Here is a 57,671-nt window from a genome sequence, read left to right as displayed (position 1 = left end):
ACTTTGAGCACATGTTATTTCAACGTTCCGAGAATGTACCTGATGGCGGATTCTTCAAGAACATTAACGAATGGGGAGGGACCTTCAATGGAGGAACCTGGACAGATGGAACCATCTATTTCGAAGTGGTACCTAAAGATGCTCTAGAGAAAGTTCTGTGGATGGAATCTGACAGAATGGGATTCTTCATAAATGCTGTCTCTTTAGCAAGTTTGGAAGGTGAAAAACCAGTTGTTCAAAACGAAAAAAGACAAAGGGTTGATAATCAGCCATATGGTCATACGCAAAGTGTAATATTGAAAGCAATTTACCCAGAAGGACATCCTTATAACTGGACTGTTATAGGCGAGCTAGAGGACCTTCAAAATGCTACTCTCGATGATGTGAAAGAATTCTATCAGCAGTGGTATGGACCGAATAACGCGACCTTAGTAATTGCTGGTGACATTGATAAGGAGGGTGTAAAACAGATGGTGGAAAAATATTTTGGTGAAATCCCATCTCGTGGAATAGATACTCCAATGGATCCTCAACCTGTTGCCCTGAATGAGACTAAGGTTTTTTACTACGAAGATAATTTCGCACAACTTCCGGAATTAAGAATGACATTTCCTTCTGTTGAGCAATATCATCAAGATCAGTGGGCATTGGATGCGTTGGGTCAAATTCTATCCGATGGAAAGAGAGCTCCATTATATAAAGCAGTTGTGGAAGAGGCTAAAGTGGCCCCAGGTGTATCATCTTACAACAGTTCGAACGAATTAGCAGGAACCTTTACCATTAGAGTGAGAGCTAATGCTGGTACTGATTTAGATTCAGTTAGATCTGTGATAAACCAATCATTAGCAGATTTTGATAAGAATGGGTTTGATATTAAGGACCTTGAACGAATTAAGGCTGGTCTTGAAACCAATTTTTACAATGGAATAAGTAGTGTGCTTGGAAAGGCTTTTCAGTTGGCTAGCTATAATGAATATGCTGGAGATCCTGGCTTTATTGAACAAGACATAGCTAATATAAAGGCAGTTACTCAAGATGATGTGATGAGGGTCTTTAGAAAGTATATCAACAATAAAAATCATGTGGTGACCAACTTTGTACCTAAAGGATCGGCAGACCTTGCTATGGATGGCGCTGTTGCAGCAGATATTAGAGAAGAGGGGATCAATGAGTTTGGGCAAAGTGAAGTAATCGAAGAAGAAGGTGACTTTATCATTGTGAAAACGGAATCATCTTTTGATCGTACGAAGGAACCTGAATTTGGTGAAAAACCTTTGGTCACTCCACCTACGATATGGACATCTCAAACGGCTAATGGGATCGATGTTTATGGTGTTGAAGCTAACGAACTACCACTTGTTAATTTTTCAATGAGAATAATGGGAGGTCATTACCTTGATGATATTAATAAAATAGGAGTCGCTAACCTGATGACTGATATTATGATGGAGGGAACGGCAAACAAAACACCTGAAGAGCTTGAAGATGCGATCGGACAATTGGGGGCTAACCTGAATATGTTCACATCAAACGAGTACATCCAGGTATCTGGAAACTGTCTTTCACGAAATTTTGAGGCAACAATGGAACTTGTTCAAGAAATACTCCTTGAGCCACGATGGGATGAAAAGGAGTTTGAGAGGATTGTTAATCAAACGCTGCAAACAATTAAGCAGAGAGAAACAAATCCTAATTCTATTGCTACTGTAGTAATGAATAAAAAACTCTATGGTGAAAATCATATCCTGGGTCACCCGGCTATAGGATATGAAGATCATGTAAAGGGAATTACGATTGATGATTTAAAGGATTTTTATAACACGAACTTTGCTCCAAATGTGACTAATTATCATGTTGCAGGGAATGTTTCTCAACAACGAGCGATCGATGCGTTAGGGAGGCTGAAAACTGAATGGACAGTGAAAGAGATTTATATGCCGGTATACGAAGTGCCTGCTGTTCCTGATAACCCAGAAGTGTATTTTGTTGATGTTCCGGATGCTAAACAGTCTGTTATTCGTATTGGACGTTTAACAGTTTCTTCGGACGATCCGGCATACAATGAAATTATGGTGGCGAATGACCGTCTTGGCGATGGGTCTTCAGGTAGGCTATTCCAGGTGCTGCGAGAAGAAAAGCAGTTTACTTATGGAGCCTATTCATTTCCAGGTCGTAATGTGATGGCTCCAAGTACATTCACTGCTTTTTCAAGTGTAAAGTCTTCCACTACTAAGGATGCATTGGATACTTTTAAAGATGTCATTGGAAACTATGGGGATACTTATTCAGAAGAAGATCTGAATAAAACTCAAACATCAATGATTAAGGAAAACGCAAGGAACTTTGAGACGTTGTTTAATCTCTTAGGCATATTACAAAATATTAGCACATATGGACTTCCTCAGGACTATATTAATCAGGAACAAAAAACAGTTACAAACTCAACGGTAGAGAGTATTCAAGCTACAGCAGATGAGTATTTTGATCTAACCAACTATATTTTTGTTATTGTAGGTGATAAAGCCACTCAGCTTGAGCGACTAAGAGTGGAAGGTCCTGGTGATCCTGTCCTGGTAGATAGATACGGAAATGACGCAGGAGTAATGTGATACTGACATTTTAATTTTGATAAGACCCATCTGGAAAACCGGATGGGTCTTTTTATGTACTAGTAATACCATGTTTGAAAATCTAAAATTTCCTATTCCACTGGATGAATCACGTTTTGATGAATGGCTAGTTCAGGGGAGAGCCAGTAAGATCCGATATAATTACCTGGTTGTTCTCTGGGATGAATCAGAAAAAGATTACAGACCCGTTTATTTGTCAGAAAGAACTGATCTTGAAAAATACATCGACGATACAAATAACATCAGCAGCGTGCCCGTAGCTGGATATGATATTTACTCAGAGTCTAAAATAATGTAGGCCCTGAATTGGAATGGGTAGTCATGGTAAGATCCATATGCATGCGCACATCCCCTCATGAATTCCACTTCGTTCCATTTCGAACCTACAGTTCTCATCCGCTTATTGATACAAAAAAAAGCAACCCTTGTTAGGTTGCTTATAAAGAGGCGCTGAGCGGATTAGTTTATACGCACCTGCATGCGCACATCCCCTCATGAATTCCACTTCGTTCCATTTCGAACCTACGGTTCTCATCCGCTTATTGATACAAAAAAAAGCAACCCTTGTTAGGTTGCTTATAAAGAGGCGCTGAGCGGATTAGTTTATACGCACCTGCATGCGCACATCCCCTCATGAATTCCACTTCGTTTCATTTCGAACCTACGGTTCTCATCCGCTTATTGATACAAAAAAAGCAACCCTGTTAGGTTGCTTATAAAGAGGCGCTGAGCGGATTAGTTCATACGCACCTGCATGCGCACATCCCCTCATGAATTCCACTTCGTTCCATTTCGAACCTACGGTTCTCATCCGCTTATTGATACAAAAAAAAGCAACCCTGTTAGGTTGCTTATAAAGAGGCGCTGAGCGGATTAGTTCATACGCACCTGCATGCGCACATCCCCTCATGAATTCCACTTCGTTCCATTTCGAACCTACGGTTCTCATCCGCTTATTGATACAAAAAAAAGCAACCCTGTTAGGTTGCTTATAAAGAGGCGCTGAGCGGATTCGAACCTGTTATGGTTATATGTAATATGCTGATATACAGTGAGTTATAAACATTACATGCCTTGTAAGTGTTCAAAAAGTACATATTTTGCGACATACTTTCGCGACATGGTTGTTATAAAGTCCTCCACTCACCCTGAAACTATAATTTATCCTTTACCTCTTGAATTGAATTATTAATATCGTCTAAATCACATACTGAGCTTTTTATGTCGGAAGCATAAGAATAAATTCTGTTTAGTTCATCATAAATACTACCAAGCTGACCATCGATGTTTTTGAGGTACTTGATAATTTTTTCACCTTGTTCTTCTGTCATTGTAGTTAGTGGTTTGATTTAAGATAAAAATAAAATAATTTACATATTCCTCAAAATCCCATCTTTCATTATAATATTATTGCGAGAAGAATGACCGAACTTGAAAGGAAACAACGGCGAAATAGATTCTACTTCTATGTGATATTCTGGCTCATATCTGTAGCACTCTTTTTCTATATGGGCTACTCTTTAGGACTAGCTAAAGGGGAAAGCAATCAAATACTAAACAACCAAAGAACGGCCACTATTGAAGCTCATTCAACACCTTCTGCAAGGGTCCCGAAATAGCCTTAATTCGTTCCACGTTCTCACAAAAGTTAATTATATGCTGCCACTTTATAAGCTTTGACTCTAAGTGAATATCATCCTTCCAGCCACTATTAGAATCAGATTGATAAAAATGTTCTTGTCCGTTGTTTCTTGTTATATCCATACCGCACAGATAGACAGGACCGGAAGTGATATAACTAGCTAACCACGTGCCGAACATGCCCGTATCAGATACGCCGAGGGGATGCAGTATATTAATAGGAAATTCATTTAGACAGTAGTAATCCGTCCATTTTAGATTAACACTTATTTTAGGGCATGAGCAGCTAATGGTTATACTTCGAAAGGCAATGCTTTTAATCATATCGGGATCATCAATAAATGCCATATAATCAGGACTACATAATCTAAATGCATGATGATTACATGATATTAAAAGACAGTCCTCTGGGATTTGCGCCATATCTGATGGTAATGAAGGGCCACCACCAAGAACGGCCACCGGTTGCGATGTTTTCCGATATAGCTCCGATATATCGGGTTTATCTTTTGATATGGTTTCAAACTCAAAAGAAGCTGAGCAGGAAGTCATTACCGGGTTACCTGGGACTATCGGGATTTTCCGTGCTATTTGTGGCATGGCATATATTGACTTTTATTGAATAACCTTAAAAAACCCCTTACTCCAACCGTTTAGCAAGGGGAAACCTTCCTAGAGGTTTTTAAATAAGATCTAATGGATCTACTTCATCATTTTGTAATTCGTGCTTTTCATTGATACCTAAAGCTTTCATGCAGCACAATATTTGATGGTGAGTATCTTTTATTATACCAATAACAGGATGCGGCTTTTCTTGCTTAAACCTATCGGTGACGGTAAGCTTTTTATGTTTCGCTCTGTAGGCTTCAATCTCCTCTTGTGCCTGGTTCATCATCTCCAGGTTATCCCCAAGTAGATTTAGTAATTCATTGCTCGCGGTAGAACTTATGTCATAAGAGGTTCTAATGGCGTCTAAGCGTTCTTCTGTGGATGCTGATAGTTTCATGTGGTGGAATTTTAAACTTTAATTTTGACCGGTGAATTGATAATGGGTGGAATTTTTAATCTGAAAACACGCCGCACAAATGAAAAGGGGGGGATTGGGTTTCGAGGGATTTTACCCCTAGTTTCCTGATTCCCCCCTTCCCCCTTACCAACTACTCAATTAAAATGAACAGAATAATTAATCATTAATATCTTATTCTCTTTTCGTATTCACGTTTAGGAATGAAGTTATTTAAGCCCTTTATTACTGTCTCCGGGATGTAATAGCATTGGCCTTTATATAGCTTGAATGTCACTCCCTTTATATTTAGTACCATTGACTGCTTACAGTATGCCGGCGCTGCTCTTATTTCATCCTTTCCTAGTGCGTACATTTCTGCAATGCAAACTGATTTCATTCCAGCCCTTTGGACAACAACCTCATCAACTAAGCCTTTCTTTTCTTTTAGGTTCATGGATTATCTTTTTCTTAAAATAAAGGTGGAGGGTAAATGGAAAGATCCCCCTCACACCTTAAACTCAATTAATGGACAATTAAAAGAATCCTAAACCTCTTCAAAGTCTTTCTTGAAGCTTTCTAAAGCTCCCTCTGGTAGTTCCTTTACCTTATATTTTTTACCGTGTACTACTGAGAACTTCTCACCATCATTAACGATCTGGAAGTTTCTCAATGCAACTACAGATGATACTTTCTTATTCTTTGTCATTGTTGTTTCGTTTGTTTCACCGTCCTCAAATAGTTCTTCTTTGATCGTGTGATATAATTCCTGTGGCACTTTACTTAGGTCTATTACTTGCATAAGCGATTGGTGTAAAGTCTTTACTGAATTGCTCAAAAATCAATCGGGGTACTCTGTAAAATTTCCCCCGATAGATGGACAGTTTGTATCCTTTCACTATAATTTGGAAGTTGCGTTTGGCAAGGACTGGAGCGCATTTGATTGACTCCAGACCATCCAAACACATACAGACAATAGCTATGCTATCATCAAACTCCATTACGCTGATGCGATGTATCTCATAAGTGAGAAATGTTCTGCATTAGTTATCTGAACATCCAATCGGAATGTCACTCTAAATACTACCTGATCATAGTCTGATTTTCGATAAGGATCAGTAAATACAGTAGGCTGCAATCTCATTCCGATAAGTAGGTTTCTAAAGTCTCCCATTACCGATTCAGATAGCGCCGTTCCAGATCCTACAGTTTCAGTAATTGAAAGCGCTTGCGATGCAAACTCCTGAACGTCACTAATAAAGTCTGGCTTTTGTAGTGGTTGTCCTTCACTGTTTCCGGTTACTAGCTTTGCATAATCACGCAACGTTCTTGGATGGTGAATAGCAGATAGGTTCTCAACAGATCCTTTAGCATTCATGATCTCATACTTGGCATCTATTAACTCGCTGAAATCTGTAGGAGCTGCACCAGCACCAGAGCCAAAGTCTACTGTATTGATACCGGATTGATTGACAATACCTGTAGGCTGATTACTTGCGCCCGTACCTACCAAAGAAATCTTGTCAATCTCTTCACCGGCAGCAGCCAAGCAAATCTCTTCAAGCTTCTGGTCTGTGTTCAATCCATCCTGGAGTAACTCATTAGGTACTTCGAACAATACCGCACCCTTTTTGGGTGTGAACTTCACCTCACCAAATACCGGATCGCTCTCTGATATTTGAGCGTTCTGGCCATAGTATCCAAAGGTTGGCAAGGTGTTTACCTTCGCCCATGAAAAAGTATCTGCCGCAATGTTACTGAGATCCACAACCGTTGCACCTGCTTGCATTACGGAGCTATAATTCATCAACGCTCCATAAATCTCATTAGCCGTATATGATGGAACAATATATCCCCCTTCGCTATCGGTCGTGGTGGATAGATCCCTGAACATCATTTCTTCATTTTGATTCTTAGGATCTTTAGTGGCTGCTAATCGTAGCAACTTTCCGAGCGTTCGTTTTTCTGGCTTCTTATCATCCTTTTGTCGTGTATAGATAATATTAAAGTCATCAACATTACCGGTAGCAGTTGGTGAACTAAAGCCGTTATTCTTGGCTCGTTCTATTCTCTCCTTCTCTACCTCTTCAAAGTCTCTAAGCTCTTCACTTAGCTCTTCAATCTTTGCTTTAGCACCTTGCCATTGTTTCTTTTCTTCTGGCGTTCGTGTGCGCACTTCATTATCGCATTTTGTATTTATTTTCTGGATGATTTGACGCTGTTCTGCTATCTCCTCATTCAGTCTTTTTATGTTGTCAAACATTTGAAATTCAATTTATTTGTTTAATAAGAATACCCTGATAAATACCATTTGGTGTTCATCATAGGGTTTTTGAATAGTCTTTACCTGTAAGCTGTTTTCTTAGCGCCTGGATTTCTTTACAGTTGGAACGATAAAGTTTCTCATCCTCTTCCGTTAGGAAAATTTGGCTTAGTAGTATTTCGTTCTCACATTCCAGATAATGAATGGAGGCTTTTATTTTTTGTTCGTGGCTTTGGCGTGGTAAGTGGGTGGTGGCGGTGGCTGGTGTCATTTTTTCGAACTCGATAGAAAAATTTTAAGACTCTGCAAAAAATCACCTGTAATCACACATGCATTATCTGCCAGGATTGACTCTCTTAAGTTTGTAACAGGCCCAGATCCCCAAAACCTTTCTTCACTAATACCAGATTTATCTTTATACTGAACAGCAATACAATTCAAGGATCTCATAAAGATAATTTTGTGAATACTATCGACATCATTTTTCTCAGGAATGCTTAAAATGTAGTGGAGGTAGTCTATAAAATTAGCCATTGGCAGCTTAGTATTATCACCCCATTCCATCGCTATTGGTACTTTAACAACTTTTGTAATTCTTTCAATAATTACTGGATTTCCAACACTTACAAAATTTCTTGATTTTAATATCTCAGATACCTGTGTATGACCATACGACATTCCAAGAATGTATAATAAAAACGCTACATCTTTCTCGTTAACTTGTGCAGCTTGGCCAGACGGAAATTCTCGAGTTGTATCTATAAAATATGGTTTTTTTCTAATCTCAGTTAAGACCTTAAATACTTTTGATCTACTGAAGTACTGAATCAGCCAATCCCTTAATCTTGTAATTTTCATACACCCTTTAATGGTTATTATTATTGCAATTTACTTAAATAACTAATATATAGGTCATTTATAGATGTTAAATATCAACCATAAGTGGTTGATTTAATTTCTTTTTACTATCTTTGAGGTACGGGATAAAACAAATAAGGAGCAAATGACAACAGAATGTAAATCACCAACACATGCAATTAGAGAGCTATCCAGCCGCCTGGACAAAGCAGAAGATAGTTTAGCAAAGATTCACCATCATCTTTTTAATGATCCGGTTTCAACTCATGCAGCTTATACACTCCAAGAATTGACGGACTGGATAAGTATTCCCACTATTTACAAGTACGAAAAGGAGGGTAAAATAAAGCTTACTAGGGTAGGCGGTAGCGAGAAGAGATCGGGACGTGTCTACGTCATGAAAAAAGAGTGGAACAGATTCATGAATGAAAATTGGACAATATGAATGCAATTGAAATATTAAGAGATACCGCAAAACAATCCGATATTGTCGAGCATATCGGTAGATACGTAACATTAAAAAAGGTCGGTAAAAATTACAGAGGACTTTGTCCATTTCATGATGAAAAGACACCAAGTTTTTATGTGTCACCGCATGGATTTTTCAATTGCTTTGGCTGTGGCGAAAAGGGAGACATAATCACCTTTGAAAGTAAGTACAACAAAAGAGATTTTGTTAATTCTCTTGAATCTATAACAGGAGAAAAGGCGGTTTCCACAACATTTAAAGTTCCCCAAAAGAAGAAACTTAAAGACGTTGATTTATTGGATAAGCTTTATGAGACTGATCCGATTTTAGTTGAATGCCTGAGTGAACATTGTCTGAATAACGAAGTAAACCTTTTCGATTATATCCTTTCATATCAGGACTATGATTCCAGTATCTCAAGACTAAAGAAACTTATTAATGATTTGCGCTTATGAGTAATACAGATAAAATGAAAGCGCTATTAAGTCAAAGCGAGACGCACCGACTAAATGAAATGATTGCGGACGCTGTAATAGAGTTTGATGGAGACTATAAAAAAGGAGAGTCGGCCATCCAATTTGAGGTAAATGATGAGCAAGTAATTTTCGGGACTTTTGGAAACTTCTCGGTAATTACCGGAAAAGCCAAAAGCCGAAAGTCATTCTTTATAACATACTTGGTTAAGGAGTCTATTTCTGCCGGGCATAAGGTTTTAGTGTTTGATACTGAGCAAGCCAGTTATAAGGTGCATGAAAACTTATTAAGAGCTACAGGTAACATTCCTAACGATCAAGTAGAATATTATGCCTTAAGAAAATTCAACCCGTCAGAACGCAAGGAAATAGTTGAGAAGCTTATTTATGAAAGCGATATGAATATCGTTTTTATAGATGGAATCCGTGATTTGGTCAACTCTATTAATGATGAAGAAGAGGCAACTAACATTTCAAGCTGCCTGCTCAAATGGACAGAGGAAAAGAATATCCACATTGTTACGGTATTGCACCAAAACAAAGGTGACAATTTCGCTAGAGGTCACATAGGGACAGAGCTACAGAATAAAGCCGAAACCGTGGTGAGCATAAGCAAAGACGACAGGGACAAAGATCAGTCAGTTGTCGAGCCTGTTCACATGAGGGAAATGGAATTTGATCCATTCTCATTAAATGTGTCTCACACCGGAATACCTGGATTGACAGAATACATCCAAACTTCTACAGAGAAGAAGAAAAAACGACCGGAGCAGTTTGATATAGCTGAGCGAAAAGAAATCATCCTCATGGTTAAGGAGGTTGCTAAAGAGTGGTCGTCCTATTCAGACCTGTGGAGACAGATAAAAGAGGCATGCGGTAGATGGGGTATTGTCATAGGTGACAACATCGCAAAAGATTGGCTAAGTGCTATGAAGCAAGATCAGTTTATCGAGAAATCTAATAGTAAATATTACATCACTGTTTAACCAGTTTAGTTACCCCTATATATAGGGGGTAACTTAAACTAAACCGGTTTAATAGACCAGTTTAAACCACTTAAACCGATTATAGAAACAACAAACAATTAATATTATGAACACATCAAAAGAAGCGTTGGCCACTTACATAAGAGATGGCATTGAGTATGGATTTTTTAAAGATCCTGAACACGAAAGTAACGAGATAATCAAGCGAATGGATACCATGGAGGAAGTCGGGTATGTGGTAGATAGAAAGAGTATCAATGAGAAACTGAAAGATCATGTGCCCCTGAAAATGGAATGGGCTGGATAGAAAGGCTATGAGTAAAACAATTATCTATAATAGTTTTCCTCCACTCCTAAAAGTATCCGGTGAAAATATCCGGGTACTGTTGGAGCTGGATAGCAAAGAGACTGTAAAAAAAAGACTCCAGGAATGGGGTATCAGTGTAAAAGACGGCTATGTACTAACAGATGATATATTGAACAGATTTAGAAACATATCTGTAACCACCACAGGATATAACTATACTTATAGTAATACATCAAGTGGTCTAAGTTTTAAAGAGTTTAAATCGGGTGATGAATCAATTGATAATCTATGAAACCACTTCAAATTCCAAAGCGCTACAGACAATCCAGAGAGGGAATGTATGTTCGCTGCAATAAGCGCTGTGTTAATGTGACAGACAAATGTTGTCTTTCTGGTAAAAAGCTACACACGTGCAAGTATGGTGATAAGCACCAGTTTCTAAGTAAGGTGTATGATCCGGTTACTGGCAAAATGAAACATGGCAAGTCATGGCCTAAAGATTTGAGGGATTTCACAGACTTTCAAAAGCTGCATTTGGAGCTCAAGAAACAAAACGATAAATCTATAATTACCATCAATGAAAAGCCCGGACTACTCACACAATGCATGAAGATGTATGCGGCGTGGATAAAAGATATTGATGTACCTACCTATGAGAGAAAGAACAATACAGAGCATTACACCAGGGGTGAAATTAGACACCTGAAAAACCTAAAGGAAGCGCTGGCATCTAAAGAAGTCAATGCTGATTATTTGGTGATAACTGAGTTCAATAAAAAGCATGTTGAAATCATATATGATTACTTAACTGGTAGGTTCAGTAATAAGTCATTCAATCATCAATTAGCAACTTATAGAAGATTTTTTGCCTATTTGATAGACTTGGAATATCCATTGGTTAATCACTTCAAAAAAGTAAAACCACTACCCACCAAAGCAAAGAAGGAAGTTGTTTCAATTGAGGAATTTAAAAAGCTCTGTTCCATCGTAACACCTGAAGCTGGTGTCAAATTCAAGTCAAAAAAGGAGGGAGGGAAAACAAAGGTTTTCCGGGCACACCTTTACACCGATTATTTAATCAATGGATGGGCATTTGAATTATACACCGGATGCAGGTATGAAGAAATCCAAACCATTAAAGTGAAAGATATTAAGGAGGATCACATAGCAACTAAAGATCATAAGGCATCCAGAAAGAAAAAGGAAGATGTAATAAGGCTAATCCCAATGATAGATGAGTTAAGGGATCTATGCGCAAGACTTTCAAAGGGATCATCGCCCGATGACTATTTGATAGCTCCAAAGGAAACGAACCGAAAGAACGTTACGAGTAAGTTATCCGTGGGTTTCACCCATTATTGGGCGCAAGTATCAGACAGGAAGGATGTGACGTTCTACAGTCTTAAAAACTCATACGCTACTGAAATGGTGAAAAGATTCGGTGATAAAGTAAACCTTCATCTTGATTTTAATACCACCATGAAAAACTATGTAAACGAATTGGAGTTGATCAAGACCTTTAATGTCCCGTTGTATGGATAGGCAATTTCGCGACATGATTACAAGGCATATAATCCCCCTATAAAGAAAAAACCGCCTATACGTTAAGTAAGGACGGTTTTACTTGAGGCGCTGAGCGGATTCGAACCGCTGTAAAAGGTTTTGCAGACCTCTGCCTAGCCACTCGGCCACAGCGCCATATAGTTGATGCAAAAGTAGAAAAAAAGAGCCATCCGTCCGTAGACGAATGGCTCAAATTGAGATTATTTCTCTTCCTCTTTTTTAGCTTTCGCCTTAGTGGTCTTCTTAGGAGAAGATTTTCCAGCGTCTTCCATTTTGTCTTTCAATGCAGAAAGCGCATCAAGGTCACCTAGTGTAGACTTCTCAACTTCTTTGTTGATTTTATCTAGCGTGTTACCCTTCTTACCTCCGCCACCACCAGTAGCGGCTTTTTTCGTAGAAGCTGCTTTTGGTTGCTCTGCATCCTTATCCCAAATAGAAGTATGAGAAAGAACAATTCGTTTATCGTCTTTAGAGAACTCTAGTACTTTAAACTCAAGTGTTTCGCCTTCAGAAGCGGTAGTTCCGTCTTCTTTCTTAAGGTTTTTAGTCATCACCTGACCTTCAAGTCCATAAGGAAGCTCAACTGTAGCAGTTTTATCTGTTACACTAGTTACCGTACACTTATGAGTAGATCCTTTTGTGAATACTGTCTCGAAAGTATCCCATGGATTTTCTTCAAGGTGCTTATGGCTAAGAGCAAGTCTTCTGTTCTCTACATCCAGCTCCATCACTTTCACTTCCAACTCATCACTTACCTTCACGAATTCAGATGGATGCTTGATTTTCTTAGTCCAGGAAAGATCAGAAACGTGAACTAATCCATCAATACCTTCTTCAAGTTCGATGAACAATCCAAAGTTTGTTAGGTTACGAACAGTTCCTTTGTGCTCCGTTCCAACAGCATACTTAGTAAGAACATCTTGTTTCGTCCATGGATCTTCTGTAAGCTGCTTGATACCAACAGACATTTTTCTTTCATCTCTGTCAATTGTCAATACTACAGCTTCGATTTCGTCACCTACGTTAATGAAATCAGATGGATTTCTAAGGTGTTGAGACCATGACATTTCAGAAACGTGGATTAAACCTTCAACTCCAGGAATGATTTCAAGGAATGCACCATAATCAGCAACATTCACAATCTTACCTTTCACATTAGATCCTACATCGATATCCTTATCAAGTGAATCCCAAGGGTGATCAGTAAGCTGCTTCATACCAAGAGAAATTCGTTGCTTGTTGTCATCAAAATCCAACACTACAACATTTACCTTCTCATCTAATGAAAGTACTTCCTCCGGATGATTGATACGTCCCCATGAGATATCTGTGATGTGTAGTAGCCCATCAACACCTCCAAGATCGATGAATACACCGAAGTTGGTCATGTTTTTGATTACTCCTTCAAGTACCTGACCTTTTTCAAGGTTGTTCAGGATTTCAGCTTTTTGTTCTTCTAGATCTTTCTCGATCAATACTTTGTGAGAAACTACTACGTTATCGTTCGTGTAGTTAATTTTCACAACTTTCACCTCCATAGACTTACCAACGAATACGTCAAAGTCTCTGATCGGCTTAACATCGATTTGTGAACCAGGAAGGAATGCTTCTACACCGTATACGTCTACGATTAGACCTCCTTTAGTTCTTCTCTTCACAAATCCTTCAATTACTTCGTCATTATCAAGAGCACCCTGGATTGATTCCCATGCTTTAACGATTTTAGCTTTTCTTCTGGAAAGAACCAGCTGACCGTTTGCGTTTTCCTGCTCTTCAATATAAACCTGTACTTCATCACCAGCTTTCAAATCGGGCATATCTCTAAACTCTGAAAGAGATACAAGACCGTCTGACTTGAAGCCGATATTAACAATTACTTCTCTATCTGTAATGCCAACAACAGTACCTGAAATAAGCTCTTTTTCAGTAATCTCTGTTAAGGTATCCTCATAAAGCTTTTCCATTGCTTTACGATCCTCCTCAGAGTACTCATCGTCAAAACCTCCATCACTATCAAAATCAAAGTCATCTTCCTCCATTACTGGAGCAGGAACTTCTTTCTTAGCTTTCGGCTCTGCTTTCTTCTCTTCCTTTTTCTCAGCCTTTGGTTCTTCTGATTTAGCTTTTACCTCTTCCTTATCAGCTTTTACTTCTTCCTTTTCGACTTTCTTAGTTTCAGCCTTAGGTTCCGCTTTCTTTTCCGCTTTTGGTTTGGTTTCTTTTTTAGCAGTTGTTTTTGAAGTTTCTTCTTTCACTTCATCTGCTTTTTTTGTTGCTGCCTTTTTTGTTGTGGTTTTTTTAGCAGCAGGTGCTTTTGCTTTGGTTTCTTTTTCCTCAGCTTTAGCAGTTTCTTCTTTCTTTGCCATAATAAAAAATGACTCCCATAAAATACACTGTGTTAGTTGGAGTCAGCGCTAACCAGCATTTTTGTTAAACATCTTTTGGAATAAACCAAAAACGCTCCGTTCGGAACGGAGCGCAAATTTAGATGATTTATTAGAAAAAACTGATATCAATGCTTATTCTTCTCCAAAAAATACCGGAGCAATATCAGCTGGTTCTTTCAGTTTTTTCAATTGCTTTTCAATTGGACGGGTATTGTCTTCTCTACTGTAATAGATAAGTCGCCCGTATACCTTATCAATTTGCTTTAGTACAAGGTATCTTCCGTTATAGTCTGCTGCAGGGAGATTGCTTAGTTTACTTTTTTGATCCTCTACGAGTACCTGACCTGCTTTGTAGATCTTACTTTTTACTGCTGAGGTCGTAGTTGAATATGTTGAGTTGTATGAGTTAAATACCTCTTTTTCTACAAAATATTTTGATTCGACTGTTTTTGCTCTTTTTTCAAGTTGAGCCTCTAAAGCCAGGTAATCATCTTTTGTAATGGATGAATTAGTTGTCGAAGTTGCGATCTTAACATCCTCTCCGGGGGAATTAGGTGTATCTGTATCGGTTTGTGCTACTCCAATAGCAACTATTAAGAAGGAAAAAAAACAAAATAGGGTGCGCTTCATTTCTGATAAATTATTTTTGACGAAATAGTTAAGTCGCGAATATAAAATTGATATGATGAGATACACCACCATTTACCTAATCCTTTTTGCCATTCTTATAAGTTGTACTGAAAAAGCAGAGCCTGAGGTGTCAGCTGATCGCATTTTCTACAACGGACCTATATACACAATGGATGATGGTGCTCCAGAAGTGGAGGCGGTTGCCATCAAAGCAGATACTTTTTTATATGTAGGGACCAAAGCAGGCGCAGAAACATATAGAGGTGCCTCAACTAAGATGGTTGATTTGGCTGGAAAAACGATGGTGCCAGGTCTTACTGAAGGACATGCGCATATTATGGGCGTGGGGTATAACCTTCTAAATGTCGATTTGCGAGAAGCGAAAAGTTATCAGGAAGTAGTTGAGATGGTGGTGGATCGGGCAGCAAGCACACCGGAGGGAACCTGGATCATCGGTAGGGGTTGGCATCAGGATAAATGGACGGAAAAACCCGAAATGACTAATGGATTTCCTACCCATGATTTGTTAAGTGATGCGGTTCCTAATCATCCGGTTTATTTAAAGCATGCAAGTGGCCATGCAGCATTGACTAATGCTAAAGCAATGGAAATGGGTGGTATTGACGCCAATTCTGATCAGCCAAATGGAGGAGAGATTTTTAAAAGTGTAAGTGGAGAACCTACAGGTATTTTTAATGAAACTGCGCAAGGATTAATTACTAAAGTGATTCCGGACGCAACGAAAGAAAGTGATGAGCAGGCATTGCGACTGGCTTTGGATCAATGCTTTAAGTATGGTATTACCGGATTTCATCAAGCCGGATCCGGACCAGACCATATCGATTTATATAAAGATTTTGCTCAAAGAGACGAGCTGAAACTTCGACTTTACGTGATGTTGAATGGTAGGGATGAGTCACTTCTGGAAGAATATTTTAAAAAGGGTATTGAAGAGGATCTATTTGATAACCAGCTCACCGTTCGTTCAGTGAAACTTTATGCGGATGGAGCATTGGGTTCTCGGGGAGCCTGGTTATTAGAGGAGTATACGGATGCTCCGGGAGTTCATGGTCACAATGTGATGCCCATGGAAGACATTGAGGATGTAACTCAAAAATCTTATAAAGCTGGTTTCCAGGTTTGCGTTCACGCAATTGGAGATCGTGCAAACCGGGAAGTATTAGATATATATGAAAGAACCTTTAAGTTATATCCTGAGAGCGCTCCTAAGGAACCACGCTTTAGAATTGAACATGCGCAGCATTTTCACCCTGATGACATACCGAGATTTGCTGAAATGGGAGTTGTACCATCCATGCAAGCGATCCACATGGCATCAGATCGCCCCTGGGCTATTGACCGCCTGGGACAACAACGAATAGAGTGGGGCGCTTATATGTGGCAGACATTGCTTCAATCGGGTGCAAAAATCGTAAATGGTACCGATGCTCCTGTTGAACCTATAACTCCATTAGCTAGCTTCTACGCTTCAGTGAGTCGAAGAACATTGCAGGGTAATCCAGATGGCGGTTACGAGCCTACCGAAAAGATGACTCGTGAACAAGCACTTAGATCTTATACCTTGGATGCGGCTTTCGCGGCTTTTAGAGAAGACCGAAAAGGCAGCATTGAGGTAGGGAAGTGGGCAGACCTTACCATTTTTGATCAGGATATAATGACAATCCCTGAAGATGACATTCTCGAAACGAAAGTCTCAATGACCATTATAGGTGGTGAGATTGTTTACGAAGCTGAGTAACTAAGAAATAAAATTGATAGTACAACAAAACGTTTCCTTAAAGCCCTACAACACATTTGGTCTTGATGAGAATGCCGGTTTTTTAGCGATTGTTAATTCAATCGAGGATTTAGATGAGATCTATCAAACCGGTCGTTTTCGGTCTCAAAAAAAGATGATTCTAGGCGGAGGATCCAATGTGCTATTTACCAGAGGATTTACAGGCATTGTCGCTAAAAACGAAATTCGTGGTATCCAAATTCAGAATGAAACGGAGGAGGATGTATTGGTTTCGGTTGGAGCTGGAGAAAACTGGCATCAATTTGTTTTATGGTGTGTTGAGCACGGATACGGTGGAGTTGAAAATCTATCGCTTATCCCCGGCACAGTAGGAGCGGCTCCTATGCAAAACATCGGTGCGTATGGAGCTGAGTTGAAGGAGGTTTTTCACTCACTGGAAGCCTATGAAATAAAAACCGGTAAGACTGTTTCCTTTTTTAAGGAAGATTGTAAGTTCGGCTATCGCTACTCTGTTTTTAAAGGCGAAATACGTGACGAATACGTGATTACTAAAGTATTCTTTAAACTTTCAAAAAAGCCGGTCTTCAATATTTCATACGGCGCTATTAAGGATACATTGGATCAAATGGGTGTGGATGAACTTACATTGAAGAATGTAAGTCAGGCAGTGATAAATATCCGCCAATCAAAGCTTCCAGATCCAATGGATATTGGTAATGCTGGAAGCTTCTTTAAAAATCCAATTGTTGAAAGGCTTCATTTTGAAGCATTGGAAGCAGAGTTTGATGATATTAAATCGTATCCAATCGATAAAGAGAGAGTTAAAATTCCGGCAGGCTGGCTAATTGAGAAAGCCGGTTGGAAAGGATATCGGGATGGAGACATTGGAGTACATGAGAAGCAAGCTTTGGTATTAGTCAATCATGGAATGGGACGAGGGAAGGAAATATTTAAGCTTGCTAAAGAAATTCAGAAATCCATTCAAAACAAGTTTGGAATAGATTTGGAACGAGAAGTGAATGTGATCTAGCGGGATGGGCGAACTGATTTAAAATCGCTGATTCATGCGTATCCCCACATATTTATGAAACCTTGCTTCTGTAGTTTCTCTTGTTCGTCTGTAATAGAGCAGAGCAAAATCAAATTTGGTCCAACTGGCCATTATTCCGGCTCTCATCTGAAACACCCAGGGTTCTCTCGTTTCGGTATATATTGATTCTTTTCCAATTAGGTTTCCTTCGATGGTCGCATTGTATGCAACATACTCAATGCCCGGGCTTAGGAAAAAGTAAAACTCATGATTTGCTGGTCCATCGTTTTCAATTCCGAGAACACCATTGTAATGAGTCGAGTTTTGGATGGGCTTGATGTCCCCCAGCCGAATCGTAAATTCTTGTCTTACATGATTGAAAGTTGTACCTAGTGCCATGCTGGACTCTGATATTAAATCAATGTCTCCTCCATCGGCAAGTGAACTTGCATATGTGCCGTAGAGATTTACAATCGGTGCATCATTAATTTCATATTGCCAACCTAATGGTAATTGCATTCCAAAAGCTTTATGCCATTCATATTGCAGGTCTCCCGTACGTAATGCAGGACCCATCCATCCAATTTCAAGTTTTACTTTTAGATATTTTTCATTTTTATAATAGTACTCATTAGACGCAGCTAATGTAATCTGACCTGCATATGGGCGATCCATGTCTGCGGAATCCTCCCAAAAAAGGTGTCTTGGACTATAGATACGATGATTAAGGTCATATGATCGTATTACTTTCTCAAGCGAAGAAGACCATTTGCCGGAATCTGTCAAATGACGATAACGAATAGCCACACCATTGCTATAGTATTGGTCTCGAGTCAGATTTAAAGTGTAAGCATCATTGTCATTCTCAACCTGTAGCTCTCTTGTCAGAAGCTTTTTCTGCGCACTTCCAAGAGTGACTATCAGGAATGTCAAAAGAAATAGTCCGGATTTCATTGACGCGAAATTAACATGGATCGCAGTTTTCTTCCTGAGTTTCGAACTCAATAGTCGTGTGGTTGATACCCAGTTGCTTCATTCGGGCTTTCGTTTCTGTTTTTATGCCTCTCAACTTAGTTAAGGTAAGGTCTTTTTCAACCACGATATGGATGGATAAGATATGATAATCACCATCCATGGACCATAAGTGGCAATCATGTGTATTTTGAACCTGTTTTATTTCAAGAATAGCCTTGTGAATGTCTCCCACATTAATGCTCATTGGGGTTCCTTGTAAAATAATTCTAAAGGACTCTTTCAGGTTTTTAAATACATTGTAGAGAATGAATAGAGCAATGAGAATAGAAAGGATGGGGTCGATAATTGGAAGGTCCCAGAAATTCATGACGAGAGCTCCTATGAGAACAGCGACCCATCCCAAAATATCTTCTAATAAATGTGTATAAACCGCCTTTTCATTGAGACTATGACCTTTGCTTAGCCGAAATGCTGCAGCGCCATTGACGATTACTCCACCAATAGCTAAATAGATCATTCCCTCTGTATTTGGATGGATGGGATTGAATAATCGAGGAATGGCTTCAATTGTGATGAAAATTGAACCTGATACAAGAACGATGGCGTTTATAAGCGCACCAAGAACTGAGAATCGCTTGTAACCATATGAAAATTTTTGATTTCGGTCTTTTTTGGCAACTCTGGCAAAATACCATGAAACACCAAGGCTAAGACTGTCACCAAGGTCATGGAGTGCGTCAGATAGTATGGCTACACTATTTGTCCATAACCCGCCAATAAGCTCAATGATTGAAAAAGCTAGATTAAGAAAGAAGGCAACTTTAATGTTGCCTTCCGAATGATCCTGATGGTGGTGCGAGTGCCCCACAGTATTCGTATTAAATACCTCTGTTTAGGTCGTATTCTTCCAGGTAGTCTGCTACTTTTCTAACAAACATGCCTCCTAAAGCTCCGTCTACCACACGATGATCATAGCTGTGGGATAAGAACATTTTGCTACGGATGCCGATCATGTCTCCTTCTGGTGTTTCTACTACGGAAGGTTTTTTCTGTATTGCCCCAAGTGCCATGATTGCTACTTGCGGTTGCATGATAATCGGCGTTCCCATCACATTCCCAAATGAACCTACATTTGAAACTGTATAAGTTCCACCCTGTAGTTCGTCCGGTTTTAATTTATTCTCTCTCGCTCTTCTTGCAAGGTCATTTACTTTTTTGGTAATACCCACAAGACTTAATTGGTCAGCATTGTGAATGACTGGTACAATTAGGTTGCCAGAAGGAAGAGCTGTAGCCATACCAATATTGATGGATTTTTTCTTCACAATGTTGTTACCATCAACTTGTACATTAATCATTGGGAAATCCTTAATGGCTCTCGCAATCGCTTCGATAAGGATTGGCGTAAAAGTGAGTTTTTCTCCCTCTCTACTTGCAAACTCATTCTTCACTTTATTTCTCCATGCTACTACCTTAGTAACATCTGCTTCTACGAATGAAGTGACGTGAGGAGAGATGTGCTTAGATGCAACCATTCGTTCGGCGATCATCTTCCGCATTCTGTCCATTTCGATGATCTCATCTCCACCATCTACTGCAACTGGTATTGGCTGATGAGAGGCCGAGGGCATGGTAGGAGTCGCAGCTGGTGCTGAACTAGGAGAACCACCAGATTTTCTGGTTTTGACATAGTTAAGTATGTCGTTTTTCGTAACTCTACCTTCTTGTCCTGATCCATTTATTGATTCCAATTCAGCAACTGAAATTCCTTCTTCTTTAGCGATGCTTCTAACAAGAGGGGAAAAGAATTTACCTGAATCTGATGTGCGAGGCAAAGTCATTCCATTGCTTACCGAGGCGGTACTTATGGCTGTTTCTAAAATTTCTTCCGCTTTTTCTACAGGAGATTCTGTTTTAGCTGCTTCAGCAGGTGGTGGGGTAGATCCTCCTGCTTCGCCATCCGTCTCAATTATGGCAATTGGCTTGCCAACTTCTATTACGTCTCCTTCACCTGCTAATACCTCTTTTAAAACTCCTGCATGGGTGGCAGGAATTTCTGTATCAACCTTATCAGTAGCTACTTCCAGGATTGATTCATCTTCTTCGATGGTATCTCCTACATTTTTCAACCATGCTAGCACAGTCCCCTCCATCACACTTTCGCCCATCTTAGGCATTACCATTTCTACAGTTGCCATATTATATTTTGTTTTAGGTTGTTTATTTAGCTCTCAAAGATAATAATTTTGCTATTCCTTATCTAAGTTTATTCTAATCATGTTTAGTGCTGCTATAGCACTATATTTTATATTTATCTCCCGGTCTCTGATAAACTGAAATTTTCTTGCTACGGTTTTGTTTGCATCGGCATATCCAATCCAGACGGTTCCTACAGGTTTATCAGGAGTTCCTCCTCCCGGACCAGCTATTCCACTTATCGAGATGCCTATATCAGATTTAAATTCGTCCCTGACATTCTTTGCCAAAGCTAAAACAACAGGTTCACTGACAGCCCCATGTTCCTGAATGATTTTATTGTCAACCTTCAATTGTTCATTTTTCAGCTGATTGGAGTAGGGGATGAATGCACCATTAAACCAGGCTGAACTGCCTGGTACTGATGTTATTTTGTGAGATAGAAATCCACCCGTACAACTTTCTGCTACCGAAAGGGTCATTCCTTTGTTTTTCAACATTCTTCCAATGGCATCCTCAATCTCTTCCTGATCAAATCCATAAACATACTTTTCAATCAATGGTAAGACTTTATCTATCTGAGCCTGTACAAGCATTTTACTTGTCTCATCGTCTCCCTCTGTGGTAAGTCTAAGTTTTACTGAACCCATGGTAGGAAGATATGCCAACTTAATATTATCAGGTAACTGATTTTCCCAGTCCGCGATAATTTCTGCTAGTTTTGATTCACCTATCCCTATTGTTCGTATCATTCGATGATAGATGGAATCACTCACAAACCTTTTCTTAAGCTTTGGAAGGATTGTATCACTCATCATTTGTCTCATTTCAAATGGCACTCCCGGCATAGATACGAAGACGGTATCATTTTCATCAAACCACATTCCTGCAGCCGTACCAATTGTATTGACAATAGGTGTACAATTGGCTGGTAAATCAGCCTGCTTTTCATTTGACTCGGATATCTCCCAGCCGGCTCTTTCAAACATCGAATGAATGTTTTTCAGAACCTCTTGATTTCTCACCAATTTAGTACGGAAGTATTCGCTAAGACAGGGTTTTGTTAAGTCATCATTGGTTGGTCCAAGACCTCCTGTAATGATTACCATATCGGCTAGCTTCTCGGATTGCTCCAAATAATGAAGGATTTCCTTTCGGGTATCTCCAATGGTTACTTTTTTAATCACACGAATCCCGAGGCTATCCAGAGCTCCACTTATCCAGTGTGAATTTGTATCCAGCGTTTGACCGTAAAGTATTTCATCGCCTATGGAAATTATGATTGCTTTTGCTGGCATAGCATATGATTAGATTTGTGGTATTATCCTCTCTGTTTATAAGTTGCCAAAAATACTATTATGGAAATGAAAAGTGAGTGAATTTTTCTTGATTCCCATTTGAATTTCTCTTTCAGATAACTTTGTACAATCAGCTAGAATTAACTTTATAGGATCTGATTAGATTAGAACAAGGTCATGAAATAAGTGTCAGAGGATGGTTTTGTGAAATTTTAATCTCAGGATTATTTATTTTCGTGCAAAATCACGTTATGCTATCAGAACTACAAATTGATAAATTGGAGCGTTTTTTCTACGTTCTTGATTATGATCGAAATGGAGTAATCGAGAAAGATGACTTCATAGGGATCGCTGAGAATCTTTGTATTCTATGGAGGATTAAAGAGGGAGAACCGAAGTATAATGAAATAAAAAAACGCTTCGAAGATGGATGGAATCAATTCAATTTATTTGTCAATAATAACGACGGAAAGGCAAATTGGGATCATTGGCTTCATTTCGCGGAGCAGGTAATTGTAAATGGCGATGAGGATATCTTCAGTCAATATGTAGATGAGTTTGTTGGAGAAATTTTTGACAATTTCGATACTGATAATGATGGATACATTAATCTGGATGAGTATATTGATTTGTTAGTCGGTTATCGAATTGAGGTTCGATTTGCAGCTAAGTCTTTCAGAAAGCTTGACCGTAATCATGACGATCTCATAAGTCGAGGAGAACTAATTCGTGCAGTTAAAGAATTTTTCCGCAGTGATGATCCTGATGCAGAGGGGAACTGGCTATTTGGAAGAGCTCTCCTTTCCGACTAGTGGGATTTTTTCCTTATTTAAATTGACGTTGACTTTTCCTTTAGTCATCAATTCTCTTAATAATCTTTCGAGTGGAAAAATCATAAAGGCAATTGATGCGTCCAGTAGAAAATCGACCACTGGAGTGCTCTTGAAACTAAACAATGATCCAATGGCACTTTGCAAAAATTCAATAATTAATACTAAGGTTAGTAGGGTTAATCCGCTTCTTAATAGTCTGTTTTTAGAACTGTCCTGATTCAATTTGGTTGAAAAGAACACAAGCCCACCAAAGAAAATAATTTGGATTGCATAAAACCATGGTGTTTGCCAATACGGAGGTTTTACCGAAAATGCGAGAACCTCACCTTCTTCAATTCTACCAAATGCATCTCGGGATCTTACTAATAAGTTGTAACTGCCTTCCGGTAAGAAACTAAAATCAATTGTTTTGCTACTAGACCAATCTGACCATGCGTTGTGAAGCCCTTCCAGTTTGTATTGAAATTCAGGATTTAATAGACCCAAAAAGTCCGGTTTAGATAACTCAACACTTAAAAAATTTTCATCATAGTTCAACGTGAATTTTTCAGACTGATCAATGTCACCTTCCTCATTCGAGACTCTTTTTAAAAAGAAATTAAAACTTTCCATTCCTCCTTTTTTGGAAGGATCATACTTTAGAATATCATTTGACTGGGTAATTAACCATAATTGGTCTGAAGATCTATCAATAGAAATCGCTCTCAAATCCGAGAATAACCCTAAATATTCCAACGTTTCTATTTCTCCGCTTTCTTTCAGATGTTGCCACACCTTTCCGTTAAAAACCCATACCCCTTTCTCAACCGGATCGAATAGGTGATGAATTGGAGTCCCGATTTTCATCTTCATTGCCACATCTTCTTCAACCTTGTTCGTATTTTGGTTGTAGTAGAAATACCCTTGTGAATTAATAAAGTAAAGCGTGTCATTTCGGTTTAGAATGTTAACCTCATCCAGAAAAATATTATTTAAAGGAAGCTTTTGATCAATATGGAAAGTAGAGTCTGTAGTGCTAGACTTGTAAATGGCAGAAGATCCAGCCATCCAAATTGCTCCTCTGTCGTCCTCACGAATGCTCACAATGATATCATTAACTGACTGACTGACTTGCTCCAGCCAAACATCATCAATGAGTTTGAAAACCTTGACGTCCAGATCAGAAGTGCTAACAATTAATTGATCATTATCATTTACAGTAAAAGCTCTTATGCTCTCAGGTATAATAATATGAGCTTCAGATTTGTTGACTTCATAGATTCCAGATGTACTGATCGCGAGTAGTTTATCCTTGTAGGGTGTAATGGATAGAAACTTGCCATTGGCGCCACTTACTTGTTTAAATGAGTAAATGATGTCCACTGGAATCTTTCGCACCTTTCTGACATACCGGGTGTTTTTATCGAGTTTTCCTTTTACTCTTTCGACCTTGTTGTCACCATCGAAAATATCGGTAATGGCATTAAAAATTCCTTTTTTTCCTTTCTTATCATCCTCGTCTTCAGACTGCTTCTTTTTACCAAAAAGTCTCTTTAGGAATGGTTTTTCATCCTTTTCTTCGACAGGCTTTGGTTTGGGTGTTTGATTGGGTGTTCGGGATTTTTTTCGTTCTACTTCATAGTAAACCTTATTTTCAAATATCGTATCCTGGTCAAAATAGTAGAGCCCAACACTGGTGGTCACCCATAATTTGTTATTGAAATCTGAAACACTGGTAAGATTACCATTTAGACCATTGAAGTGTGAATAGCTGTAGGCTGGGAAAATGGGCGATATGTGGGTTAGTCCAAATTGCGTAGCAGCCCATATTCCGTTCGAATTATCTGTATGTATGGTGTACACCTGATTATCCGGAAGGCCAGATTGATAGTTTGTGATCTCGGCATAGTCTGGTTTTTTGATGTTAAAGAGAATAATCCCACTTTCAAATGTCGAGCATGCGAATAATGAATCATTCAGCCATTTTATTTCTTTTATTTCAAATCCATTTTCATCTACGAATTTGTTTTGAGCCAATGATTTGAATTCGAAATTTGTATACTGATATAATTTATTATTGTAAGTGACAACTAAATCAGGCTGGCCTTTCCTTTTACTTGAATAGCTTACCTTTTGTGCGGGTGAAATCGATGAAAGAGAGTCATTAATGAGTAACGTTCCTTCCGGAGTGTTGACAAACATCTCTGCATCAAGCTCATAGATATTCAGAAATTCTCCGGTGTGTCTGATGATGCTTTTACTTGCTATATCATATACAAATAGGTTGTTGCTTCCCATGAAATAAACCTTATGCTTGAAGTAATGTGTTTCAAGGAAGAGATCATCTAAGCTATCTAAATAGATTAGTGACTTGTATTTGATGCTCCGCTCGTGAAAATCGATCATACCAATATTTGCAATACACCCAACGTATACAACATCACTTGAATCTACTGCAATCGAAAGCGCAGCAGATGGTGTGGGGTAATAGTCCCAAGCTTCTCCATCATATTTTAAAACACCCGATCTATTGGCAATACAGAGTCTTCCGTTATTGTCATTAGTGATTTCAAAGTTTGAATTATCTATATTAGAATGACGGGGAAAATGGTGAGTTAATAAGAAGTCACCTTTTTGAGCAAATGGATACAAGTAAGAAAGACAAAAAATAACCAGCAATAAATGTCTCATATCCCGAAATTAATGGATGTTACTTGAAAAAGATTATAAACCATATTATCAAATCTTTTGCAGCGTTTATTCTTTTATTCAATATTCTGACATTGGTTTGGGTAATTACATATTCTTTTCTCCCCATCCCCATTACTAAGCTGATGGTAATTGAAAGTGCTAATAAAGAATTGAAATATGAATGGAGAGAACTGGAGCATATTTCTGGTAGACTGCAGCTGGCAGTCATGTGTGCAGAAGATCAATATTTCTTACTGCATGAGGGTTTAGACTTCAGATCCATAAGGAAGGCGGAAGAGGTGAACAGAAATGGTGGTAATATGAAAGGAGCTAGCACAATTACCCAGCAAGTGGCAAAAAATGTTTTTTTATGGCCAGATAGAACGTGGGTTCGAAAAGCTGCAGAATTGTATTTCTCTTTATTAATAGAGATTGTTTGGAGTAAACAGAGAATTATGGAGGTATACTTAAATGTTGCCGAATTTGGAGATGGCGTTTTTGGAGCGGAGGCTGCATCAAAATCGTATTTCAATCGCTCTGCCGATCAGCTTAGTGTCACTCAAGCTGCGAGACTAGCAGCTGTTTTGCCAAGTCCGAAAAGATACTCTGCTACAGCTCCCAGCCCATATGTTCAGAGTAGGATCGACTGGATTAAAAAGCAGATGTGGTACTGGGGGTATGAAATGACCTATGACAAGGATTTTGTCAAGCAAATGATCAAATAGCATCACTCAGATCGAAGTAGAACATGATGAGTAACAGGAGTTTGATCGCTATAAACTTTGATCAAATACAATCCCTTTTTGAGATGTGATATATCTACTTCTTTATTTAATACTTTCCTGATTTCGACCAGTCTTCCATCAAGTTGATAGATTTCTATGTGCTTAATTTTTTCATACTTGAAGTTTATTAATCCGTTTGTCGGATTAGGATAAACCTGGTTATCATGTTTATCACCAATTGATAAGGGCGGGATAAAGTCAAGAAATAAGGTATCTAAAGCCAAGCAGCCTATTGCTGAGTGAGATTGCAAAGTAATTTCATATAGCTCGTTATCCAGAAATATGGTTGGATTTGCTGTAGTCTCTATTGGATCACCATTCAAAAACCACTCGTACGTTACGAGCTCAACGGTTGATTCTGTTGAAAGCGTTACTTGGTTTTTGTTTCTAATAGTTTCGGAGGTATAATTAATTTCAACATGTGGATTCTCATTTTGAATATTCACTTCAATAGGCATACCAGGCAAACCATCATCAAGGCCTACGATGTAGACCTTATCGTGTGAATTTGTTTTTAGTTGAGTGCCTTTTTTGATGAATTGGGTTAATTCAGCATCTTCATAAAAACCAAAATAAGTACCATTAGAGGGTTTGATAACTAAAGAATCCTGATTGCACGAGATTAAATCCTGCTGTGAGGCAAAAGGAGAAGTACTCACATTAATAACTTCCATCAACGTGTTAGTACATCCGTTTGCATCCGTAATAGTCAGTGTAATATCAGTAGATCCAGAAGTAGCTGGGATTTGTATTGATTCCTCGGATCCTGAGTCATTGCCATTAACATGCCATTGAATACTTGCGCCAGCACCAATTTCAGCTGCAGTAATCATTATTTGATGTTGTTCTGATAAGGTATCCGGTATTGAAAAAATCTTGCCATTAACCTCCATTACATCGATAGTGAGGATTGTTTTTAGACTTTCAAATGAATTGTAAATACCAGATAAATAAATTGTTGTGTCTTTTTGAATAGATGAGATGGTTACCATGGATCCGCTTGATGACGGTTCAGTCTGATCTTCAAACGCATAAACCTGTATTCGATCAGCAGTAGGATCATTTAGTAAAACATCTTCACCGGGACAGATAATTACATCAGACAAGCTGGGAGCGGAAGGGCGATTGGCTACAACCAGATTTTTCAATTGGGAATCCACACATCCCTGTGCATTCTCAATGGAGAGGTTAATTGTATAAGTACCGGCTTCAGAAAATGACAATGAAGGGTTTTGCAAGGATGAAGAAGTACCTTGACCAAAGTCCCAACTCCATGATATTGCATCAATACTTTGATCAGTAAACTGAACCACATTGGTAGTTGGGTGATCCAAATAGAGTGTGTCTGTTGACATCTCAAAATCTGCTATCTCTGCGAATAAATTAACCCTGATTTCAAAAATATCTGATGGATAATTTTCGTCTATGTTCTTGACATAAAATGACGTATCACTTGATAGGTTAGAAGCGTTTAGTTCCGACCCGGCAGTGATCAGGTTTTGCCCTAGCGGATCGGTAAAGAACTCATAATTATTGCCTGAAACTGGATTGATAATGATTGAGGAACCATCACAGGTAAAAAGTTTCTCCAATACACGGGGTTTTTGTAAGAACTCATCTAATTTCTCTTGAGCATTTTGCAATTCAGTTTCCAGATTTTCTCTTGAATTTGCTACGCTGTAGATGACATTTACAAATGTTTCATCATATGAGTTCAATGTATCAATTGTAACACCATTAATGGTGGCTACATCATTACCATCACCCTCGGACCCAGCCGATTGAATCTCTTGATTGACCAAGAAGTCATACTTCAAATCATCTGAAAATATGACATCAATGTCTTGTGAATTCCCATTTAGATTGCCTATGTCTAATGCAGAGTATTCTGAATTAATACTGCCAATGATCTGAATTCCTGCGAATTGATTACTTGATTCATTTCTCGCGTAGATGTAATCGTCAATGGAATCATACTCCGCGTAATTAGCTAGTTTATTACCCAAATCCCAATCAGCAAAAATTCCGAAAGAAAGATTATGAATTGGAGTTTCTGAATTATTTACAATACGGTATCTAATAATAAGGAAGTCCTCGTTATCCCAAGCAATATTTGATTGTTCTACAATTAATGGGTTATTGGTATCGGTAAACTCTGAGTATCCAAAATGATCAGCCGCCGGATGATGGTAAAGTTTGTAATTTTTTTGAACGCTGAAATCTTGATTTCGAGCGAGACTTGAATAGTTCGCAATAATATTATCCGAAACCGAGGCAGAATTTGTTGCTAGCATCAATCCTGCATAAATCATGAGTGTATCTAACTCGTATTGAAATCCTGCTCCTACAAAATTTTGACTATAAGAATCAAATCCCAGGTTGCCATTTCCACTAATTGTGATGAACATATTGTCATTACCAAAATCCACATAATTCGGTGAAGTGGTAATTTCTAAAAATTGAAAATCAGTGTATCCCGTGGCTGCATAATCCAATCTTATGTCTAAGGTAGATTCTGGAAGAACTTCTTCATTTAAAATAACTTCAAAAGAAATTTGAGCAGTATCACCCGTATTTAAGAAACCAGGTTGAGATGTTTCTTTCGAAATACTAAAATCATTTTCAGGTGATGATATGCTGATTAGGGGACTATTAATCGGAGATAAAATATTAATAAGCTCTGCTGTTACCTGAACAGTATCTCCGAAAAAAATTTGAGTACCAAAGTTTGATGTTAGATGAAGATTTGTTGACTTAAGTGCTTTTACATTTGACTCACTAACTGCTCGAAAAATATTAAGCCTTCCTTTACCTAGCTTACCATCATAAATGGAATTGGTCCCAATGTCGTATATGTCATCTGCTGTACTACGTACTCGTTCCATAATCTGTATGGCCGATAAATCGGGAAATTGATCTTTTACTAAAGCAGCTGCTGCTGCAACCTGAGGAGCTGAGTAAGAGGTCCCTGGTCCTCCATTTGCGTACCCACCGTTACCAATTGTAGAAAACATACTAACACCGGGTGCAACCAGATCTACCGCATAATTGAATGTAGATCCAGTTGATTTCATATCATCTGCATCTGATGCACCTACGGAAATAACATGATTATAGCTGGCAGGATACCACATGTTTTCTTCTGTGGATTTTCCGCCTTCGTTTCCTGCTGCAGCAATCACGATTACATCCTTTTCCAGTACTGCATAATCGATAATGTCTTGTTCGGATTGTAACGGGAGGCCCATTCGCCCCCAGGAAAGGTTGACAACATCAATCCCATTATCGGCTGCATAGATAATTGCCTCATATAAGCCGTTACTATTTCCACTGGCAGATTTAAACCCCTTTAATGCAGCTACTTTGGTATTATAACCGACCCCTGCAATGCCTTTTCCATTGTTGGTGCTTGCCCCTGCTATACCACCTACAATCATTCCATGATTACCATTTTCAATGTTGGGATCATTATCAACATCTGCAAAGTCATAGCCATTTAAATCATCTATGTATCCATTTCCATCGTTATCCTCTCCATCGATTGGATCTGCGATGTTTTGCCATAGATTGTTTATCAGATCCTCATGATCCAGATCAAGCCCCGAATCAATAATACCAATGGTAATGTCATCATCTCCTGTGGTTATATCCCACGCCTTCTCCACCTGAATATTGGCTAAATAATACTGGTTATTAATTAAGGGATCAGATGGTATTGATAAGGGTTGGTATTGGACTATTGGATCAGCATATAGATACTGTCCTGATTTTCGGAGATCATTACAGAAAGTGATTGGATCCTTACCTTCAGGGACTTTTAGCTTTAAGACTTTCAGTTTATTGACCTGATCTGCCTGTGATAGAGATTTCAGGGAGTTGCCAGGAAATACTACGTTGCTTTCCGTTTTGAACTTGACATAAACCCATTCTTGCTCAATTTTTTGAGAGCTAAAATGGTGAGGTCTTAGCAATTCGAGTTGCTGAGCAAAGGCATGTTGGATGCCTGCAAACAATGCTATTTGAATCAATCTTTTCACTAAGTCACTCTCAATTTTCTTATCGCCTTAGCTGCTGCTTTTGGCCAGAATCTTTTCAAATAGATCCCAAGTTTCTCTTTGGCGCCACCTATATATGCTTCATGTTTGTTGCTTTCTATGGCTTTTATAATTAGGCGAGCACATTTTTCAGGTGCCATACCTTTCTCTTGACCGGGATCCATCTTATTCTGTTGTGATCCATCTCCAATTAATGCATTGAAAGAGATGTTTGTCTTAATATACCCAGGTAGTACAATGGTAACCATTATGTTATCATCGTGATGCTCTGCACGAAGCGCATCATAGAAACCATGAAGCGCATGCTTAGAGGCTCCATATCCTGATCTATATGGCGTATTTATTATTCCCACTGTGGAGGTAACGATCACATGATGACCTTTCTTTCGCTCTACCATTCCAGGTAGCAACATTTTCGATAAAGTAATGGAACCGAAGTAATTAACCTCCATCAACTTACGGTCAACGTCTAAAGAAGTATTTAAAATGGTGTCTCTTTGGCTGATCCCTCCATTATTGATTAGAATATCTACATCGCCAAAAATTGTATTTACTTCCTTCGAACGTTGTTTTAATGAAAAACTATCTGCCAAATCAAGTGACAGTATTTCCACCGTCTCTGACTTACAGTTTTCCTTTACACGCTTTAATTCTTCCTTACGCCGTGCGGATATAATCAGTTTTGCACCTTTTTCAGCAAGTTGATAGGCCAATTCCTCCCCAATACCGGAGCTTGCTCCGGTAAGCCAGACTACACTATTCTTTATCTTGGTCATTCTTACGCTTATTGTTCTCTACAAATACGTAAATACTATAAACACCGACTGCAGTACCAAAAGGAAAACTGAAAATAGAGACACATCCTGCAATGAGTGCGATAACCACACCCCAGCTCTTTTTTTGAAGTAAACCGATACCTCCAACAATAGATGGAAGAGCAGAGAAAATTAATAATAAAATGAAAATTGTTCGGATGATTGAACTCACCATGAATAAAATTTCATCCGCATCTCTGCCAACATCATTTGCAATTTCTTCCGATATAAACGGAAATAAGATTGATACTAAACTTCCGATAAATAGGAAAGTAATGGCAATTAAAGACCCATAGACAATGTGAATGATGCCAAGTGTTCTTTTGTGTGATTCAATATCCATAATGATTGCTTATTTCTTTGAATATACTACGAAATCAAAAGAAAATTTATGACGATCATCAGTTGAGTGATGTTCTCTTGATTCTTCCTTCCATTTTGCTTTGTCAAATTCTGGAAAAGTGACCTGCCCTTCAAACGACTCATTGATTTCCGTCAGGTAAATCTTGTCAGCTATATCAAGTCCCATTCGGTAGATTTCACCACCGCCAATAATAAAAGCTTCTTGTTCCCCCTCATTGTTGGCAAGTTCGATTGCTTCCTGAAGTGATTGTACAACTCTTGCTCCACTGGCTTCATAATCTTCCTGACGTGTGATTACAATATTAGGCCTCTGTGGAAGTGGCCGGAATGAGTGAGGGAGAGACTCCCAATTTTTCCTCCCCATTATGACATGATGACCTTTGGTGGTGTTTTTAAAGTATTTGAAGTCGTCAGGCAGATGCCAGGGAATATCGTTATCCTTCCCGATTACCCTATTGCTGCCCATTGCAGCTATCATTGAAATGATCATAAATCCAATATTTCTCTTTCTTTCGAAATTAAATTAAAGTTAACCATGAGTCTGTTTATCGTCTTAACACTTTACGTATTCATTTCGATTTTAGGAAATATTGTTATTAGGCAAATACAAAGAAGTGACTACCGAGATTGGATTAATTGGGCCACTAAGCTGGCCCGTCCAATGGTATTTTTCGTTAAATGAATTAATTCGTAAAGTGATAACCCCTGAGAAATTCATCCACTTTCATCCTTTTTTTGCCTTCTAATTGCAAGTCCAGTAGGTCAAGTGTTCCGTCTTTAGTGTTTATGCGGATATAATTTTTATCATCGGAGTAAAGTTCACCAATCGGCTTATTTGTTCCCTCAGTGGACTTTTGTACTTCAAATACTTTCATTCCCTTGCCGTCTAGCTGTGTCCAGGCGGCAGGATAGGGGGAGAGACCCCTTACAAAGTTTCTAATATTCTCCGATGGTTGCTGCCAATCTATTCTACAGTCCTCTTTGAAAATTTTAGGAGCTGGTTTTAAAGGTTTATCTGTTTCTTGGGGTAATTGTGGGTAATCAACTTGTTCAATTGCTTTGACTGTTTTTAAAACCAGGTCTGCACCTTTTTCCATCAGCCTGGTATAAAGGCTGCCAACATTGTCATTTTCATTGATGGGTTCTTTTTCCTGAAAGATTATCTCTCCGGTATCTATTTCATGCTTTAGAAAGAAGGTGGTCACACCAGTTTCTGTTTCGCCATTTATAATTGCCCAATTGATGGGAGCGGCTCCTCTATATTGCGGAAGGAGGGAAGCATGTAAATTGAAAGTTCCTAATCGAGGCATATCCCAAACTGCTACTGGAAGCATTCTAAAAGCCACTACTATTTGGAGATCTGCATGGTAGCTTCTGAGCTCTTCTATAAAGGCAGGATCTTTAAGGTTGGTGGGCTGTAAAATATCCAGTCCTGCTTCCACAGCATACGATTTTACAGCAGAAATGCCTAGTTTTTTGCCTCTCCCTTTTGGCTTGTCTGGTGCTGTAATAACAGCTACAACATTCACATCATTCTCAACTAATTTCCTAAGACTCGCTGATGCAAAATCTGGAGTTCCAAGAAAAATAATCCTTAAGTCTTTGCTCATAAACGCAAAGAAAGCCTAAAGCCAGATTTATTCAATTAGGGATCTTAATTTTAATGATACTGTTTTTTCGGTACCTCCCTGATCAATTACCAGTTCAACTGTTTCTCCTTCTTGTTTTAGCATTTTCTTTACCTCAGCCAGATTGACTTCCAACATGGACTTGCCATTTATTTTCACTAATTCGTCATTCATATTGATGCCTGCCTCAGATGCCGGGCTATCTTCAAAAACCTGGTGGATAAGGACTTTTCGCTTGTCCTTTGAAAGTTGAACATCAATACCGCTACAGTTTACTTTGAAGTTTGCATCATAGGTATGGTCTTTTTCTAAGTACATCATCTTTGTTCCATAATCAATGGTCATGTTGTACATACGTAAAATCTGGGAACCAATAATACCAGAAACTTTCTTGTCTGCTTGAATACCAGAAGTAGCAGTGCTTATGCCTATTGGCAGATCTTCAATGGTTTGATTTCCAAATTTGAATGACTCAACATGTCCCTCATAATGAAGCGTTTCATCATCAGAGAGTCCTTTAACTGCATAAGAGTAGTGTTTTCCAGTCTTGTTAATCACATCCCATTGCTCGGCATATGGTGAGTTGAAATCAAGCGTTGTGCCGGCCCCTGTCATCACAAAGAAAGTTCCATCATGTGGTTCCCCATTATTTAGAACGACCGTTCCTTTTATCACTGGAATGGAAACCTGGAGTGTAAAAGGGATTGCATCACCTCTCTTCGGAGAATTGCTATGATCGTAAATATTGATGGTTTTTGTATCGAAATTAAGGTAGATTGAGTGGTGACGAAGCAGATCATACCCAATGATTCCATCGAGATCCATTCCAAGGCTGATTTCCAGGTGATCCAGATCTGTAGAGTAAACCTTCGTGTTTTTTTCCATTAAGAAATGATTGATGGCGATCGTGTTATGCTTTATCAGGTGCCATGCAGAAGATGTTTGATTCATCTCGATTTTCTTACCTTCTAAACTCAATTCCTGTGCTACATCCGTATCAATAACTGTATAACCTGAACCAGTATCGAAAATGAAATCTAATGGTTCAGAATCATCAACACTTACTTTAATTATGATATGATCTCCGAAAAGCTCAAATGGAATGGTTGTGATTGGAGCTTGACTAAAAGCAGAAAATGAAAATACAGTGGCTAGTATGTAGGTTAGTTTCTTCATGATTTTTGGTAATTTGGAATGACAGGATGAAGTTAAAGAGTTTAGTTGATTAGATCACAATGGTAAAACAATAAAGATTATTTCAATCTAAAGGAAGCGAACAATTTGAGAATTGTTCATGTTGAAGTTCAAAATAAAATAAGATGAGTAAAAGAGTTTGGTTAATCACCGGGTGTTCTACCGGTTTTGGTAGGGAATTAGTAAAAGTTGTTGCTGGAAAAGGAGAAATAGCTATTGGAACTGTTCGAAGGAAGGAACAAATAGCTGATCTGGAGGCTATCAATCCGGAACTGGTAAAGGGGGTGATTTTGGATGTGCAAAAACAGGATACGATTGACCAAACAGCTGCAATCATAGCAAAAGAATTTGGAAGGTTAGATGTCCTGGTTAATAATGCTGGATATGGCACTTTAGGACCAATCGAAGAAACAAAGGAGGATGAGATACAAAGACAGTTTGATGTGAATGTATTTGGGTGCGTCAGAATGATGAAATTGGCCCTTCCTTTTATGCGCAAACAAAGAAGTGGCAATATCTTAAACATTACATCAATTGCCGGTCTAAACGGATTTCCGGGAGTTGGAATATACAATGGAAGCAAGTTTGCTCTGGAGGGGATAGGAGAGGCACTGGCTGCAGAAACTAAGCATATCGGTATAAAAGTTACTAATATAGAGCCCGGACCATTCAGGACAGACTGGGCTGGAAGATCAGCAACTTATAACGAGTCGTCTATTGATGAATACAATGAGACTGCTAATAAAAATATGGAAAGTATCCGTGAAGTATCAGGCAACCAGGTAGGTGATCCGATTAAAGCAGCTAATGCAATGTATGAGGTAACAACGCTTGACGAACCACCGGTCCACTTACCTTTAGGAGGGCCTGCCTATAAACGGGTTGGAATTCGGTTACAAGAATTTAAAGAGGAGGTCGAAAAGTTTGAACACCTAGGTAAACCCACAGATTATACAGAAGAGGAGCTAGAAAAAGTGGACTAATTGGTACAGCAACAAAGGCCACCAATGTTACATCTCAAGTGCTGAACAAAATTTTCTAAATATTGAGGTCTTTTTTCATCCTTTAAAGTGGCTGCATGCCAGGTACGGTGTATACCTCTCTTTGTCACCGGAACGAGGGCTAGTCGATTATCTTGTAAATATGGCTCTACGATCCATTTTGCCATCACATTCACACCCATCCCGGCTTTCACAAGCTCAACAACTGCCTCTGTAACTTGTACCTGCATCACTTTTTTAGGACTGACACCTTCAGGAATTAATAGCTGCGAGAAGAGTGAGACTGATTCCAGCGGATAAGAGTGAATGATGATCGTCTGGTCCTGAAAGTCCTGAGCTTCAACGAAGGATTTCTTGGTCCAAGGATGCCCGGCGGGAACCAAGGCAAAGACCTCATCTCTGAATAACTCATGATAATCTACATTTTGACGATCTGAATTTTCATATATAATCGCAAGGTCTATTGATCCATCTAAAATTTGATCTTCGACGCTCGCATCATTGCTATGGAATATTTCTAACTCCACATTTGGAAACTCCTTATTGAAATCCGTCATGAGCGAAGGCAACCAATGATAACATGTGTAGCACTGAGTGGCTAACCGCAATGTGCCACTTGTACCGGAAACGTACTTTTTAATTGACATTTCTGTCTTCTCCAGGTCCTGAAGGATTCTTTCCGCAGACTCTAGCACCATCTTCCCGGCATTGGTAAGGATTAGCTGCTTATTTACCCGGTGGAATAGCTGAGTTCCAAGTTGATTTTCAATTTCCTTTAGTTGATGGCTCAGAGCAGATTGTGAAAGAAATAATGCATCCTTTGCTTTGGTGAGACTTTTAGTCTCTGCAACCTCCCTAATTAATTTTAAATGCCTGATTTCCATCATTCAATATTAGTAAATTTAATTGTTTTGATAAAATCAATTCATCCAATTAATAGTTCATTCGAATTTTAATAGCGTTCAATTTGGAATACAAAAGAACGCATTATGAAAACCAAGAACATCTACTTACTGATACTATTGGCTAGCCTTTGGGGTCCGTCATTTCTATTCATAAAAATCGCTGTTGCAGAAGTCCCTCCGGTTATGTTGGCGGCAATAAGAATCGGTATTGCAGCGATTATTCTGAACCTTATTCTGCTACTTCAAAAAAGGCACTTACCTCTAAGCCTTGATTTTTGGAAGAAAACCGTGATAGCAGGTTTTTTTGCACAAGGACTTCCTTTTGTTTTGATCAATTGGGGAGAGCAATATGTGGATAGTTCACTTGCATCTGTGATCAATGGGTTGATGCCACTATTCACCATCATCTTTGCTCATTTTATGATTGCTGAAGAGCAAATCACGAACCGGAAATTATTCGGTATAGCACTGGGCTTTATTGGGTTGTTGGTTTTAGTAATGCCGGGATTCAGAATGAGTTCAGGAGGTAATTTCCTTGGTATTATGTCAATTATACTGGCAACAGTTAGTTATGGTATTGGTCTGACATTAATTCGGAAATATTTCGCTAAAACTTCATCTATAAAGGCGCCAGCAGCTCAGCTATTATCTGTTTCTATCTATCTGATACCATTAGCTGTTTTATTATATCCGAACTTTGAAATAACCTCTCTAAGCATGCCTGCGATAGGTTCGGTTTTAATGTTAACAGTTTTTGGAACTGCGATAGCATTTATTATTTACTTCAAGTTAATCGAACAGTCAAGTGCGGCATATGCTTCGCTTGTAACCTATCTGATGCCCATATATGGAGTGGTGTTGGGCACGATCTTTTTGGAAGAGAAAGTATCTGCTTGGATGCTTCTAGGTACGGTATTAATACTAGTAGGTATTCGGGTTACCAAAAAATCCAACTCATTAAAGCGAAGTATTGCTTTCAACATTGATCAAGCTTTATACTCAAAGTTTCGATAGGTTATGATTCGCTTTAAGGTTCAAATCATATTGATCATGCTGGCTAATTATTTTTTTGCTATCGGACAAGTGAAAACAAATAGGAATTATGAAATCTCAGATGATATCATCGTGTTGGTGATTCGGAAAATGCAGCAGGTTGAAACACTGCGTCAAGTAGATTCAAAGTGGAATTCAGCGTATGAAACCACTAATAATTTAATAGGTATTAAGCATCAACCATCAGCGGATTTTAATATTTATTTAATGTTAACCCATCAGTTAACGTCGGGAATACGAACTGGCATTGAGGTCTCGCTCAACTATGCTGGTGTAGTAAACTTTACCAGTCAAATCTCATTGAGAAAAAGAGAGGAACGAATGTGAGGCGTTTAAAACTTTGATTTCAAGAATTTCTCTATGGACTTTTGATCAAGATTTAAAGATTCCAGCATTTGTCTGGCTTTTTCTTTATTCTTTTTCAAAGTTCTTTTGAAAGTTTGAAACTGACCGGTCACTTTTAATCTTTCGATTATGGTCATTCCTGTGTAATTGGATTGAATGGTGCTCATAGTTATTTATGCTTTAGTTTCGTTTTGGTAACTCATTTGAAAACCAATTTTATTTCCGGCTCCAAGTGATTGCGTTTTTTCCAACTTTTCCCGAACCGTGATATTACGAATCTTGGGAAATGGTGGTGCTATCAGATCATTTTCAGCAGCTTGTGCAATTATAAGTTTGATCAAAACAGTTAAGTCTACCTTTTCTAAAGACTTTGCTGAAACAGATTCAAACATAAAACCGATCTGCCTATCACCTTCAACGACAAAATGATTTTCATAGTTTATTAACAATCTTGCTAATAGATAACCAGGATCATTTAGTCGATTAAACTCAAAAGAGTCGGCCATGAAATTGTATACATTTATTTGACCCATGTATTTTCGAAGTGGTTGGTCTTGGACGTAATCGGATTTGTTGTACTCATAATCAGCTGGCAAGGTGATGATATTTGTATGGAGTACAAAAACGATTAGATCTCCTGCAACGTGCACATGAAATTCCTGATCGTTGACTGATTCAACTTCCAATTTAACATCTTCATCGCGATCTGTAGTTCTTGATCTAAGTTCATCAATTACTGACTTAGCTTCTTTTTTTAGTTGCTTGAAAGCCTTACAGACATTGCGATAAGTCTTTTGCTTTATTGAGGACTTTGTCAGTAAGATTTCAGCGATGCTTTCAATGGGGTCTTGCTTCATTGTTTTATGCTTTGATAGTAAAAGCTCAAATGGTAAATTTTGTTAGTTTTCTTGGTGTAAGGCTACTCTATTGCCTTCAGAATCTTCAAAATGAGCAACAAACCCATGCTGACCAATGCTCATTTTTTCATTGATAACTTTTCCACCAGAGGCTTCAATGCGAGGAATTACATCATTGATTTCTTTCACAGAAAAATATATCAGTGCACCTTCATGCGAAGGGATATAGCTTTCTTGTTTAATTAAAGTACCAGTGGCTCCTTCCTGATCCTGTTCAAATGGAAAGAAAGACATGACAGAAGTGCCCATTTCCATATTGTCGGCCATTTGAATGTTGAATATGGACTGATAGAATTTTTTCGCGCGATCCATGTCATTAACGGGGAGTTCAAACCAATTTGATCTCATAATTGTAGTTTTTAGGGTAGAGGTATATAGGAATTGTCATTTTCAACCTTTGGAAAAAGCTTATCCTTCCATGCAGATTTTGCTTCTTCTATCTTTTGTTTATCTGAAGATACGAAATTCCAAAAAATATGTCGTTCCTCGGGAAATGGTTCGCCTCCGAATAGTAGTATTCGTGACCCTCTCTGGATAGAGAGCTGACATGCATACTCTGATTTAGAGACAAGCATATTTCCTTTACTTACTAATTGATCACATGCTTTAATGCTACCCTCTACTACACAGAAACCAATTTCACCCCTTAATTGATCCTGAATGGTGAGGTCATAATCATTGGAAGTTTGGATGTCAATCATAAATAGGTCTGAATGAACGGAAAGGGGAGACACCTTTCCAAAACCCTTCCCGGCAATTAGTTTAAATGAGGCAGCCCCATCTCGCCATGTTGGCAACTCTGATCCATCTAAATGTTGAAATTCGGGTTGCATGTTTTCTTTTGCTTTGGGCAATGCGACCCAAATCTGATAGCCATGCATGGTGAATTCCTGCCCTTGTCTTAAACTCGCAGGTGTCCGTTCTGTATGAGTGGCACCTTTACCAGCTGTCATCCAGTTTACTGATCCTGGCTTGATATGCTGATTTGTTCCAATACTATCCCTGTGTTGGATTTCTCCTTCAAATAAGTAAGTCAGAGTAGACAACCCAATGTGAGGATGTTGATCTATATCCAGGTAAGTCCCCGGTTTGATGGGTGTAGGACCCATGTGGTCAATGAAAATGAATGGACCTACCATTCTTTTCTTTCTAAATGGGATAAGTCTTCCAACAAGGAAGTCTCCAATATCTCTGCTACGTTCTTCTATTATTAGATCGGTGTTTGACATAGTTCTATATTAAAAAATGGAAGATCCTGTCATATCTGTGAGCATTTCCAACGCAGACATTCCGGCTGTGGAATTACCCTTTTCATTAAGCTTTGGACTCCATACTGCCACGCTAAACATATTGGGATAGATAGCTACTATCCCCCCACCGACACCACTCTTTCCGGGAAGACCTACCCGAAATGAAAACTCCCCTGCTTCATCGTAAAACCCACATGTTTGCATGAGTGCATTAATACGCTTGGTACGTTTCACACTTAATATTTGTTCACCGGTTTCTTGCAGGCAACCGTGATTGGCATAAACCATGAAAGTGTTAGCTAGCTCCTTGCAAGACATACTTATCGAGCACGTATAAAAATAGAAATCAAGCACTTCTTCCACATCGTTCTTGATGTTTCCATATGATTTCATCAAGTTGACCATTGCGGCATTATTGAAGCCCTCAGCTTTTTCAGATTCTGCTACTTTTTCATTGTAATGAATGTCTGCATTTCCTGCTATTTTCCTTACAAATTCAAGATATTCTTTCTTAGGATCTTTCAGGTTAGATATCAAGACATCACAGATGACCAAAGCTCCCGAATTGATCAGTGGGTTTCTCGGTATTCCATTTTCATGTTCAAGCTGAACCAAAGAATTGAAAGGGTCCCCTGAAGGTTCAACGTCCACTCGTTCCCAAAGCTTATCATCCTCCTGTAAAAGGGCCAGTGACAGTGACAGGACTTTAGAAATACTTTGGATTGAAAACCGCTCCTCAGAATCACCAAAGCAGAACTCATCACCAATAACACTACACAGGTGCATTCCAAATTTATTGGGTGAAATTTTAGCAAGTTCTGGTATATACGTGGCAACCTCTCCAGGTAGTTCTTTACAGTCTATATTGTTTTGAATTTGATCTAAAATTCCTTGATAATCCATTTAATCGTAAACCTTTTTATTATAAGTATATGAAATAATCCAAAGTGCAAGAGCTGCTATGGCGAGGTAGTGACCTCCATCATTTGCTGCGAGATGCCCTTCTAATGCAAGAGTGAAATCAAGTAAAAAACCGAAATATGCCCACTCTTTTAGCGTTTTGGAGAAGTTGGAGAGAATGGTTGCAATGCCTGCGATTTTTAAAATTGCCAGAGGGATAACAATTCGTTCATTGTATCCCAGGCTTAGAAATATTTTTGTTACTTCTTCTGTGTTTATGAAATACATGATTGATGATGATATCATCATCAAGCTTAGTAATCCTGTGGCAATCCAATAAATAACTTTGTTTCTCTTTTCCATTTCTAGTTATATAACAAATACTTGGTTCTTTTTTGTTTGAACTGATTTAAGGATTCTTGCCAGGTAGCTCGAATTTCACTTTCAGTCATTCCCATTTCTACTTGTTTTTGAAGTACATCATTTCCAGCCAAACGTTTAAAGTAATCATTAAAAAAATCGACTTCATTCATTTTTTTATAGGCTTGGATCAATGGTTGGAGCGAGAACTTATATTGTGGTTTTTCACCTTTCCAGGAGAATCCATAGCATTTCTGATCCTCATAAGGAGGCCATTTAGCTCCTTCCCTGGACCTTGGAGTGAATGAATACGTGGTGTCAGGATATTGGGGATGTCCTATTTGTTGAAAAGCATGATCTGTACCTCGCCCGACGGACATGATTGTACCTTCAAAAAGGCATAAGCTGGGATAAAGAGATATACTTAAATCATCCGGCAGATTAGGTGATGGTTTAACAGGTAATGAATAGGGGATAGTATGATCCCAATTTTCCACCGGAATCACTGTAAGATCTGCTGTTAATCCATTTTCGAGCCAACGTTCTCCATTAATCATAAGTGCTAACTCACCAACAGTCAACCCATGAACGATCGGGATCGGATGCATACCAACAAAGGAGCTAAATGCAGTATCAAGTACCGGTCCATCTACATAGCTTCCATTGGGGTTCGGGCGGTCCAGGATAACTAGTGGAATGTTGTTTTTCGCGCAACCCTCCATGACATAATGCATGGTGCTGATATATGTGTAAAAACGAGCACCAACGTCCTGAATGTCAAAGATCATTAAATCAATACCATTCAATTGTTCCTTTGTCGGTTTCTTATTCTTACCATATAAGGAAATCAATTCAAAAGGTGAATCAGCGCTATCATATGCTATGCTTACACCATCGCTCACTGTTCCGGTAAATCCGTGCTCTGGTGTATATACCTTAGTTACGTTTATTCCCAATGAAAGTAAAGAATCAGTGAGGTGAGTTTCGTTTATTAACGAACTATGATTTACAGTCAGGCCTATTGACTTTTCTTTCAAAAGAGACAAGTATTGCTCTGTTTGATATGCTCCGGGCGATATAGTAGTAGGAGCTTCCTGTGATTGATTGGAACATCCTGAAATAATAATGAGCGATAGAAAAAGGAATCTTTGCATATTAAATCCCCAAGTTAGTTTGTTCTTACAGGATTGAAAACCCTACTTTGCACTTCGTAGAATGAATCTTCCATTTTTTATATCAAAACGCATAGCAAAAGAGGCTTCTGGCTCCTTTTCTGGTATTATCAATCGGATAGCTGTCGTGAGTATCGGAGTAGGTCTCGCAGTTTTGATTTTGGCCTTTATGGTTTTGTATGGATTCAAAAAAGAGATTAAGGACAAGATTTACAGTTTTAGCGGACATCTTATAATAAGTAAATACACACTATCAACTTCATTTGAAGAATCATCAATTACTGTAGATGACTCACTGATTCGATCTCTTAATATATATCCAATGATTTCACGGTTCCAGCCTTATGCGATGAAAGCAGCATTGCTGAAAACGGAGGAAGAAGTTCAGGGTGTAATTATAAAAGGCGTGGATGAGTCTTTTGATACAACCGGTTTCCAGAAGCACATGGTTAAGGGTCGGTTTCCAAACTTATCGGCTGAGAAATATTCAACGGAGGTTGCGATGAGTAAACGGGTTTCCAATTACCTGGAATTAGGTATTGGCGATGAGGTGTTGATCTATTTCGTGCAAAATCCTCCAAGATTCAGAAGACTTCAAATCACTGGTATATATGAAACCGGGCTTGAAGAGTTTGATGAGAAAATCATTTTGGGAGATCTGGATTTGATAAGAAGGATAAATAATTGGCCAGACTCTCTTGCAGGAGGTATTGAAGTATTTTTGAATGATACTGACAGGCTGGAGGAGGCAGCAGATCATCTTTTTCATGCCCTCGACATTGACCTTTATGTAGATAAAGTAACAGATCGATACATTCAAATTTTTGATTGGCTCAATTTGCTTAACCGAAATGTCGTCGTTTTATTAACGATTATCTTATTTGTTTCAGGCACAAGTATCATTTCCATATTACTCATTTTGATTATGGAACGAACACAAATGATTGGCGTGCTAAAATCGCTAGGCTCTCCAAACAAGTTGATCCGTCAAATCTTCATTCTAAACGGAATTCAACTAATTCTAAGAGGACTATTTTGGGGCAATGTGATCGGCTTAGGGCTTGGATTGTTACAATCTTATTACAAGATCATTCCATTGGATGCAGCAAATTATTACATGTCGCATGTACCTATTCAAATTGATATACCGACAATTATTGGTTTGAATATGTTGGTTTTGACGCTCATTGGCGTAACACTTTTGATTCCTGTCGCTATAATTTCAAGAATTAGGCCTTTAAAAGCGATTAGGTTTGATTAATAAACTGGTTCGTATTTCTTAAACAGGCTCTTGATCTTCATTTGTAATACACCAATTACTGCTTCCTTAAAGATTCCCTTTGACATTTTAGATGTACCTTTTGTTCGGTCCGTGAAAATGATCGGAACTTCTACGATTTTAAACCCATGCTTCCATGCATTGAATTTCATTTCTATTTGAAAAGCATATCCGATGAAGTGGATCTTATTTAAATCAAGTTTTTCAAACACACTTCTGCTGTAGCATTTAAAACCGGCTGTGCTATCCCTGAAAGGCATGCCCGTAACAATTCGAACATAGAAACTGGCAAAATAACTCATCAAAACCCGACCCATTGGCCAGTTTACAACATTCACTCCGGTCACGTACCTACTACCGATTGCAACATCAGCTCCTTCTACACAAGCAGCATGTAACCGAATAAGGTCATTTGGGTCATGAGAAAAGTCTGCATCCATCTCACAGATGTAATCATATCCCTTCTCGAGTGCCCATTTGAATCCGGTAATATACGCAGTGCCCAAACCAAGCTTTCCTTCCCGTTCTATGAGATAGACACGATCTGGCGTTTTTTCAATTTCTTCTTTTACAATTTTAGCTGTACCATCAGGAGAGCCATCATCAACAACCAGTATGTCAAAGAGCGGGGAGAGCGCCCTGGTCACATTAATGATGTCGCGAATATTTTCGCATTCATTATATGTTGGTATGACTACTAGATTTTTAGACATTTATCAAAAATACCTTGAATTGATCAAGGTGATACTAGTTGAACAATTAAATTATCTCAATACCCTAAAATCTTCATCATATCCTCGCTTTTTTGTTCGGGAGCAAAAAGTTCGTGAGTAATGTTCCCGTCTTTATCGCGATCGATAATAATATGTTTTGGGGCAGGGATAAGGCAATGCTGAATGCCACCATAACCACCTAAAGATTCCTGATAGGCACCTGTGTGGAAGAATCCAAAATATAAAGTCTCATTCTCATCATATTGAGGTAAGAATACCTCACCAATATGGGCCTCTGAGTCGTAATAATCTTGACTATCGCAAGTAAGGCCCCCCAGATTCACACGGTGATAAGGACTTTTCCAGTGATTGATTGGAAGCATTATATATTTTTCATTGAGGCCCCATACATCAGGCATATGAGTAATGAATGAGCCATCCATCATATACCAAAGCTCCTTGTCGTTCTGTAGTTTTTGATCAAGAACTGAATAGATGGTTGCACCACTTTCTCCTACCGTAAAACTTCCAAATTCAGTGAAAATATTCGGGACAGGAACATGGTTCTTTTTGCAAATCCATTGAATGTTCTCAATGATCTGTTCAGCCATGTACGGATAGTCATAATCAAAGTGAAGAGAATTCTTAATTGGAAATCCACCACCTATGTCAATTGTATCCAACTCCGGACAGATTTTCTTTAACTCGCAATATTTATATATGAACCTACTTAGCTCACTCCAATAGTAAGCAGAATCTTTAATTCCAGTGTTTATAAAGAAATGAAGCATCTTCAATTTTGCTTTAGAACCTTCGATCTGTTCTTTATAATATGGAAGAATGTCATTGTAGCGAATCCCTAACCTGGAAGTGTAAAATGCAAAATTTGGTTCTTCATCTGCGGCAATACGTATACCTATCTGAAACTCATCATTGACATTTTCTTTATAATGAGCCAGCTCATTCAGGTTATCAAGAATCGGGATACAATTTTTATACCCCTCATTTAGGATGGCTGCCACTTCTTGAAGGTAAAGTGGCCTTTTAAAGCCATTACAGATGATATAGTGATCTTTTGTAAGCTTACCAGCTTTAAGCATACTCCTAACAATAGGGATATCATATGCTGAGGATGTTTCAATGTGTGCATTATTTGAAAGAGCTTCCTCAACTACAAATCGAAAGTGCGAACTTTTAGTGCAATACGCGTACGTATATGTTCCTTCATATTTGTGTTTTTTTATCGCTTCATTAAAAATTTTGTAAGCATATTTAATGTTTTGTTCAATCTTAGGAAGGTAGCTTAGCTTTAATGGAGTCCCATATTCTTTGATAATCTCCATGAGATTGACTCCATGAAAATGAAGGTTATCTTTTTCTACTTTGAATTCTTTGGTTGGAAAGTAAAAAGTCTGATCGATTAGATCTGCGTATTTTCTCATTTTAGGTAAAAGGATTGCGATGCAATTATCTGTTAAAAACAGGATTCATGAAAGGATTTAGGACTTGATTTTGAATCTCTTTGCCAGATCAAACAATAAAAGAATCCTTTTAGATTACATGCCAATAACCTTGATTATTCAGTTTAATTTTGCGTCGATTTTCGAATTTATATGATCACCGTTAAGATACTAGACGAAACAGCGCCCTTAGAGGCAGTTATATTAGGTATAGCCAATGATATGGGGGGAGTTCCCGAGATTGAGCGTACGTATGATCCAAAATCTAAGGAGCATATACTAGCTGGCACCTTCCCCAAAGAAGCAGATCTGATCGCAGAAATGGATGGGGTGGCTAAAGTGCTGGAAAAGCATGGGGTTAAGGTTTACCGTCCTGAAAATATCCCGAATCTGAATCAGATATTCGCGCGAGATATCTCATTTGTAATCCAGGACAAATTGGTGATTCCCTGTGTCACACCAGAAAGAAAGTTAGAGTCGGATGGAATAGAATATGTGACAGAGCAGGTAGAAAACGTATTGCTACCTGATGAACATGAGCGGATGGAAGGTGGAGATGTTATGCCTTGGAGGGATCACATTTTTGTTGGGTATTCAAGGGAAGAAGACTTTAAGAAATACACTGTTTCAAGAACAAATGAGGCAGCTGTTGATTATTTAAGTAGAAATTTCCCTGATCACAAGGTGAAGGCTTTTGAATTAAATAAATCAGATAATGATCCCCGTGAAAACGCTCTTCATTTGGATTGTTGTTTTCAGCCGGTAGGCAAAGACAAAGCAATTATCTACAAAGGTGGATTTAAACATGAAGCTGATGTGGAGTATCTGATCAATTTCTTTGGAGCAGACAATGTTTTTGAGATAACTAAAGAGGAGATGTATGAAATGAATTCCAATTTCTTTTCCATTAGCCCAGAAGTAGTAATCTCAGATGGCAGCTTTTCGAGACTTAACGATCAATTTAGAAAGTGGGGGTTGAAAGTCGAAGAAGTCAACTACAGGGAAACAGCTAAAATGGAAGGTTTATTAAGATGTTCAACTATGCCTTTGCGGAGAAGATATGAGTAAGCAAATTACCAATAATATCATGATGATCCGACCGATCGCCTTTCATATGAATGAGCAAACAGCGGTCAACAATTATTATCAAAAAAATGAGGAAGGAGTAAGCCCGGAGGATATTCAAAAGGAAGCGCAAACGCAATTCGATCAATTTGTTGATAAGTTGAGAAAAGAAGGCGTAAGTGTCACCGTTTTTGAAGATACCATAGACCCACAAACTCCTGATTCCATTTTCCCGAATAACTGGATTTCATTTCATCAAGATGGCGTAATTCGGCTGTATCCCATGTATGCTGAAAATCGTCGGCTGGAAAGGAGAGAAGACATCATAGAAGGTTTGAAGGAGCGTTTTAAGATAAATGACATCATTAGCTTCACCGATTGGGAAGCGAAAGGAGCATACCTTGAAGGTACAGGCAGTTTATTGTTAGACCGGCAAAATAAGATTGCCTATGCAGCTATCTCAGAGCGCACAATGCCAAATGTATTAGAAGACTTCTGCGATGAAGCAGGATATGAGCCAGTTACTTTTCATGCTTTGCAGACGGTAAATGGGAAACGACTTCCAATCTATCACACCAATGTAATGATGTGTCTGGGTGAGGAGTTTGCGATAGTTTGCCTTGATAGTATTGATGATTTGCAAGAACGAGAAAATCTGGTTGAACAACTGGAAGAAACCAATAAGGAGATCATTGAAATTTCAGAAGAACAGAAAGAACAATTTGCTGGTAATATGCTTCAGGTTTTAGGAAGTGATGACCAGCGGTTAGTAGTAATGTCTAGCGCAGCATTCAATTCATTGAGTGATGATCAAAGAAATACACTAAAAAAGTACGGAAAACTCGTTTACAGCGACATTCACACCATTGAAAAACTGGGCGGAGGTAGTGCGAGATGTATGATGGCCGAAATTTTTAATCCAATAAAATAGCACCGAGCAGAAATAATGCTGGAACAAAAAATACAAGAAGCGATTTCTCAGGCTTTTAAAAGCCTTTACAGTCACGAACTTCAATCTGATCAGGTGGGTCTCCAACCTACCCGAAAGGAGTTTGAAGGTTCTTATACATTCGTCGTTTTCCCTTATTTAAAAATCACCAAAGGGAAACCTGAAGATTCGGGTGCTCAGATTGGCGATTGGTTGACGGCTAATACGGATTTTATAAAGGGGTATAATGTGGTAAAAGGTTTCTTAAATCTTGAAATTGAAGATTTAACCTGGGCAAGCACGCTTCATGAAATAGCTTCAGAGCCTAATTATGGTAAACTGTCGAGCAATGGTCAGAAAGTGATGGTGGAGTTCTCTTCCCCAAATACCAACAAGCCACTACATCTTGGTCATTTAAGAAATAATTTTCTTGGAGATTCAACTGCGCGGATACTTGCTGCCAATGGCTTTGAGGTAAAAAAGGTGAACCTGGTAAATGACCGTGGGGTACATATATGCAAGTCCATGCTGGCGTACCAAAAACTAGGGAATGGAGAAACTCCGGAAATTGCAGGAATAAAAGGAGACCATTTGATAGGAAAGTATTATGTGCTTTTTGATCAGATGTACAAAGAGGAAATCAAATCGCTTGTAGATCAGGGAGTAGAGCCCGAACAGGCTAAGAAAGAAGCTCCGTCTATTATTGAAGCACAGGAGATGCTTCAGAAGTGGGAAAATGGAGATAATGAAACGGTTGCCCTTTGGGAGAAAATGAATAATTGGGTGTATAAAGGCTTTGATAAGACTTATGACACCATGGGTATTCATTTCGACACCATGTATAAAGAATCCAACACCTATTTACTCGGGAAGGAGCTCGTAGAGGAAGGACTTAAAAAAGAGGTTTTTTTCAAAAAGGAGAACGGATCGGTTTGGGTTGATCTGACCGATGAGGGAATGGATGAAAAGCTTGTGCTTAGAGCAGATGGTACAGCAGTCTATATGACTCAGGATATGGGAACCTGTGACATGAAGCACAAGGATTTTCCATTTGATAAGTCTGTATTTGTTGTAGGTAATGAGCAAGATTATCACTTCAAGGTACTTTTCGCAATCATGAAGAAACTTGGGAGATCGTATGCTAATGGATTGCATCATCTTTCCTATGGAATGGTGGATCTTCCAACTGGAAAAATGAAATCCAGGGAAGGAACGGTCGTGGATGCAGATGATCTGCTTCAAGAAATGTTCAATACCGCTGAAAGGCATACAAAGGAGCTAGGTAAGATTGAAGGAATGGACGAGGTGGAGGCTCAAAACCTTTATCGCATGCTTGGTTTGGGTGCACTTAAATACTTTCTTCTCAAAGTGGACCCTAAGAAAAGAATGCTTTTTAATCCACAGGAATCCATCGAATTCCAAGGACATACCGGGCCTTTTATACAGTATACGCACGCCAGGATTTCAGCAATTCTGAGGAGAGCAAAATCATTGGAAGTAGGTACCTCATTCATCCCCGAAAATGTTGGTGAGCTGAGTCAAAGAGAAATAGATCTAATATACAAGATCACAGATTACACCAGTGCATTAAGAGAAGCAGGAAAGGAATATTCACCAGCTGTTATGGCACAATACGTTTATGACCTGGCAAAAGAGTATAATGGCTTCTATCAGGAAGTGCCGATCTTCAATGAAGAAAATAAGGACAGGCTTGCTTTCCGAGTAGAACTATCCAAAGTCACGGCTAATCTGATTCATGAAAGTATGGCTTTACTAGGTATAGAAGTACCTGAGCGAATGTGATATGAAATCCTGGATCAAAGCCTTTCGATTAAGAACATTGCCTTTGGCCATTGCAGGATGGTTGGTAGGAATTTCATTAGCTGGTAATGACACCACGTTGAATTATGCGACAGCTATTCTTACCCTTTTCACGGCTATTTTATTGCAGATTTTATCGAATCTGGCAAATGATTATGGAGATGCTAGCTCCGGAGTGGATGAGAATAGGACAGGGGAAACTCGAATGGTAAGTTCAGGCAAGATATCCGCCCGTGCTATGAAAAATGCCATGGTGCTGTTTTCACTGCTTTCCTTTATTACCGGTTCCTATTTGTTGCATTTGGCGTTTCCTGATGATTGGACCTCAGCTTTGATTTTTCTTCTAATAGGTATGGTTGGGATAGGAGCGGCTATTAAGTACACGGTAGGAAAAAATCCATATGGATATGCCGGTTTCGGAGATGTTTTTGTTTTTCTCTTCTTTGGAATCGTATTAGTTTTTGGAACCTATTATATTCAATCGGCCCAAATGAATTGGGGAATTTTGCTGCCAGCATCATCAATAGGCTTATTTAGTGTAGGCGTTCTTAATGTGAATAACATCAGAGATATTGAATCTGACAGGAAAGCTGGAAAAAATTCCGTCCCTGTTCGAATAGGTCGAGAACGAGCGATCGTTTACCACAAGATTCTTCTTAATGGTGGTATGTTATTTAGTATACTCTTCGTTTATCTAAACTTTAGAAGTTGGGTAGGACTACTTTTTATTTTGGTTTCTTTTCTGTTTTACAAAAACATTAAAGCGGTTGCTACCAAACCAGCTCAAGAGCTCGATCCTTATTTGAAGCAAATGGCCATCTCTACCTTACTTTTTTCTGTCCTTTTCTCTATTGGGCAGATAGCAAGTTGGTTTTATTAAATTCATCATAACAACGAAACATCATCTTCAAATTTAATGTTCGCCTGTTTTAAGACTCTGATCAATTTGATGTAATGGTGATAGTTGTAAAGACAAAAGTAATTTGAGTATTCACTACCTCCAGAAAAGTATTTGATTATATTTTCAGTTCCGTTAGAATAAGTATAATCTTGATGTTTCGATCGAATAGTTTGTCCCTCGTAACATTTCAATTCAATTCTTACTCTCTTAAAATCCTCTTTAGGGATTTTTTGATTTCCGAATGCAATCTCTTTTGGAGAAATTTCAAGTCTAATAGGTTTAATATTTATCTTATTTTTCCTTTTCCTCCTCGGAAGTCTCCAAAAAAAATAAAAAATCTAAGAAATTATTAATAATGTAAGGGCAAGCCAAATGGCTGTTTCTAGAATTACGAAGAACATTGAAAGTCCAAAAAAAATAAACGAGAGAATCCAATTTCTTTGATTCTTTAATTTAAGGTCCAATTTAGCCTCCCTGATAAAGTCTTTATCGGGTGTGAACAAATAAGTAATAAATTTTTTATCAACTTTTAGATTCATAACAATGCAAGAATAAAGAACTCAATCATTTTTCATTAAATTGGGTTTGTTTAAAAGATTCAATCAAATATGAAAAGAATATTAGTCCCTTACGATTTTTCAAAAGTTTCTGAACACGCACTGGATTTTGCCTGCCAGATTGCTGATAAAGCTGACAGTGACATCATGCTACTTAATGTGATTGAGCATCCAACAGCAGATTCGTTTAAGACACTTGGTATGCAAAACGTTGATCCGATGGAGCAACTATACATCAAGAAGATGTATGAAACGGTGCAAGCCAAGTTGGCGAATGTGGTTTCAGCCGCAAAATATTCGGATGATCGTATAAATACCAAGATTCAGTTAGGTAACCCATTTAATACCATCATTGACCAAATTACAGAGGAGAAGGTGAGCTTAATGGTGGTTGGAACTGAGGGGGCTGAGGGTTTGAGCGAATTTTTTGCAGGTTCAAATGCAGAAAAAATAGTCAGAAAGGCATCATGCCCGGTTATTACTATTCAGGATAAGTGCGAACTTGAACCAATCGAAAAGATTGTGTTTGCATCTGACTTCCAGCATTCCGATGATCATTTTGTAGGCCAAATGCTTGACCTCCAACGTACATTCAATGCGCAGTTGAATATCGTAAAGATTAACACTCCTGCAAGTTTTACTTCTACACGCCATGATACAAAGCAGATGGAGGAATTTGTAAAGAAACATTCCATCGATAACTGCACGATTGAAATCTATAATTATAAGAATGAAGAGGATGGGATCATTCTCTTTGCAGAAGATATTAAAGCTGATATGATCGCGCTAGGAACTCATCAACGCAAAGGAGTTGGACACTTCTTAGCTGGCAGCATTGCGGAGGATGTTGTAAATCATGCAAAAATCCCCGTGTGGACAGCTCATCTGAATGATGACTAAATGAAATCAATACAATTCCTAATCGTTTTTTCTATGAGCCTCTGTTTTGCAGAGGCTCAATCTTTTTATGCCGTCATTCAAAAAGGACATGGGGAAGCAGTTAAAGGACTTGAAATTACCACTGACGGAAAATACTTAATTACCGCTTCAAGGGATAAGACTATCAAGGTTTGGGATGCTTTAACCGGAAGAGAGATCCGAACCCTCTTTGGCCATGCGCATACAGTTAATGACCTAACCATTCATGATCAACTAATTGCCTCAAGTAGTGCAGATGGGACGGTTGGGGTGTGGAATATGGTAACTGGTGAGCTACTGTGGCAAAGTACTAAGTTCCGGGAATATGTAACCTCTGTAGATTTCAGCCCGGATGGTAAACTATTAGCGGTAGGAAGCTATGCAGATTCAATCTCCATTTTCAACGTTGTTGATTACAGCCTAAATAAAAAAATTAAAGCCAATTCTGATAGAGGAGTAGGGTATGGAGTAAGTGTTCAATTTAGTCCGGATGGCAATTTCTTATCAGTTGGAGAAGATAACCGTACAGCAAAAGTGTACACAACAACCGACTTGAGCCTGAAGTATGAATTTAAACCCGAGAGAGGCTATTGTGGAGGATGCGGTTCACTTACCTCCATTCAGGGAAATTCGCTGCTTAAACTTTCAAATGGCACCACACTTACTAAATTCAGCCTGAGTTCAGGGGAGAAGACTTTTGAAGGAGGCAATGAGTTTAGAGACATTAGTTCGGTTGATTTTCATCCTAACAGGAAGTACTTCCTAACAGCCACCGAAGATTCAATCCACATTTACGACAATACTAACAACAGGTTAAAAGCCCGCTGGACAGTTGATGGAGAAATCAATGATGCCATTTTTCATCCGCTGGAGGATCAGGTAATTATTGCAATAGATAAGTATGTGATTGTAACCGATTTACAAGGAAAAGAACTCAGACGCTTTGATGGAATCCTTAATCAGGCAAATACGGGGTTGGATTATGATTTGGGAAGCTATTGGGAGCATTACATTGCCAAATGGGTGAAGTATCGTCCTGCCAGAATGCTGAGCGACAGATCATTTTACGTAGGTAAAACAGGATCGAAAGCTAGAAAGTGGAGTGTAAAAGATGCCGGTATCGATATGGAATATATAGGCCATGAGAAAGGTATTCTGTGTTTTCAAAAACTCGATGACAAGACTATCGCAACTGGAGGAGGTGACGGAAAGATTGTTATTTGGGATGAACAGTCAGGCAAACTGATCAAAAAGATCAACGCTCACAGGGAACCTATTTTTGATATGGAACTAAGTAATGATGGGAGATTGCTCGCCAGCACTGCATGGGATGGTGTGGTATCATTGTGGGATACCAAAACGTTGGAGCGATATAATTATAGCTATCATGAGGGTAGGTCTACATACACGCTAACCTTTACGGATAATGACGCTTACCTGGTCTTGGGAATGCTGGATAAGAAACTTCAGTTGTATGAAATCGAGACCAAGCAAATTGTAAGAGAGTTTGTTGGTCATACAGATAATGTGACATCCCTGAAAACATATGGGAATGAAGTCCTTTCAACCAGCTGGGATGGTAAAATTATTTTGTGGGATTTATATAGTGGATTAATTAAAAAGCGAATTGATTCAGGAAAGCCCGTTTTTGATGCACTGATTGTAGTAGATCAGATTATTTCTGTAGGTGCTGATCGTTCAATTAATTTTTGGGATAAAGCCTCTGGTAAAAGGATAGAAAGCTTGGCCGGACATCAGGCTGAGATCAACGGGATTGAAGTAGCAAATAACCTCATGATGACAACCGATGTTGATGGTGTAAGCAAGTTCTGGGATCTGACATCAAAAAAAGAACTATTTGAGCATATTCAAATAGGAAGGAATGACTGGATGGTGAAAAATCCAAATGGTTACTTTGATGCAACTGATGATGCCATTTCTAATATTCATTTCGTGAAAGGGATGGAAACCATAGGCGCAGATCAGCTCATGGATGAATTTTATGTCCCCGGGTTAATTAAAGACATTTTTAGCTCCACAAGAAGTGGGAGAAAGTCGATTGGTAAGCTTATAGAGGAAGACCCTCCACCCACCTTAAAGTTATCAGGACTTGTCCAGGGTGAAACCGCCAAGTTGTATTTGAAGGCTGAAGATCAGGGTGGGGGAATCAAGGACGTAAAGTTGTATCACAATGGGAAGCGAGTTTCTTTAGCATCTCAAATCAAGAATTTGCGGTCGGATAAAAACGCGAAGATTTATTCAATCGAGTTTCCACTTGTTGCTGGCCATAATCAATTCACGGCATCAGCATCTTCTGATGCCAATTTGGAATCGAATAAGGCTGCAGTGACACTTTTTTCTGATTCAAAGGTTCCAGGAAGTACTTGTCATATTTTGGCTGTTGGCATCAATGAGTATCAAAACTCATCCCTTAATCTAAATTATGCAAAATCGGATGCTAGTTCATTTGCTGAGCAGATGAAAGCCCAGGGTGAGCAGATTTACTCAAATGTAGTTTTACATCAAATTTTCGATAGAGAAGCTACCAAGGAGAACATCCTTGCAAGAATAAAAGAACTTCAGAAGCAGATATCAGTAAATGATGTCTTCGTTTTCTATTATGCGGGTCATGGAAGCATGTTAAACAACGACTTTTATCTGGTCTCTTCGAGTGCCAGCAGACTATACGACAGTGATAGAATCAATGAGTATGGCATAAGGGCTGATGTGTTACAGGAAGCGATGCTAGATATCAAAGCACTGAAGCAATTAATCATAATGGATGCCTGCCAGTCCGGAGGGTCAGTCGAAGTGCTCGCTCAGCGTGGTGCACCTGAGGAAAAAGCCATTGCTCAGTTGTCACGAAGTTCAGGTATACATGTGATGGCTGCTGCAGGTAGTGAACAGTATGCTACAGAGTTTGAATCACTGGGACATGGTCTCTTTACATATGCATTGTTAAAAGGTATTGGCGGAGCTGCAGATGGCGCACCAAAGGACGGGAAAGTCACCATCTATGAGTTAAAATCATACCTGGACGATCAGGTTCCGGAGCTAAGTATTCAGCATAAGGGAACGCCGCAATACCCTCACACATTCTCCAGGGGACAAGATTTTCCAATTGTCATTGTAAAAGAAGAATAACAGCTCATTGACTCATATGAGTCACTTATCCACTTTTGTGTCCATTCGTCTGAGGTTGTTGTGTATAACACATTCATTTTCATACTTTTATAAGTTCAAACCAATCAAAATAAAAATGCGAAACTCTATTTTAAGCTTGCTCGTAATCGGCGTGCTGTCAGCATGTACAGCACCAGGTGAGGACGCGAAAGAAAAAGAAATGCCTCCAGGTCTTGATATGACTATGATGGGGGAGGATGTAGACCCTAAAGAAGACTTTTATCGATTTGCCAATGGTAATTGGCTTGATAAGACCGAGATTCCTGCGGACGAGGGAAGATGGGGTGGCTTTCCAGAATTAAGGGAAAAGAATGACAAGATCATGCTGGATATCATGGATCGATCAGCTCAAAACCCCGACTTTGGAGACGGAACAGATGAGCGCAAAGCCATTGACTTCTTTGCTGTAGGAATGGATTCTACACTTGCAGAGCGAGTTGGAACCAAGCCACTTTCAAAATGGATGGATCAAATCAATGCCTTATCATCAAAAGAAGATTTGCAGAATCTGCTAGCGGAGATGCACCGTACCGGATATGGGCCATTTCATGGAGTTGCTTCATTTGCCAATCTTATGGACAGTGAAATCAATTCATTGTATGTGGTTGCAGGTGGTTTAGGTCTTCCTAATAGAGATTATTATACGAAAGAAGATGCCAAGTCAAAAGAGATCAGAGAAAAATATGTTGCTCATGTTGGTCGCATGATGAGTCTGGCAGGAGTAGAGGGTGATGCTTATGCCATGGCGAATGATGTAATGGAAATCGAAAACCGATTGGCTCTTGCTTCATTGACACCAATAGAGGCACGGAACATCCCAGCGCTTTACAATCCAATGCCGGTAGATGGTCTGCAGGAACTTTCTCCAACTATTCAGTGGAAATCGTATTTAGAAGGTGTGGGAGTAGATCTTGGCAAAGTGGATACGTTAATAGTGACACAGCCAAAATTCATGAAAGAGGTTACAGCCACTTTCAATGAAGTAGACATGGAAAAAATTAAAAACTACCTGGCCTGGAATGTAGTGAATCAAGCGGCTAATTTCTTAAACAATGAAATGGTGCAGGCAAATTTTGATTTCTACGGAAAAACCATCCGTGGGACAGAGCAGATGCGTCCAAGATCAGAGCGCGTATTATCTACAACAAACGGGGTAATTGGTGAAGCCATTGGTAAGGTATATGTAGCAGAAACATTTCCGCCTGAGGCAAAAGCCAGTGCAGAAGAAATGGTAGGCAACCTGATGAAGGCTTTTGATAAAAGAATCAGAAATCTTGAATGGATGTCGGAAGAAACAAAGGAACAAGCATTAAAAAAGCTAAATAACCTTACGGTGAAAATCGGTTACCCGGATAAGTGGAGAGATTACTCCACACTTGAGGTTAAGAAAAGTGGCGAAAGCTATAGCTACTATGAAAACATGGAAAATGCGTGGAGATGGCAGTTTGAAGAAAACATTAAAGAGATCGGAGAGCCGGTGGATAAACAACGTTGGGGAATGAATCCTCAAACCGTAAATGCCTATTTCAATCCATTGAATAATGAGATTGTATTCCCTGCGGCTATTTTGCAGCCTCCATTCTATAACTATACGGCAGATGCTGCGGTCAATTATGGAGGCATGGGAGCTGTGATTGGGCACGAGATTTCACACGGGTTTGATGATCAGGGAAGTCGGTTCGATTTCCAGGGTAACATGGTCAACTGGTGGACAGAAGATGATAAGAAGCGATTTGAAGAAAGAAGCGAGAAACTTGTAGCTCAATATGATGCATACAAAGCCTTGGATAGTGTATATGTTCAGGGAAAGCTCACACTAGGAGAAAATATTGGTGATCTGGGAGGCCTTAATGCCGCATATGATGGACTTCAGATTCATTTAGCAGAAAATGGTAACCCGGGATTAATAGATGGTTTTACTCCAGAGCAAAGACTTTTTATCTCATGGGCAACCATATGGAGAACCAAATATCGTGATGAGACATTACGGACGCAGGTACTTACTGACCCACATTCTCCGGGGATGTTTAGGGCAATAGGTCCGCTTACCAACATGGAAACCTTTTATCAGGCATTTGACGTGAAGGAAGGTGATGAGCTTTGGAGACCAGAAGAAGAACGTGTGATTATAT

General features: G+C 38.9%; 54 protein-coding genes and 1 tRNA gene (2 of these 55 running past the window's edge). 23 read left to right on the top strand and 32 right to left on the bottom strand.

The features are described 5' to 3' along the window. Window positions 1-2,609, top strand: the 3' portion of a protein-coding gene (locus tag ACO05G_RS10480; RefSeq protein WP_421762741.1) for a M16 family metallopeptidase. The gene continues 238 nt to the left of window position 1, outside the view; 2,609 of the gene's 2,847 nt are visible here — the last part of the coding sequence; its start codon lies off the left edge, out of view; the stop codon is at window positions 2,607-2,609. A 16-nt stretch (window positions 2,610-2,625) separates the two neighbouring features. Further along, window positions 2,626-2,928, top strand: a complete 303-nt coding sequence (locus tag ACO05G_RS10475) for a hypothetical protein (RefSeq protein ID WP_421762740.1) — start codon at window positions 2,626-2,628, stop codon at window positions 2,926-2,928. A 372-nt stretch (window positions 2,929-3,300) separates the two neighbouring features. Here the strand turns inward: ACO05G_RS10475 and ACO05G_RS10470 are convergent, their stop codons facing one another. The 8 genes from ACO05G_RS10470 to ACO05G_RS10435 all read right to left on the bottom strand — a co-directional run bounded on the left by ACO05G_RS10470 (window position 3,301) and on the right by ACO05G_RS10435 (window position 8,395). Beyond that, window positions 3,301-3,579 carry a hypothetical protein gene (locus tag ACO05G_RS10470; protein WP_421762739.1) on the bottom strand — a complete coding sequence of 93 codons (279 nt, stop codon included), beginning with the start codon at window positions 3,577-3,579 and terminating at the stop codon, window positions 3,301-3,303. A gap of 205 nt (window positions 3,580-3,784) precedes the next feature. Continuing rightward, window positions 3,785-3,961, bottom strand: coding sequence for a hypothetical protein (locus ACO05G_RS10465; protein WP_421762738.1), 177 nt, complete (start codon window positions 3,959-3,961; stop codon window positions 3,785-3,787). 244 nt (window positions 3,962-4,205) lie between these two features. Beyond that, a complete protein-coding gene (locus tag ACO05G_RS10460) occupies window positions 4,206-4,871 on the bottom strand; it encodes a hypothetical protein (RefSeq protein WP_421762737.1) in 666 nt (221 codons plus the stop codon). An 82-nt stretch (window positions 4,872-4,953) separates the two neighbouring features. Next, window positions 4,954-5,277 carry a hypothetical protein gene (locus ACO05G_RS10455; protein WP_421762736.1) on the bottom strand — a complete coding sequence of 108 codons (324 nt, stop codon included), beginning with the start codon at window positions 5,275-5,277 and terminating at the stop codon, window positions 4,954-4,956. A 184-nt stretch (window positions 5,278-5,461) separates the two neighbouring features. Beyond that, entirely contained in the window at window positions 5,462-5,731 is a 270-nt protein-coding gene (locus ACO05G_RS10450; RefSeq protein WP_421762735.1) for a hypothetical protein, read from the bottom strand. A 90-nt stretch (window positions 5,732-5,821) separates the two neighbouring features. Continuing rightward, window positions 5,822-6,076, bottom strand: a complete 255-nt coding sequence (locus ACO05G_RS10445; protein WP_421762734.1) for a hypothetical protein — start codon at window positions 6,074-6,076, stop codon at window positions 5,822-5,824. 198 nt (window positions 6,077-6,274) lie between these two features. Continuing rightward, on the bottom strand, window positions 6,275-7,537 hold the full coding sequence (locus tag ACO05G_RS10440) for a phage major capsid protein (protein WP_421762733.1): 1,263 nt from the start codon (window positions 7,535-7,537) through the stop codon (window positions 6,275-6,277). Between the two features lie 267 nt (window positions 7,538-7,804). After that, on the bottom strand, window positions 7,805-8,395 hold the full coding sequence (locus ACO05G_RS10435; RefSeq protein ID WP_421762732.1) for a hypothetical protein: 591 nt from the start codon (window positions 8,393-8,395) through the stop codon (window positions 7,805-7,807). A 145-nt stretch (window positions 8,396-8,540) separates the two neighbouring features. Between ACO05G_RS10435 and ACO05G_RS10430 the strand changes: the two genes are divergently transcribed. From ACO05G_RS10430 to ACO05G_RS10405, 6 genes are all read left to right on the top strand, one after another. Then, window positions 8,541-8,840, top strand: coding sequence for a hypothetical protein (locus ACO05G_RS10430; RefSeq protein WP_421762731.1), 300 nt, complete (start codon window positions 8,541-8,543; stop codon window positions 8,838-8,840). Beyond that, window positions 8,837-9,319 (top strand): CHC2 zinc finger domain-containing protein, encoded by a 483-nt coding sequence (locus tag ACO05G_RS10425; protein ID WP_421762730.1) that lies wholly within the window; start codon window positions 8,837-8,839, stop codon window positions 9,317-9,319. Before ACO05G_RS10430 ends, ACO05G_RS10425 begins: the two co-directional genes overlap by 4 nt. Window positions 9,320-9,333: 14 nt before the next feature. After that, window positions 9,334-10,323 carry a hypothetical protein gene (locus ACO05G_RS10420; protein ID WP_421762729.1) on the top strand — a complete coding sequence of 330 codons (990 nt, stop codon included), beginning with the start codon at window positions 9,334-9,336 and terminating at the stop codon, window positions 10,321-10,323. A gap of 106 nt (window positions 10,324-10,429) precedes the next feature. Next, window positions 10,430-10,630, top strand: coding sequence for a hypothetical protein (locus ACO05G_RS10415; protein ID WP_421762728.1), 201 nt, complete (start codon window positions 10,430-10,432; stop codon window positions 10,628-10,630). Window positions 10,631-10,637: 7 nt separating this feature from the next. Beyond that, the gene (locus ACO05G_RS10410) at window positions 10,638-10,922 is read left to right on the top strand and encodes a hypothetical protein (protein ID WP_421762727.1); all 285 of its coding nucleotides are present in this window, start codon (window positions 10,638-10,640) and stop codon (window positions 10,920-10,922) included. Further along, complete coding sequence (locus tag ACO05G_RS10405) at window positions 10,919-12,172, top strand: hypothetical protein (RefSeq protein ID WP_421762726.1); 1,254 nt, start codon at window positions 10,919-10,921, stop codon at window positions 12,170-12,172. Before ACO05G_RS10410 ends, ACO05G_RS10405 begins: the two co-directional genes overlap by 4 nt. 85 nt (window positions 12,173-12,257) lie before the next feature. Here the strand turns inward: ACO05G_RS10405 and ACO05G_RS10400 are convergent. The 3 genes from ACO05G_RS10400 to ACO05G_RS10390 form a co-directional block, all read right to left on the bottom strand. Then, window positions 12,258-12,328, bottom strand: a tRNA-Cys gene (locus tag ACO05G_RS10400). 65 nt (window positions 12,329-12,393) lie between these two features. Further along, complete coding sequence (rpsA, locus tag ACO05G_RS10395) at window positions 12,394-14,232, bottom strand: 30S ribosomal protein S1 (RefSeq protein WP_348284360.1); 1,839 nt, start codon at window positions 14,230-14,232, stop codon at window positions 12,394-12,396. Window positions 14,233-14,712: 480 nt separating this feature from the next. Continuing rightward, a complete protein-coding gene (locus tag ACO05G_RS10390; RefSeq protein ID WP_421762725.1) occupies window positions 14,713-15,210 on the bottom strand; it encodes a hypothetical protein in 498 nt (165 codons plus the stop codon). 52 nt (window positions 15,211-15,262) lie between these two features. Between ACO05G_RS10390 and ACO05G_RS10385 the strand changes: the two genes are divergently transcribed. Together ACO05G_RS10385 and murB are read left to right on the top strand one after the other, a co-directional pair. Next, the gene (locus tag ACO05G_RS10385; protein ID WP_421762724.1) at window positions 15,263-16,969 is read left to right on the top strand and encodes an amidohydrolase; all 1,707 of its coding nucleotides are present in this window, start codon (window positions 15,263-15,265) and stop codon (window positions 16,967-16,969) included. Between the two features lie 13 nt (window positions 16,970-16,982). Further along, entirely contained in the window at window positions 16,983-17,999 is a 1,017-nt protein-coding gene (murB, locus tag ACO05G_RS10380) for a UDP-N-acetylmuramate dehydrogenase (protein WP_421762723.1), read from the top strand. Between the two features lie 18 nt (window positions 18,000-18,017). On the opposite strand, the gene ACO05G_RS10375 is transcribed toward murB, so the two are convergent. The 4 genes from ACO05G_RS10375 to ACO05G_RS10360 are packed head-to-tail and all read right to left on the bottom strand — an operon-like array spanning window position 18,018 to window position 22,468. Further along, a complete protein-coding gene (locus ACO05G_RS10375; protein ID WP_421762722.1) occupies window positions 18,018-18,953 on the bottom strand; it encodes a lipid A-modifier LpxR family protein in 936 nt (311 codons plus the stop codon). Between the two features lie 10 nt (window positions 18,954-18,963). Continuing rightward, complete coding sequence (locus ACO05G_RS10370) at window positions 18,964-19,842, bottom strand: cation diffusion facilitator family transporter (protein WP_421762721.1); 879 nt, start codon at window positions 19,840-19,842, stop codon at window positions 18,964-18,966. 10 nt (window positions 19,843-19,852) lie between these two features. Beyond that, on the bottom strand, window positions 19,853-21,172 hold the full coding sequence (locus tag ACO05G_RS10365; protein ID WP_421762720.1) for a dihydrolipoamide acetyltransferase family protein: 1,320 nt from the start codon (window positions 21,170-21,172) through the stop codon (window positions 19,853-19,855). Between the two features lie 51 nt (window positions 21,173-21,223). Then, window positions 21,224-22,468: a competence/damage-inducible protein A gene (locus tag ACO05G_RS10360; RefSeq protein WP_421762719.1), complete on the bottom strand. Its 1,245-nt coding sequence runs from the start codon at window positions 22,466-22,468 to the stop codon at window positions 21,224-21,226. Between the two features lie 251 nt (window positions 22,469-22,719). Here ACO05G_RS10360 and ACO05G_RS10355 point away from each other — a divergent pair, with 251 nt between their 5' ends. Further along, window positions 22,720-23,280, top strand: coding sequence for an EF-hand domain-containing protein (locus tag ACO05G_RS10355; RefSeq protein ID WP_348284205.1), 561 nt, complete (start codon window positions 22,720-22,722; stop codon window positions 23,278-23,280). Here the strand turns inward: ACO05G_RS10355 and ACO05G_RS10350 are convergent. Then, window positions 23,251-25,971: a hypothetical protein gene (locus ACO05G_RS10350; protein WP_421762718.1), complete on the bottom strand. Its 2,721-nt coding sequence runs from the start codon at window positions 25,969-25,971 to the stop codon at window positions 23,251-23,253. The genes ACO05G_RS10355 and ACO05G_RS10350 overlap by 30 nt on opposite strands. A gap of 23 nt (window positions 25,972-25,994) precedes the next feature. Between ACO05G_RS10350 and mtgA the strand changes: the two genes are divergently transcribed. Continuing rightward, complete coding sequence (gene mtgA, locus ACO05G_RS10345; protein WP_421762717.1) at window positions 25,995-26,696, top strand: monofunctional biosynthetic peptidoglycan transglycosylase; 702 nt, start codon at window positions 25,995-25,997, stop codon at window positions 26,694-26,696. Window positions 26,697-26,698: 2 nt separating this feature from the next. On the opposite strand, the gene ACO05G_RS10340 is transcribed toward mtgA, so the two are convergent. The 6 genes from ACO05G_RS10340 to ACO05G_RS10315 form a co-directional block, all read right to left on the bottom strand. Further along, complete coding sequence (locus tag ACO05G_RS10340) at window positions 26,699-30,793, bottom strand: S8 family serine peptidase (RefSeq protein WP_421762716.1); 4,095 nt, start codon at window positions 30,791-30,793, stop codon at window positions 26,699-26,701. Next, on the bottom strand, window positions 30,793-31,587 hold the full coding sequence (locus tag ACO05G_RS10335; protein ID WP_421762715.1) for an SDR family oxidoreductase: 795 nt from the start codon (window positions 31,585-31,587) through the stop codon (window positions 30,793-30,795). The genes ACO05G_RS10340 and ACO05G_RS10335 overlap by 1 nt, the downstream gene beginning before the upstream one ends. Further along, window positions 31,568-31,969 (bottom strand): hypothetical protein, encoded by a 402-nt coding sequence (locus ACO05G_RS10330; RefSeq protein WP_348284210.1) that lies wholly within the window; start codon window positions 31,967-31,969, stop codon window positions 31,568-31,570. Before ACO05G_RS10330 ends, ACO05G_RS10335 begins: the two co-directional genes overlap by 20 nt. A 9-nt stretch (window positions 31,970-31,978) precedes the next feature. Next, window positions 31,979-32,479 carry a dihydrofolate reductase gene (locus ACO05G_RS10325; RefSeq protein WP_421762714.1) on the bottom strand — a complete coding sequence of 167 codons (501 nt, stop codon included), beginning with the start codon at window positions 32,477-32,479 and terminating at the stop codon, window positions 31,979-31,981. A 193-nt stretch (window positions 32,480-32,672) separates the two neighbouring features. Further along, a complete protein-coding gene (gene fmt, locus ACO05G_RS10320; protein WP_421762713.1) occupies window positions 32,673-33,599 on the bottom strand; it encodes a methionyl-tRNA formyltransferase in 927 nt (308 codons plus the stop codon). 27 nt (window positions 33,600-33,626) lie between these two features. Further along, entirely contained in the window at window positions 33,627-34,793 is a 1,167-nt protein-coding gene (locus tag ACO05G_RS10315; RefSeq protein ID WP_421762712.1) for an aspartyl protease family protein, read from the bottom strand. Between the two features lie 143 nt (window positions 34,794-34,936). Between ACO05G_RS10315 and ACO05G_RS10310 the strand changes: the two genes are divergently transcribed. Next, window positions 34,937-35,794 (top strand): oxidoreductase, encoded by an 858-nt coding sequence (locus ACO05G_RS10310; RefSeq protein WP_421762711.1) that lies wholly within the window; start codon window positions 34,937-34,939, stop codon window positions 35,792-35,794. Here the strand turns inward: ACO05G_RS10310 and ACO05G_RS10305 are convergent. After that, window positions 35,791-36,699 carry a LysR family transcriptional regulator gene (locus ACO05G_RS10305; RefSeq protein WP_348284215.1) on the bottom strand — a complete coding sequence of 303 codons (909 nt, stop codon included), beginning with the start codon at window positions 36,697-36,699 and terminating at the stop codon, window positions 35,791-35,793. The two genes, ACO05G_RS10310 and ACO05G_RS10305, sit on opposite strands and share 4 nt — an antisense overlap. 102 nt (window positions 36,700-36,801) lie before the next feature. Between ACO05G_RS10305 and ACO05G_RS10300 the strand changes: the two genes are divergently transcribed. After that, window positions 36,802-37,731: a DMT family transporter gene (locus tag ACO05G_RS10300; RefSeq protein ID WP_421762710.1), complete on the top strand. Its 930-nt coding sequence runs from the start codon at window positions 36,802-36,804 to the stop codon at window positions 37,729-37,731. Between the two features lie 3 nt (window positions 37,732-37,734). Next, entirely contained in the window at window positions 37,735-38,097 is a 363-nt protein-coding gene (locus tag ACO05G_RS10295) for a hypothetical protein (protein ID WP_421762709.1), read from the top strand. A gap of 5 nt (window positions 38,098-38,102) precedes the next feature. Here the strand turns inward: ACO05G_RS10295 and ACO05G_RS10290 are convergent, their stop codons facing one another. Genes ACO05G_RS10290 through ACO05G_RS10260 form a run of 7 tightly spaced genes read right to left on the bottom strand, consistent with a single transcriptional unit; the run spans window position 38,103 to window position 42,696 of the window. Further along, on the bottom strand, window positions 38,103-38,282 hold the full coding sequence (locus ACO05G_RS10290; RefSeq protein WP_348284218.1) for a hypothetical protein: 180 nt from the start codon (window positions 38,280-38,282) through the stop codon (window positions 38,103-38,105). Between the two features lie 6 nt (window positions 38,283-38,288). Next, the gene (locus ACO05G_RS10285) at window positions 38,289-38,972 is read right to left on the bottom strand and encodes a hypothetical protein (protein ID WP_348284219.1); all 684 of its coding nucleotides are present in this window, start codon (window positions 38,970-38,972) and stop codon (window positions 38,289-38,291) included. A 42-nt stretch (window positions 38,973-39,014) separates the two neighbouring features. Next, window positions 39,015-39,380, bottom strand: a complete 366-nt coding sequence (locus tag ACO05G_RS10280) for a VOC family protein (RefSeq protein ID WP_421762708.1) — start codon at window positions 39,378-39,380, stop codon at window positions 39,015-39,017. 11 nt (window positions 39,381-39,391) lie between these two features. Beyond that, window positions 39,392-40,261 carry a pirin family protein gene (locus ACO05G_RS10275; RefSeq protein ID WP_421762707.1) on the bottom strand — a complete coding sequence of 290 codons (870 nt, stop codon included), beginning with the start codon at window positions 40,259-40,261 and terminating at the stop codon, window positions 39,392-39,394. Window positions 40,262-40,270: 9 nt separating this feature from the next. Continuing rightward, a complete protein-coding gene (locus ACO05G_RS10270) occupies window positions 40,271-41,185 on the bottom strand; it encodes a glutaminase (RefSeq protein WP_421762706.1) in 915 nt (304 codons plus the stop codon). Beyond that, on the bottom strand, window positions 41,186-41,545 hold the full coding sequence (locus ACO05G_RS10265; RefSeq protein WP_421762705.1) for a DoxX family protein: 360 nt from the start codon (window positions 41,543-41,545) through the stop codon (window positions 41,186-41,188). It lies immediately after the preceding gene. 2 nt (window positions 41,546-41,547) lie between these two features. Then, window positions 41,548-42,696: an exo-beta-N-acetylmuramidase NamZ family protein gene (locus tag ACO05G_RS10260; RefSeq protein ID WP_421762704.1), complete on the bottom strand. Its 1,149-nt coding sequence runs from the start codon at window positions 42,694-42,696 to the stop codon at window positions 41,548-41,550. A gap of 61 nt (window positions 42,697-42,757) precedes the next feature. On the opposite strand from ACO05G_RS10260, the gene ACO05G_RS10255 reads away from it, so the two are divergent. Continuing rightward, window positions 42,758-43,975: an ABC transporter permease gene (locus ACO05G_RS10255; protein WP_421762703.1), complete on the top strand. Its 1,218-nt coding sequence runs from the start codon at window positions 42,758-42,760 to the stop codon at window positions 43,973-43,975. On the opposite strand, the gene ACO05G_RS10250 is transcribed toward ACO05G_RS10255, so the two are convergent. Continuing rightward, the gene (locus tag ACO05G_RS10250) at window positions 43,972-44,706 is read right to left on the bottom strand and encodes a polyprenol monophosphomannose synthase (protein ID WP_421762702.1); all 735 of its coding nucleotides are present in this window, start codon (window positions 44,704-44,706) and stop codon (window positions 43,972-43,974) included. The genes ACO05G_RS10255 and ACO05G_RS10250 overlap by 4 nt on opposite strands. 56 nt (window positions 44,707-44,762) lie before the next feature. Further along, window positions 44,763-46,148 carry an arginine decarboxylase gene (locus tag ACO05G_RS10245; RefSeq protein WP_421762701.1) on the bottom strand — a complete coding sequence of 462 codons (1,386 nt, stop codon included), beginning with the start codon at window positions 46,146-46,148 and terminating at the stop codon, window positions 44,763-44,765. 171 nt (window positions 46,149-46,319) lie between these two features. Here ACO05G_RS10245 and ACO05G_RS10240 point away from each other — a divergent pair, with 171 nt between their 5' ends. The 7 genes from ACO05G_RS10240 to ACO05G_RS10210 form a co-directional block, all read left to right on the top strand. After that, the gene (locus ACO05G_RS10240) at window positions 46,320-47,234 is read left to right on the top strand and encodes a dimethylarginine dimethylaminohydrolase family protein (protein ID WP_421762700.1); all 915 of its coding nucleotides are present in this window, start codon (window positions 46,320-46,322) and stop codon (window positions 47,232-47,234) included. Next, entirely contained in the window at window positions 47,227-48,162 is a 936-nt protein-coding gene (gene ctlX, locus ACO05G_RS10235) for a citrulline utilization hydrolase CtlX (protein WP_421762699.1), read from the top strand. Before ACO05G_RS10240 ends, ctlX begins: the two co-directional genes overlap by 8 nt. 12 nt (window positions 48,163-48,174) lie before the next feature. Further along, window positions 48,175-49,962: an arginine--tRNA ligase gene (gene argS, locus ACO05G_RS10230; protein WP_421765712.1), complete on the top strand. Its 1,788-nt coding sequence runs from the start codon at window positions 48,175-48,177 to the stop codon at window positions 49,960-49,962. Between the two features lies 1 nt (window position 49,963). Beyond that, on the top strand, window positions 49,964-50,860 hold the full coding sequence (menA, locus tag ACO05G_RS10225) for a 1,4-dihydroxy-2-naphthoate octaprenyltransferase (protein ID WP_421762698.1): 897 nt from the start codon (window positions 49,964-49,966) through the stop codon (window positions 50,858-50,860). Window positions 50,861-51,489: 629 nt separating this feature from the next. Next, entirely contained in the window at window positions 51,490-52,338 is an 849-nt protein-coding gene (locus ACO05G_RS10220; RefSeq protein WP_421762697.1) for a universal stress protein, read from the top strand. Window positions 52,339-52,371: 33 nt separating this feature from the next. Next, a complete protein-coding gene (locus tag ACO05G_RS10215) occupies window positions 52,372-55,500 on the top strand; it encodes a caspase family protein (RefSeq protein ID WP_421762696.1) in 3,129 nt (1,042 codons plus the stop codon). Window positions 55,501-55,615: 115 nt separating this feature from the next. Beyond that, window positions 55,616-57,671, top strand: partial view of a M13 family metallopeptidase gene (locus ACO05G_RS10210; protein ID WP_421762695.1) — the 5' portion only. It continues 5 nt past the right edge of the window; the window shows 2,056 of its 2,061 coding nt (coding positions 1-2,056); its start codon is at window positions 55,616-55,618; the stop codon falls past the right edge of the window.

This window comes from Ekhidna sp., assembly GCF_965227465.1.
GTDB lineage: Bacteria > Bacteroidota > Bacteroidia > Cytophagales > Cyclobacteriaceae > Ekhidna.
Note: the sequence above shows the minus strand (reverse complement) of the source record. Positions and strands in the feature narration are given on the sequence as shown.

What these genes read in the sequence shown, in the direction of transcription:
- ACO05G_RS10215 (WP_421762696.1), top strand. Translation starts at nt 52,372, where the DNA reads ATGAGCCTCTGTTTTGCAGAGGCTCAATCTTTTTATGCCGTCATTCAA.
- fmt (WP_421762713.1), bottom strand. Translation starts at nt 33,599, where the DNA reads ATGAGCAAAGACTTAAGGATTATTTTTCTTGGAACTCCAGATTTTGCA.
- ACO05G_RS10410 (WP_421762727.1), top strand. Translation starts at nt 10,638, where the DNA reads ATGAGTAAAACAATTATCTATAATAGTTTTCCTCCACTCCTAAAAGTA.
- ACO05G_RS10335 (WP_421762715.1), bottom strand. Translation starts at nt 31,587, where the DNA reads ATGACCAAGATAAAGAATAGTGTAGTCTGGCTTACCGGAGCAAGCTCC.
- ACO05G_RS10330 (WP_348284210.1), bottom strand. Translation starts at nt 31,969, where the DNA reads ATGGATATTGAATCACACAAAAGAACACTTGGCATCATTCACATTGTC.
- ACO05G_RS10360 (WP_421762719.1), bottom strand. Translation starts at nt 22,468, where the DNA reads ATGCCAGCAAAAGCAATCATAATTTCCATAGGCGATGAAATACTTTAC.
- ACO05G_RS10355 (WP_348284205.1), top strand. Translation starts at nt 22,720, where the DNA reads ATGCTATCAGAACTACAAATTGATAAATTGGAGCGTTTTTTCTACGTT.
- ACO05G_RS10470 (WP_421762739.1), bottom strand. Translation starts at nt 3,579, where the DNA reads ATGAGAACCGTAGGTTCGAAATGGAACGAAGTGGAATTCATGAGGGGA.
- ACO05G_RS10310 (WP_421762711.1), top strand. Translation starts at nt 34,937, where the DNA reads ATGAGTAAAAGAGTTTGGTTAATCACCGGGTGTTCTACCGGTTTTGGT.
- ACO05G_RS10455 (WP_421762736.1), bottom strand. Translation starts at nt 5,277, where the DNA reads ATGAAACTATCAGCATCCACAGAAGAACGCTTAGACGCCATTAGAACC.
- ACO05G_RS10420 (WP_421762729.1), top strand. Translation starts at nt 9,334, where the DNA reads ATGAAAGCGCTATTAAGTCAAAGCGAGACGCACCGACTAAATGAAATG.
- ACO05G_RS10375 (WP_421762722.1), bottom strand. Translation starts at nt 18,953, where the DNA reads ATGAAATCCGGACTATTTCTTTTGACATTCCTGATAGTCACTCTTGGA.
- ACO05G_RS10390 (WP_421762725.1), bottom strand. Translation starts at nt 15,210, where the DNA reads ATGAAGCGCACCCTATTTTGTTTTTTTTCCTTCTTAATAGTTGCTATT.
- ACO05G_RS10265 (WP_421762705.1), bottom strand. Translation starts at nt 41,545, where the DNA reads ATGGAAAAGAGAAACAAAGTTATTTATTGGATTGCCACAGGATTACTA.
- ACO05G_RS10220 (WP_421762697.1), top strand. Translation starts at nt 51,490, where the DNA reads ATGAAAAGAATATTAGTCCCTTACGATTTTTCAAAAGTTTCTGAACAC.
- ACO05G_RS10260 (WP_421762704.1), bottom strand. Translation starts at nt 42,696, where the DNA reads ATGCAAAGATTCCTTTTTCTATCGCTCATTATTATTTCAGGATGTTCC.
- ACO05G_RS10445 (WP_421762734.1), bottom strand. Translation starts at nt 6,076, where the DNA reads ATGCAAGTAATAGACCTAAGTAAAGTGCCACAGGAATTATATCACACG.
- ACO05G_RS10325 (WP_421762714.1), bottom strand. Translation starts at nt 32,479, where the DNA reads ATGATCATTTCAATGATAGCTGCAATGGGCAGCAATAGGGTAATCGGG.
- ctlX (WP_421762699.1), top strand. Translation starts at nt 47,227, where the DNA reads ATGAGTAAGCAAATTACCAATAATATCATGATGATCCGACCGATCGCC.
- ACO05G_RS10440 (WP_421762733.1), bottom strand. Translation starts at nt 7,537, where the DNA reads ATGTTTGACAACATAAAAAGACTGAATGAGGAGATAGCAGAACAGCGT.
- rpsA (WP_348284360.1), bottom strand. Translation starts at nt 14,232, where the DNA reads ATGGAGGAAGATGACTTTGATTTTGATAGTGATGGAGGTTTTGACGAT.
- ACO05G_RS10245 (WP_421762701.1), bottom strand. Translation starts at nt 46,148, where the DNA reads ATGAGAAAATACGCAGATCTAATCGATCAGACTTTTTACTTTCCAACC.
- ACO05G_RS10465 (WP_421762738.1), bottom strand. Translation starts at nt 3,961, where the DNA reads ATGACAGAAGAACAAGGTGAAAAAATTATCAAGTACCTCAAAAACATC.
- ACO05G_RS10435 (WP_421762732.1), bottom strand. Translation starts at nt 8,395, where the DNA reads ATGAAAATTACAAGATTAAGGGATTGGCTGATTCAGTACTTCAGTAGA.
- ACO05G_RS10415 (WP_421762728.1), top strand. Translation starts at nt 10,430, where the DNA reads ATGAACACATCAAAAGAAGCGTTGGCCACTTACATAAGAGATGGCATT.
- ACO05G_RS10365 (WP_421762720.1), bottom strand. Translation starts at nt 21,172, where the DNA reads ATGGCAACTGTAGAAATGGTAATGCCTAAGATGGGCGAAAGTGTGATG.
- ACO05G_RS10450 (WP_421762735.1), bottom strand. Translation starts at nt 5,731, where the DNA reads ATGAACCTAAAAGAAAAGAAAGGCTTAGTTGATGAGGTTGTTGTCCAA.
- menA (WP_421762698.1), top strand. Translation starts at nt 49,964, where the DNA reads ATGAAATCCTGGATCAAAGCCTTTCGATTAAGAACATTGCCTTTGGCC.
- ACO05G_RS10460 (WP_421762737.1), bottom strand. Translation starts at nt 4,871, where the DNA reads ATGCCACAAATAGCACGGAAAATCCCGATAGTCCCAGGTAACCCGGTA.
- ACO05G_RS10315 (WP_421762712.1), bottom strand. Translation starts at nt 34,793, where the DNA reads ATGAAGAAACTAACCTACATACTAGCCACTGTATTTTCATTTTCTGCT.
- ACO05G_RS10305 (WP_348284215.1), bottom strand. Translation starts at nt 36,699, where the DNA reads ATGATGGAAATCAGGCATTTAAAATTAATTAGGGAGGTTGCAGAGACT.
- ACO05G_RS10295 (WP_421762709.1), top strand. Translation starts at nt 37,735, where the DNA reads ATGATTCGCTTTAAGGTTCAAATCATATTGATCATGCTGGCTAATTAT.
- ACO05G_RS10255 (WP_421762703.1), top strand. Translation starts at nt 42,758, where the DNA reads ATGAATCTTCCATTTTTTATATCAAAACGCATAGCAAAAGAGGCTTCT.
- ACO05G_RS10275 (WP_421762707.1), bottom strand. Translation starts at nt 40,261, where the DNA reads ATGTCAAACACCGATCTAATAATAGAAGAACGTAGCAGAGATATTGGA.
- ACO05G_RS10250 (WP_421762702.1), bottom strand. Translation starts at nt 44,706, where the DNA reads ATGTCTAAAAATCTAGTAGTCATACCAACATATAATGAATGCGAAAAT.
- ACO05G_RS10270 (WP_421762706.1), bottom strand. Translation starts at nt 41,185, where the DNA reads ATGGATTATCAAGGAATTTTAGATCAAATTCAAAACAATATAGACTGT.
- ACO05G_RS10240 (WP_421762700.1), top strand. Translation starts at nt 46,320, where the DNA reads ATGATCACCGTTAAGATACTAGACGAAACAGCGCCCTTAGAGGCAGTT.
- ACO05G_RS10425 (WP_421762730.1), top strand. Translation starts at nt 8,837, where the DNA reads ATGAATGCAATTGAAATATTAAGAGATACCGCAAAACAATCCGATATT.
- ACO05G_RS10430 (WP_421762731.1), top strand. Translation starts at nt 8,541, where the DNA reads ATGACAACAGAATGTAAATCACCAACACATGCAATTAGAGAGCTATCC.
- ACO05G_RS10385 (WP_421762724.1), top strand. Translation starts at nt 15,263, where the DNA reads ATGATGAGATACACCACCATTTACCTAATCCTTTTTGCCATTCTTATA.
- ACO05G_RS10405 (WP_421762726.1), top strand. Translation starts at nt 10,919, where the DNA reads ATGAAACCACTTCAAATTCCAAAGCGCTACAGACAATCCAGAGAGGGA.
- ACO05G_RS10290 (WP_348284218.1), bottom strand. Translation starts at nt 38,282, where the DNA reads ATGAGCACCATTCAATCCAATTACACAGGAATGACCATAATCGAAAGA.
- ACO05G_RS10350 (WP_421762718.1), bottom strand. Translation starts at nt 25,971, where the DNA reads ATGAGACATTTATTGCTGGTTATTTTTTGTCTTTCTTACTTGTATCCA.
- ACO05G_RS10300 (WP_421762710.1), top strand. Translation starts at nt 36,802, where the DNA reads ATGAAAACCAAGAACATCTACTTACTGATACTATTGGCTAGCCTTTGG.
- ACO05G_RS10280 (WP_421762708.1), bottom strand. Translation starts at nt 39,380, where the DNA reads ATGAGATCAAATTGGTTTGAACTCCCCGTTAATGACATGGATCGCGCG.
- ACO05G_RS10285 (WP_348284219.1), bottom strand. Translation starts at nt 38,972, where the DNA reads ATGAAGCAAGACCCCATTGAAAGCATCGCTGAAATCTTACTGACAAAG.